The organism is Streptomyces sp. NPDC059989 (assembly GCF_042736975.1).
Classification (GTDB): Bacteria; Actinomycetota; Actinomycetes; order Streptomycetales; family Streptomycetaceae; genus Streptomyces.
The window spans coordinates 1-57,055 of record NZ_JBHWUO010000039.1 but is presented as its reverse complement, the minus strand read 5'-3'; the positions used below and the strand labels follow the sequence as shown (position 1 = coordinate 57,055).

Sequence of the window (57,055 nt, the reverse complement as noted above, 5' to 3'; positions counted from 1 at the left end):
TCGCGACTGCCTACGGCGAGGACACCCTCCGTACCACGGACACCCAGTGCGTCAACCTCGACGCCCTGAACCGCATCACGCAGGCCTGGACGAACAAGGGCGTGACCTGCGCCGCAACGCCCTCCGCCACCGTGATAGGCGGCGAGGATCCGTACTGGACCACGTACACCTACGACGCGGTCGGCAACCGCAAGTCCGAAACCAAACACAAGACGGCCTCGGGCCCGACCGCCGACATCATCCGTACATACACGGCGCCTACGGCCGGCAAGCACAACCTGCCCAAGGTCACGCAGGCCGGTGTCGACCCGCATGACGAGGTGTTCACTTACGACGCCACGGGCAACACCAAGACCCGCAAGACCAGCGCGAGCGCCGAGACCCAGTACCTCGACTGGGATGTGGAAGGCCACCTGAAGACCCTCAACCAGGGCACCTCCAGCAGCTCGTTCCTCTACGACACCGCCGGCCAGCGCCTGCTCCGGAAGGACTCCAAGAGCACCACGCTCTACCTGCCGGGTGGTAACGAGCTGCGCCTGGACAAGACCGGCTCCATCACGGGTACGCGCTACTACTCCAACGTGGCCATGCGGGAGAGCGGCAAGCTGACCTTCCTCCTCTCCGACCACCACGGCACCGGCACCACCCAGGTCACCGCAGACGCCGCCCAGACCGTCACCCGCCGCAAGACGGGCATCTTCGGCGACGACCGCGGCCCCCAGCCGTCGGCATGGGCCGGAGACAAGGGCTTCGTCGGCGGCACGAAGGATGTCGACAGCGGCCTCACCCACCTGGGCGCCCGTGAGTACGACCCGACCATCGGCCGCTTCATCTCGATCGACCCGATCATGGATCTGTCGAACTCGCAGCAGATGCACGGATACGTGTACTCCAGCAACAACCCGGTCTCCCTGACCGATCCCTCGGGCCTCATCGAGAGCGACTGCTACCACGGTCATTGCGGAGGCCACTACGACCCCCGCGACGACGATGCACCCGACGAGGATCGGCCCGTCCCGATCTGGGGTGACTACAACAGCGAATACGACGAAGAGGACACCGTCGACGTCGTACTACGGAACAACAAGGGCGGTACGGTCGACCTCCCGAAAGAGAACACGCAGAAATTCATCGAACTCTACCGGTCGGAATACTTCAAACTGGTGAAGAGTCACGGTGAGTATGATCCGGAATACGACTGGTCGTGGAAGACCTCAGCCCTGCTCAGCGCATGCCAGAAGATGTCGCGCAAGGGCTGCAATCCTGAAGACTATCTCGGTGACTATCTCGGAGTTGGCTCGCAAGAGGTAGGCCTGTATTCCAATGAAGGCGGCATCGGCTTCTACGGATTCGAAAACGGAAAGCTCGTAGCCAAGAAGAGGCCCCAGAATGGTACCGGCTGCCAGTGCTTCCTTGCCGGCACGGAAGTCTTGATGGGTGACGGTACCGTCAAGAAAATAGAAGAAATCAAACTCGGTGACGAAGTCCTAGCCACCGACCCGCGCTCCGGTGAAACCTCCAGGCGCCCGGTCTCCCGCCTGATCGTCACCAACGACGACAAGAACTTCAACAAGCTGGAGATCGCGACAGCCGCCGGTATCGAAGAGCTGACGGCAACCCATGAGCACCCGTTCTGGTCGCCTTCGCAGCAGGCATGGGTCGAAGCGGCAGAGCTCGCCCCGGGAATGACCCTGCGCACCAGCGCAGGCGACACGGTCATCATCGTCTCGAACAAGCCGTACACCGAGCATGCCACCACGTACAACCTCACAATCGACGACTTCCACACGTACTATGTGCTGGCGGGCGAGACACCCGTACTCGTTCACAACAGCAACTGTGTAGGAGTAAGTCTCTCGGGTGCCCGGCAGGTCAGTGGGCGTTTCCCTGAGACTGCCGGTCCTGGTGAGACCCTGTTTCGGCAGCAACAGGATGGGACAGTTACCGCGTACGCGAGGTATGACGCGGACGGGGCAATTGCGCAACGAGCCGACTTGCTTCCCACATCGAAGGCGCATGCGGGCATACCGGCGCCACACATTCTCGATATGGAAAAACATACAAACCCAAATACGGGGCAGGTTTTCCGCAGCTGGGCAAAATACCCGCGGCCGCTACGCCCGGAAGAGGAGCTATGCGGATGTCGGTAGAGTGCATACTCTGAGCAAAATGGGTCGTCGATCGATCCTGTAAGGTAATTAGAACAGCAGTCTTGGGTGCTCGTCAGATTTACGGCGGGCACCCAAGTATTTCTGCGCCGCAGGGCTTAGGTTTTCTATCAAGCGTCCCAGAGGGGAGTTATTGTGGTGGACGATCCAATGGAGTACTCGAGAATCAGAGCGTGGGTGGACGAGTGGGGCGGGCGCGTCGACTATGTCGATTATGTGAAACGCAATGGAGATTTGGGTGTTCTTGTAGCGTTTTCTCGGATCTTGTGGCCTCGCTTTATCGAGGTGGGGGACTGTGTGTTGTGGGATCGTGTGTATGAGGAGTCAAATTTTAACCTTTGGCGCGACAGCCTCTCCGGTGATACGCGAAAGATCGAGGCGACGCTCAATCAATTGAGAGTTTGGCAGATTGTCGAATCTGAGGACGTGGGTGACGACAGGGAGGCGATGGAGTTTCTCGCGGCGTGCATTGTGAAATCTTGGAAAAGTGCACTTCGTGCAAAATTCCCTGGCCGCAGTTTCGACGTGCGAATCCTGGATTCCGAGGACGGCCCTATCGTCACTTTTTCTGTCGATTCGAAATAGATGCAATTTGGATGTGACCCAGGCAAGTCTTTCTGCGAAGAGACATTGAGGCGGGCGGGTATGAGGCTTCCCTACGCCAACTGAGTAGATGTGGATTGCAGTTTCGCTGGCGGGTGGAAGGGCGAAGCATAGGCTCGGCGATCAACTCGCAGCGACTCGATTTGGTCGCGATGGCAAATCTGAAGCTCCGTCAGTGTGACTGGTGGGGCATCAGTGGTGCGTTTGTGCGCCCCAGGACCGCGAAGACGCCGCGGGCGGGTTCGCCGTCCGGGGTGTGCCACGGGGCCGTGACGCGGGCGGGGGCGTCCGGGGTCGCGGGGGAGTCCGCGCGGAGGACGCGGGTCACCGTCACGGCGGGCTCGGCGTCCGCGGGCAGGTGCGCGCCCTCGACGGTGACCGTGGGGTCCGGGGCGTCGCTCTCGCTCTGCATCTGCGGGATCGCCTCGCCCCGCAGCAGTGCGCGGAGTTGGGCCAGCAGGACCGGGTCCCGGGTGCCGTCGTACACCCAGCGGGTGCCCAGTACGCCGTGCTCCGAGGTGCCGACGAGGGCGTGCTCGGCGCCGGCCGGCGGGGCGCCGCGGTAGGTCAGGGGGACGTGGTAGGTCACTCCGTCCGCCGTGTCGGTGACCACCATGAACTCGATGCCCACCTCGCCCTCGGGGTCGTCGAGCCGGAAGCCGCCCGCCTTGGCCAGCTCCGGGGCCCGCCCGGGCCGCCCCTCGTACCAGGGCTGCGACGGGAGCCACGACGCCACGAGTTCCAGCTTGCCGGGGGTCATGGTGGTGCGGTGGACGACGGCCATGCGGACGGGCCTCCAGGGGCGGGAGTTGCGAACGGTTCCTCGAAGCCTAGGCTCCACCGGTCGCGCGTTCCACTGATCTTTTCCGCATACGGGGAGCAAGCCGCCTCCACATCCCTACGATGGGGCTCCTCTTTCGGGATGCGGGTGAGAGATGACGATGAACAGTGCCGACCGCCGCCGTGTCTGGCTCGCGGCGCTTGCGACCCTTACCGCGATCGCCGGGGTGCTGGCCACGTTGTGGGCCACGGACACCATCGGTGGAGACAAGAACGAATGCAGGAACCACGCCGTGTGCGGCCGCGACAACCGGATCAATTCCGACAACGGTTCGAACGCGTCGACGGGAGAAGCCGGCAGATGAAGTCGTACAGCACCGTCGCCGCGCTGGCCCTGTGCGGCGGTTTCCTGTTGCTGGGCTGTTCCACGAACGAGTGCTCCGCCGGGTCGGTGTGCGGAAACAGCAACGCGATCGGCCCGACCCCGACCGGTGACTCCAAAGCTTCGGACACCGCGCCGCTGGCGTTCACCGTGGACGAGGTGAACCCTTGGGACAGCTGCGACGGTGGCGCCGGGATGGTCTTCCTGAAGCCGCCCGCACTGGATGAAGCGGCAGCCGAACTCGGCCGCAACCAGGCCGTCACCACTGCGGATGAGTCGGTGGCTTTCTGGAAGAGGCTGGAGGCGTTCGGCAACGACCACGAGGCGGTCGCCGCCGACTACGCGATCATTCACCTCAGCGTGCAGGGAAAGTCGGCACGCGCCGTCACGGTGAAGAACATCGCCGTCAAGCCGCAGGAGACCCGGCCGCTTCCGAAGTCCAGCCTGCGTCTGAGGTATGCCGGGGGCTGCGGTGACGCCAACATGAGCCGGTTCGCGGCGAATCTCGACAAGAAGACTCCCGCTCTCGAGTTCAAGGACGGCCAGAACGATCAGGGGAAGATGCGCGCTCGCGGTTTCCCCGTCCAGGTGTCCGAGAGCGACACCGAGAACTTCGTCATCGTTCCCTTCACCTCGGCCGGCGTGCACCGGTTCACGCTCTCGATCGAATGGTCGAGCGACGGCGTGTCCGGAACGACCGAGGTGAGGAGGAACGACAAGAAGGAGTTCGCGGTGGCCTCGGGCAACGGCGGGCCGCAGTACTTCTACGCGCAAGACGGCAAGTTCAACCCCCTCACCGGCCGGATGAATCCGGACGACCCCTTCGCGAACTGACTGCCGCTGTTACTCCGCCGAGCCCCGCAGCGTCCGGGCGTACGTCAGGAACGCCGCCAACGCGAGATCGAAGGCCGCGTCCGCGCGGCCCGGGCCCACCGTTGCCAGGGCGGCGGCCAGCAGCGGGGTCTCCGCCGACGGCTCCCACATGGCCTCCGGGGCCGCCAGGTCCAGGGCCGAGCCCAGCACCAGGTTCTCCAGCGCCGTCAGCAGCGGCATCACCAGGCCGCCCGCGAAGCCCGCCGCCAGGAGGAGGGCCACCGCGCGCTCGTAGTGCGCGAGCACCCGCGGGGCCCGGACCGGTGTGGTCATCAGCAGCGGGATGGCCCGCGGGTAGGCGGCGAAGGCGGCCCGGTAGGAGCGCGCCCACTCCTCCAGGGCCCGGTCCCAGGGCTCCAGGGCCAGGGCCTCGTCGGTGATCCGCTCGCACACGAGCTCCCGTATCAGCTCCACCACCCCCGCCCGGCCGTCCACGTGGTGATACACCGACCCGGTCTGCACGCCGAGCGCCCGGGCGATCTGCGGAACGCTGAACTCTCCGTGCTCCGCGACCAGTTGCAGGGCGGTCGTGGCGATGCGCTCCCGGTCAAGGAGCGGGGTGCGCGGCCGTGCCATCGGTGTTCTCCCGCCGTCAGGTCTTCCCGTATCCCAAAACCGGAGGCTACATTGCCGCAAACCGAAAGCCTTTAGGTTTTCTTCCCCCCGCAGCCTGCCGTTCGCAGAAGGGTGCCGCCCCATGCCCCAAACGCCAGCGCCACCACCCGCGCTCCGCCGCGCGGCGCTCGGTACCGCCGACATCTCCTTCTTCGTCGTCTCCGCCGCCGCCCCCCTCACCGTCATGGCCGGCGTCGCCCCCGTCGCCATCCTCCTCGGCGGCATCGGCGCCCCCGCCGGATACCTCCTCGCCGGCATCACCCTCGCCGTCTTCGCCGTCGGCTTCACGACCATGAGCCGCCACGTCCGCAGCGGCGGCGCCTTCTACGCCTACATCACCCGCGGCCTCGGCAAGCGCGTCGGCATCGGCGCCGCCCTGCTCGCCCTCGTCGGCTACAACGGCATGGAGATCGGCGTCTACGGCCTCCTCGGCACCACCACCGCCGACACCGCGCACGCACTCTGGAGCCTCGACGTCCCCTGGCTCCCCGTCTCCCTCGCCGGCCTCGCCCTCATCTGGTACGGCGGCTTCCGCTCCATCGACTTCGGCGCCAAGCTGCTCGGCGTCCTCCTCGTCGCCGAGACCGGGATACTCGTCCTGCTGGCAGGAGGGGTGCTCCTCAAGGGTGGCGCCCACGGGCTCTCCCTCGGGTCCTTCGCCCCCGGCGCGGTCCTCGTCCCCGGCACCGCCGCCGTCCTGGCCTTCGCGTTCGCCGCCTTCACCGGTTTCGAGTCCACCGTCATCTACCGCCGTGAGGCCCGCGACCCCGACCGGACCATCCCGCGCGCCACCTACATCGCCGTCGCCTTCCTCGGCCTCTTCTACGCCTTCATCGTCTGGACCGTCATCCAGGCCTTCGGAGCCGAGGAGGTGATCACCGCTGCCACCGAGGACCCCGGCGGCCTCTTCTTCGCCGCGATCACCACCTACGTCGGCCCCTGGGCGGCCGACCTGATGCACGTCTTCATCGTCACCAGCGTCATCGCCTCCCTCCTCGCCTTCCACAACGCCATCAACCGCTACGCCCTCGCCCTCTCCGAGGAGGGCGTCCTGCCCGCCGCCCTCGGCCGCGTCCACCCCCGCCACCGCTCCCCGTACCTCGCCGGAGCCGCGCAGACCGCCCTCGGCGCCGTCGTCGTCCTCGGCTTCGCCCTCGCGGGCGCCGACCCGTACCAGCAGCTCCTCCTGTGGGTGAACACCCCCGGCATGATCGGCCTCATGGCCCTGATGCTGCTGGCGGCGATCGCCGTACCCGCCTACTTCCGGCGTCTCGCGCACGCGGAAGGCCCCTGGCGGACGGTGATCGCACCCGTGGCCGCCGCCGTCCTGCTCGCCGTGGCGATCTTGCTGGTCGTCTCCAAGGTGGACCTCTTCACCATGGCCTCCACCACCGTCAACACCGTCCTCATCGCGCTCGTCCCCGCCGTCTTCCTCGCCGGCCTCGGCCTCGCCCAGCGGCTGAAGACCCGCCGCCCCGAGGTCTACGCCCGCTTCGCCGAAGAACCCGACACCGCTCCCGAAGGGGAAGGAACCCCGTGCCCGCTCCCGACACCGTCCTCACCGGCGCCCGCGTCCGCACCCTCGACCCCGGCCGCCCCGAGGCCCGCGCCGTAGCCGTCCGCGACGGCGAGATCGTCGCCGTCGGCGACGAGGCCGACGTACGCGACTGGCGCGGACCCGGCACCGAGGTGATCGAACTCCACGGCGCCACCCTCACCCCCGGCCTCACCGACGCCCACAGCCACCCCGTCTGGGGCATCGAGATGGCAGAAGGCACCGACCTCTCCGCCGTCCGCGACCTCGACCAGCTGCGCGCCGCCCTGCGCACCGCGGACCGCGGCCCCGGCGGCTGGGTCACCGGCCACGGCCTCGACCACAACGCCTTCGGCGGCCGCCCCGTCCACCGCGCCCTGGTGGAGGAGGCCCTGGCCGGCGCCCCCGCCTTCCTGCGCCTCTACGACGGCCACTCCGCGCTCGTCAGCGGCGCGGCCCTGGCCGCCGCCGGGATCACCGGCCCCCGCGCCTTCGCCCAGCGCTCCGAGATCGTCTGCGACGCCGACGGCCGGCCCACCGGCCACCTCGTCGAACACGCCGCGATGGCCCTCGTCGGCGCCCTCGTACCGAAGCCCTCGTACGCCGAGCGCCGCACCCGCCTCGTCGAACTGCTCGGCTCCATGGCCGCCACCGGCCTCACCGGCGCCCACGTCATGGACCTCGGCGACGGGGACGTACCGGCCCTCCTCGCCACCGTCGAGTACGAGGGCGACCTGCCGCTTCGGCTGCGCCTGGCCCCCTGGTGCATGCCGGGGGCCACCGACGAGGACCTCGCCGAGCTGATCGCCCTCCAGGGCAAGCGGGGCCGCCACTGGCAGGTCGGCGGCGTGAAGTTCTTCATGGACGGCACCGTCGAGGGCGGCACCGCGTGGCTGGAGCACGCCGACTGCCACGGCCAGGGCACCGACGCCTTCTGGCCCGACCCCGAGGCCTACGCCCGGGCCGTACGGGTCCTGGACGCGGCCGGGGTGCGCACCGCGACCCACGCCATCGGCGACGCGGCCGTCCGCCACGTCCTGGACACGGTGGCGTCCCTCGGCGGGCAGGCCCGGATGCGGCACCGGATCGAGCACATCGAAACGGTCCCCGACGACCAGCTGAAGCGGTTCGCGGAGCTCGGGGTGATCGCCTCCATGCAGCCGCCGCACACCGCGTACACCCGCGCCGACCACAGCGACGAGTGGTCGAAGCGGCTGGGCGGGGACCGGGCGGGCCGGGCCTGGCGCTGCCGGGACCTGCGCGACGCGGGAGCCGTCCTCGCGCTCGGCTCGGACTGGCCCATCGCCCACCACGACGCCCGCCAGGTGCTGGTCACCGCCCGCAGCCCGCTGGGCGCGGCCTCGGCCGGCCGCGCCCTGACCGGGCTGATGGCCCTGGAGGGCATGACCTCGCACGCGGCGCTCGCGGCCGGGGAGCAGTCGGTGGCGGGCCGGATCGCGCCCGGCTGCCGGGCGGATCTGACGGCCTTCGCCCTCGACCCGGTCACGGCCCCGCCGGACGAACTGGCCGGGGCGCCGGTCCGCCTCACGATGTCGGGCGGCCGCGTCACGCACCGGGACGGTGGCCTCTAGGACCGGGTCCGGGGGCAGGCGGCCCGGGCCCGCGGGTCCGGGCGGTCGCCTCCCGCTAGCGGCGGAAGCGGTTCAGCGCGGTGGAGAGCGGGTGCGGCCCGCTGTGCACCGGGTGGCGCGGCAGCCGGTGCGGGAGCGAGCCGTACCAGGCCCGCGAGACGGTGTAGCCGAAGGCCAGGCAGAGCATGCCGCCCACGGCGTCGAGCCAGAAGTGGTTGGCGGTGGCCACGATGACGACGAGGGTCGCCGTCGGGTAGAGCAGGCCCAGGATCCGGGCCCACGGGGCGGAGGCGACCGCGAAGATCGTCAGCCCGCACCAGAGCGACCACCCTATGTGCATCGAGGGCATCGCGGCGTACTGGTTCGACATGTGCTTGAGGTTCCCGGAGGCCATGGAGCCCCAGGTGTGGTGGACCAGCACGGTGTCGACGAAGCTCTGCCCGTTCATCAGCCGGGGCGGCGCGAGCGGGTAGAAGTAGTAGCCGACCAGGGCCACGCCCGTGGTGGCGAAGAGCACGAGACGGGTGGGCGCGTAACGCCCGGGATGGAAACGGTAGATCCACACCAGTACGCCGATGGTCACGATGAAGTGGAGCGTGGCGTAGTAGTAGTTCATGCCCACGATCAGCCAGGTCACCGAGTTGACGGCGTGGTTGACCGACTGCTCGACGGCGATGCCGAGGGTGCGCTCGACGCCCCAGATCCAGTCGGCGTTCGCGAGGGCGGCCGCCTTCTGCTCCGGGACCGCGTTGCGGATCAGCGAGTAGGTCCAGTAGCTGACCGCGATGAGCGCGATCTCGAACCAGATGCGCGGCCGGCGCGGGGACCGCAGCCGGCCGAGCAGGGTGCGCTCGGACCCCGGGCGGGCCTCGTTCTCGGTCACCGTGGGTGACGAGACATCCGTCCGGGTTTCCAGTGTCTTCACGCTCGCTTCACCCATGGGATAGGAGTCTGCCAGATACGATCTCGCCTCCGATCATCCCTCGGGACGGTCTTCGGCGCAGCCGCTCAGCCCTGGGGACGACCCGTGGCCCTTACGTCCTTCACGCCCTTTACGTCCTTCTCCGCTGCCCGGGACCGGACGCCGTGGAGCCGCGGACGACCAGCTCGGGCAGGAAGACGAACTCGCTGTGCGGGGCGGGCGTACCGCCGATCTCCTCCAGCAGGGTCCGGACCGCCGCCTGCCCCATGGCCAGTACGGGCTGCCGGATCGTGGTCAGCGGCGGATCGGTGAACGCTATGAGCGGGGAGTCGTCGAAGCCGACCACCGACACGTCCTGCGGCACCTTCAGCCCCTGCTGCCGGGCGGCCCGGATCGCGCCGAGCGCCATCATGTCGCTCGCGCACACCACCGCCGTGCAGCCGCGCGCGATCAGCGCGGCCGCGGCGGCCTGGCCGCCCTCCAGCGTGTAGAGGGAGTGCTGGATCAGCTCCTCGGTCCGGGCCTCGTCGAGCCCGAGCCGCTCCTTCATCGCGCTGCGGAAGCCCTCGATCTTGCGGAGCACCGGGACGAACCGCTTCGGCCCGACCGCGAGCCCGATCCGGGTGTGCCCGAGCGCGGTGAGGTGGGTGACGGCGAGGTGCATCGCGGCCCGGTCGTCGGGCGAGACGAAGGGGGCCTGCACCTTGTCGGAGAACCCGTTGATGAGGACGTACGGAACGCCCTGCCCGCGGAGTTGGTCGTAGCGGCCCATGTCGGCCGTGGTGTCGGCGTGCAGTCCGGAGACGAAGATGATCCCGGAGACCCCGCGGTCGACGAGCATCTCGGTCAGCTCGTCCTCGGTGGACCCGCCGGGGGTCTGCGTGGCCAGCACCGGCGTGTAGCCCTGGCGGGTCAGCGCCTGGCCGATGACCTGGGCGAGCGCCGGGAAGATGGGGTTGTCCAGCTCGGGGGTTATCAGTCCGACGAGCCCGGCACTGCGCTGGCGGAGCCGTACGGGGCGCTCGTAGCCGAGCACGTCGAGCGCGGCCAGCACGGACTCGCGGGTGCCCGCGGCCACACCGGGCTTGCCGTTGAGCACGCGGCTGACTGTGGCTTCGCTGACCCCCGCCTGGGCTGCGATGTCGGCTAGCCGTGCGGTCACGGGATGGGACTGTACCGGCCGCCACGTCAAAATGCCCACCACGTGCACGAATCCGGGGGAAGCCGGACGGTACGGCCGTCCGTCTCCACGGGGGAGCTGGAGAGCACGGGGCGCCCGGGTGCGGGCAGTTCGACCGGGGTGGGGCGGCTGTTGAGGGTGCAGGCGAAGCCGGGGCGGGTGAAGAGGAGGACCCCTTCGGGGGCCGGCAGCCAGTGCATCCCGGAGGGGTGCGGGGCCTCGGCCCCGGGGTCGCCGCAGGCGGCGGCTTCGCCCCAGGCGCGGGCGGGGTCGAACTGGTCCGACGCCGGACGGCCCCGGCCCGCCTCGGGCGCGCCCAGGCCCGGCAGGGCGCGGCGCAGTTCCAGGGCCGCGCGGTAGAGCTCCAGGGTGGAGTGCGGGTCGCCGGTCTGGGCGGCCACGCTGAGCCCGCCCCAGCCGGCGGGCTGCGGCAGCCAGCTCCCGGCCGGCCCGAACCCGTAGGGCGGCTCCGACCCGGACCAGGGCAGCGGCACCCGGCACCCGTCGCGCAGCCCGTCCTGCCCCTCGGCCTCCGGCCCGGCCGCGGCACCGGCATGGGTCCCGGCATGGGTCCCGGCGGGGGTCCCGGCCCCGTCGGTGGTCCGGGCCCGTGGCGCGGCTCCGCCCGGCGCGGGCCCGGCGGCCGGCTCGGCCCCGGAGACCTGCTGACGGCGCCCGCGGCGGAAGGCCGGGTCCTGGCGGGCCTCGTCCGGGAGGTCGACGACCTCCGGCAGGCCCAGCTCCTCGCCCTGGTAGACGTACGCCGATCCGGGCAGGGCCAGCATCAGCAGGGCCGCGGCCCGGGCGCGGGCCAGCCCGCGGGCCCCGCCCCCGTACCGCGTCACGTGCCGTACGACGTCGTGGTTGGACAGCACCCACGTGGTCGGCGCGCCCACCGAGGCGGTGGCGGCCAGGGACTCGTCGATGACGGTCCGCATGGCGGCGGTGTCCCACGGGCAGTTCAGGAAGCGGAAGTTGAAGGCCTGGTGCAGTTCGTCGGGGCGGACGTAGAGGGCGAGCCGCTCGGAGGTCGGGGCCCAGGCCTCGGCGACGCCGATGCGCTGCCCCGGGTAGGAGTCCAGGAGCCGGCGCCAGGAGCGGTGGATCTCGTGGACCGCGTCCTGGTCGAAGAAGGGGAGCGGCTCGGTGCCGATGAGGGTGGCCTGGGCGCCGCGGCCGATGTCGGGCAGGCCGGGGGCCTTGGCCATGCCGTGGGCGACGTCGACGCGGAAGCCGTCGACGCCGAGGTCGAGCCAGAAGCGCAGCACGGAGGAGAACTCGGCGGCGACCTCGGGCCGGCCCCAGTCCAGGTCGGGCTGCTCGGGCGCGAAGAGGTGGAGGTACCACTCGCCGTCGGCGACCCGGGTCCAGGCGGGGCCGCCGAAGACCGACTCCCAGTCGTTCGGCGGGAGCTCCCCGGCCGCGCCCCGTCCCGGGCGGAAGAGGTAGCGCGCGCGGGCCCCCGGCTCCCCGGCGAGGGCGGCGCGGAACCACGGGTGCTGCTCGGAGGTGTGGTTCGGCACCACGTCCACGATGACCCGCAGCCCCAGCGCGTGCGCGGCCCGGACGAGCTCGTCGGCGTCGGAGAGGTCCCCGAAGAGCGGGTCGACGGCCCGGTAGTCGGCGACGTCGTAGCCGCCGTCCGCCTGCGGGGAGACGTAGAAGGGGGTGAGCCACACGGCGTCGACCCCGAGGCGGGCCAGGTGGGGGAGGCGCTCGCGGACCCCGCGCAGGTCCCCGACGCCGTCGCCGTCGCTGTCGGCGAAGGACCGGACGTACACCTGGTAGATGACGGCATCGCGCCACCAGCCACCGCTCGCCGTGGCATTGCTGGAAGAGCTTGCAAGCTGGACGGCCGTCGACTCGTGGGTCATATCGGGGTCAACGCGAGTACACGCCCCCTGGTTGCGGGCCCGGACAGTCGAAGGTGACTCGAACTAACAGCAAGCTGCGGCAACCGTCCGGACACACGGATGTAACGATCAGCTTCTCTTGCAGAAAATTGCCGCAAGCTCTTTCGGTCGGCTTTCAGTCTTGTTACGTTCCTGGCAACTCGGGACCGCGAGGGCGCGGCCGGGATCATCGAAGGAGTTCATATGCGGCGTGGCATAGCGGCCACCGCGCTGGTCGCGACCCTGGCGCTCGCGGCAACGGCTTGCGGCGGTGACACCAAGGGCGACGGTGGCGAGACCAAGGCCGGCGGCGAGCTGTCCGGCACGGTCACGTGGTGGGACACCTCGAACGAGGCCGAGAAGGCCAGCTTCCAGAAGATCGCCGAGGCGTTCACCGCGAAGCACCCGAAGGTGACCGTCAAGTACGTCAACGTCCCGTACGGCGACGCGCAGAACAAGGTCAAGAACGCCTTCAGCAGCGGTTCCGACGCCCCCGACGTGATCCGCGCCGACGTCGGCTGGGTCGCGGACTTCGCCTCCCTCCAGTACCTCGACGAGGTACCGGCCGAGACGGCCAAGAAGGTCGACGCCGAGTTCCTCGCGCAGGCCGCGGCCAGCGGCAAGTACGAGGGCAAGACCTACGCCGTGCCGCAGGTCATCGACACCCTCGGCCTCTTCTACAACAAGAAGATGCTCGCCGACGCCGGCGTCCAGCCCCCCAAGACCCTGGAGGAGCTGAAGACGGCCGCCGCGGCGATCAAGGCGAAGAGCGGCAAGGCCGGCCTCTACCTGCGCGGCGACGACTCCTACTGGTTCCTCCCGCTGATCTACGGCGAGGGCGGCGACCTGGTCGACGCGAAGAACAAGACCGTCACCGTCGACAACGCGGCCGGCGTCAAGGCGTTCAAGACCGCCCGCGACCTGGTCACCTCGGGCGCGGCGATCACCAACGCCACCGACGGCTGGACCAACATGCAGACCGCCTTCAAGTCGGGCGAGGCCGCCATGATGATCAACGGCCCGTGGGCGGTCGCCGACAGCTACGCCGGTGACCAGTTCAAGGACAAGGCCAACCTCGGCATCGCCCCCGTCCCGGCCGGCTCGGTCAAGGCGGGCGCCCCGCAGGGCGGCCACGACCTCGCCGTCTACGCCGGCTCCAAGAACCGCGACGCCGCGCACGCCTTCGTCGAGTACATGACCTCGCAGGAGGTCCAGGTGCAGACGGCCAAGGAGCTGAGCGTGCTCCCCACCCGCACCGCCGCCTACGAACAGCCCGACGTCAAGGGCAACGAGATGGTCCAGTTCTTCAAGCCGGCCGTGGACAAGGCCGTCGAGCGCGCCTGGATCCCGGAGAACGGCTCCCTCTTCGAGCCGCTGAAGGTCGAATACACCAAGGCGATCACCGGGGCCTCCAGCCCCGAGGACGCCGCCAAGTCGGCCGGTGTCGAGTTCCGCAAGATCCTCAAGGGCTGGAAGTAACGAAACCATGGCTGCTCACACCAGCCAGTCGGTGGCGAAGGCCGCGGGAGACGACGACAGCGTCGCCTCCCGCGGCCGGAGCCGCAGGACTGACAGCCGGAACACGGGTGGACTGAGGCGTGCCCTCGCCACCCACTGGTACGCCTGGGCCATGGTCGCCCCGGTGGTGCTCGTCCTCGGCGTGATCATCGGCTGGCCGCTCGTCAAGGGCGTCTACCTGTCGCTGACCGACGCCAACGAGCGCAACGTCTCCCGGACCATCGGCGCCCGCCACATCGAGGCCACGTACGAGTTCGTCGGACTCGACAACTACGCTGCCGTCCTCAGCGACCCGGTGTTCCTGCAGCGGCTGGTGTGGACGGTGCTGTGGACCGTCGGATGCGTGTCGATCACCTTCACGCTCGGCCTGCTCCTCGCCAACATGCTCAACCGGGACTTCAAGGGCCGCGCCGCCTACCGGATGGCGCTCATCCTGCCCTGGGCCGTCCCCGGCTTCGTCTCCGTCTTCGCCTGGCGGTTCCTCTTCAACCGCGACAACGGCATCCTCAACAAGCTCCTCGACGGCGGCGGCATCGCGGCCGTCCCGTGGCTCGACGACCCGACCTGGGCCAAGTTCTCGGTCATCGCCGTCAACGTCTGGCTCGGCGTCCCCTTCATGATGGTCGCCCTGCTCGGCGGACTGCAGTCGATCCCCGGCGAGCTCTACGAGGCCGCCGAGATGGACGGGGCCTCCGCCTGGCAGCGGTTCCGCCACATCACCCTGCCCGGCCTGCGCGCGGTCAGCATGACGGTGATCCTGCTCTCCACCATCTGGACCTTCAACATGTTCCCGGTGATCTTCCTGCTCACCCGCGGCGGACCCGGGGACTCCACCGAGATCCTGGTGACCCAGGCCTTCCGCGAGGCGTTCATCACGAGCCCGCGCGACTTCGCCGCCTCCGCCACCTGGGGCGTGCTGATCCTCCTGCTGCTCATGATCTTCGCGCTGGTCTACCGGCGCTCGCTGCGCAAGCAGGGAGAGGTGTGGTGACCATGACCACGAAACCCACCGCCGTCCGCGGCCGGGGCCACCGGAGCCCGCTCGCGTCCGTAGGCCTGCACGCCACGCTCGTCGTCGCGTCCGTCATCGCCGTCTTCCCGGTGCTGTGGATCCTGCTGACCTCGCTCAAGCCCGCGCAGCACGCGATCACCACCGACTTCGTCAAGGAACCGAGCCTCGGCAACTACCGGTACCTGCTGGAGTCGAGCCACTTCCTCAGCTGGTTCGGCAACTCGGTCCTCGTCGCCGGCGTCACCACGGTCCTCGGCGTGTTCATCGCCGCCACCACCGGATACGCCGTCAGCCGCTTCAAGTTCCCCGGAATGAAGCCGCTGATGTGGACCCTGCTCATCACGCAGATGTTCCCGATGGCCATCCTCATCGTCCCGCTCTACAACCTGATGGGCGACCTCGGGCTGCTCAACCAGCCGGTCGGCCTGATCATCACCTACCTCACCATCGCCGTGCCGTTCTGCGCCTGGATGATGAAGGGCTTCTTCGACACCATCCCGGTGGAGATCGACGAATCGGGCCGCGTCGACGGCCTCAACCCCTTCGGCACCTTCTGGCGGCTCATCCTGCCGCTCGCCAAGCCCGGCCTCGCCGTCACCGGCTTCTACGCCTTCATCACCGCATGGGGCGAAGTCGCGTACGCCTCCGCCTTCATGGTCGGCGAGGAGAACCTCACCCTGGCCGGCGGGCTCCAGACCTTCGTCACCCAGTACACCTCCAACTGGGGGGCGATGAGCGCCGCTTCCGTGCTCATCGCGATCCCCGCAGCGATCTTCTTCCTCTTCGCCCAGCGTCACCTCGTCGCCGGGATGACGGCAGGCGCCACCAAGGGCTGACCACCCCTTGCCTGCCCCCTCTCACCCCCGGCCCGATCTCTTCAAGGACGACATGACCCAGCACCTCGCCGACGCACTTCCCACCTCCACCGGCACCCGGCCCGGCTGGTGGAGAGAAGCGGTGATCTACCAGGTCTATCCGCGCAGCTTCGCCGACTCCAACGGGGACGGCATGGGGGACCTCGAAGGAATCCGCAGCCGCCTGCCCTACCTCAAGGAGCTGGGCGTCGACGCCGTCTGGCTCAGCCCCTTCTACGCCTCCCCGCAGGCCGACGCGGGCTACGACGTCGCCGACTACCGGGCCATCGACCCCATGTTCGGCACCCTGCACGACGCCGACGCCGTGATCCGCGAAGCGCACGCGCTGGGCCTGCGGATCATCGTGGACCTCGTCCCGAACCACTGCTCCGACCAGCACGAATGGTTCAAGCAGGCGCTGCGGGAGGGGCCGGGGACGCCGCTGCGCGAGCGCTTCCACTTCCGCCCGGGCCGGGGTGCGGCCGGGGAGCTCCCGCCCAACGACTGGGAGTCCATCTTCGGCGGGCCGGCGTGGACGCGGGTGGCCGACGGGGAGTGGTACCTGCACCTCTTCGCGCCCGAGCAGCCCGACTTCAACTGGGAACACCCCGCCGTCCAGGACGAGTTCCGCTCCATCCTGCGCTTCTGGCTCGACCTCGGCGCCGACGGCTTCCGCATCGACGTCGCCCACGGCCTGGTCAAGGCCCCCGGCCTGCCCGACCTCGGCCGCGACGAGCAGCTCAAGCTGCTGGGCAACCAGGTGCTCCCCTTCTTCGACCAGGACGGGGTCCACGAGATCTACCGCTCCTGGCGGACCGTGCTCGACGAGTACGCGGGCGACCGGATCGGCGTCGCCGAGGCCTGGACGCCGAGCGCCGACCGCACCGCGCTCTACCTGCGCCCCGACGAGCTCCACCAGGCCTTCAACTTCCACTACCTGAACACCGGCTGGGACGCGGACGCGCTGCGCGCCACCATCGACGAGTCGCTCGACGCGATGCGGCCGGTCGGCGCGCCGACCACGTGGGTGCTGTCCAACCACGACGTCGTACGGCACGTGACGCGGTACGGGGGCGGGGCGCAGGGCGTGGCCCGGGCCCGGGCGGCGGCCCTGCTGATGCTGGCCCTGCCCGGGTCGGCGTACGTCTACCAGGGCGAGGAGCTGGGGCTGCCGGAGGTCGTGGACCTGCCGGACGACGTGCGCCAGGACCCCTCCTTCTTCAAGGCGAACGGCCAGGACGGGCTGCGCGACGGCTGCCGTGTGCCGATCCCGTGGTCGGGCGACCAGGCCCCGTACGGCTTCGGGAGCGGCGGCAGCTGGCTGCCGCAGCCGGCCGAGTGGGCCGGTCTGAGCGTGGCCGCCCAGACGGGCGACCCCTCCTCGACGCTGGAGCTGTACCGCGCCGCGCTGCGGATCCGCCGGGAGCGGGCCGAGCTGGGCGCCGGCGACGGCGTGGAGTGGCTGACCGCCCCGGACGGGGTGCTGGCGTTCCGGCGCGGGGAGTTCGTGTGCACGGTGAACACCACCGGCGCGCCGGTACGGCTGCCCGCGCCGGGCACCGTACTGCTGGCCAGTGGGGACCTCGACCTCGCGGAGCCGGACGTCCTGCCGGGCGACACGGCGGTGTGGTGGAAGGGGTGACCTCCCCCTCCGGCTCTCCTCTGAGGCTGACGGACATCGCCGCGCAGGCCCAGGTCAGCGAGGCGACCGTCAGCCGTGTGCTCAACGGCAAGTCGGGCGTGGCGGCCGGCACCCGGCACAAGGTGCTGGCCGCGCTCGACCTGCTGGGCTACGAGCGGCCGGTGCGGCTCAAGCGGCGCAGCAACGGGCTGGTGGGGCTGCTGATCCCGGAGCTGACGAACCCCATCTTCCCGGCGTTCGCCCAGGTCATCGAGCAGGCGCTGGCCGGGCACGGGTACACGCCGGTGCTGTGCACGCAGACCCCGGGCGGGGCCACCGAGGACGAGCTGGTGGAGCAGCTGGAGGAGCGCGGGGTCACCGGGATCGTGTTCCTGTCGGGGCTCCACGCGGATGCCCACGCCGACCCGTCGAGGTACCAGCGACTGGCGGCCCGCGGCGTCCCCTTCGTGCTGATCAACGGCTTCAACGAGCGGGTGAACGCCCCCTTCATCTCCCCGGACGACCGGGCGGCGGCGGACATGGCGGTGCGGCACCTGGAGGAGCTGGGGCACCGGCGGATCGGGCTGGCCATCGGGCCGACGCGCTACGTCCCGTCGGCGCGGAAGGAGCAGGGGTTCCTGGCCGCGGTGCCGGGTGCCGACGCGGAAGGCCTGATCCAGCGCACGCTGTTCACGGTGGAGGGCGGCCACGCGGCGGGAGGCGCGCTGCTGGACCGCGGTTGCACGGGGGTGGTGTGCGGGAGCGACCCGATGGCGCTCGGCGTCATCCGGGCCGCCCGGGAACGGGGGCTGCGGGTGCCGGAGGACGTCTCGGTGGTCGGCTTCGACGACTCGCCGCTGATCGCCTTCACGGACCCGCCGCTGACGACGGTCCGACAGCCGGTCCGGGCCATGGCCACGGCGGCGGTCGGCGCCCTGCTGGAGGCGGTGGCCGGCACCCCGGTCCAGCGCACGGAGTACGTCTTCCAGCCGGAGCTGGTGGTACGGGGGTCCACGGGACAGGGGCCGGGCTGAGGGGTGGGGGCGCGGGGGAGTCCGCGGTGCGTCGCGGTGCGTCGCGGTGCGTCGCGTCGCGGTGCGGGGCTGCTGGGGTACGGCGCTTCACGGCACGGGCGTCTTTTGCCCCCTCGAGCCGCCGGGCCCGGTCGGTGGTTGCCCACCCGCCCCCCTCGGCGGCGAAGCCGGGGCTCGGCAGATTGTCGGGCGGGGTCGGCGTGGGCCGCATTGTGCTCAGGCTGGCCTGCCTGCGGGGCGGCGGCTTCGGGGGTCGGGAGCCAGTCACCCGGTATCAGGGAGGGTTTGGGGGTTTCCCGTCAGTCTCATCGTCTCTCCGTGTCGGGCCGGCCTGTCAAGGGCGCTCCCTGCGGTCGCGTCGCTTCGCGATGGCCTTCGGCCACCCTTGACAGGCCGTCCCGCCACGGAAATACGAAGACTGCCGGGAACCCCCAAAAGAACGGCACGGGTGATGGGTAGAGGAGCAGGGCCATCAGGGAGGGGCTGCCCGGTTCCCTGGGGGAGCCTCGGCCCGGGCCCTCCCACCTCGGATTCCGGGTCGGGGGCGGCCCAACCCTTCCCAGACAGCGGCCAGATGGAGCTGGCGGTAGTTCAGGCGGCCACACGCAACAGATCGCTACGCGCTCCTCGCCGCAGGCGTCCCCGGCCCGTCTTGGGATGGGCATAGGCCGCCCATGCGGCCCGTCATGTCCCGCTATCGTGCGGTGAGCGGGCTGTCGCGCTTGGCGTACCAGCGGAGAGAGCTGGGCTGAGCTCTCGGTCGTCCGCGGCGCGCTCATCGGGTTCCGCGCCCGGTCAGCGCGCCGCCGTCCACCTGCCCGATCCCCGTGGGCCCCGGTTGTTTCCCCGAGGGACGCTGCCCCAGGAAACAATTCTGCAATCTCTTGCGCAAACTCTTGCAACGCGCTGGGTTACCCCTCTACGGTCGCGGACAATCCCCACCTCTCCCGCCAGGAGGCCCCCCACATGTCTGTCAGAGCCGCCAGACCCCCACGATCCCGCGCCGTCGGTGTGGGGCTGTTCGCCGCCGCCGCGCTTGCCGCGCTCACCGCTCACGCTCCGCAGGCCTCCGCGACCCCGCCGGGGGACAAGGACGTCACCGCTGTGATGTTCGAGTGGCGCTTCGAGTCCGTTGCCAAGGCCTGTACGGACTCGCTCGGCCCCGCCGGTTACGGCTACGTCCAGGTCTCCCCTCCACAGGAGCACATCCAGGGCTCCCAGTGGTGGACCTCGTACCAGCCCGTCAGCTACAAGATCGCCGGCCGGCTCGGCGACCGCACCGCCTTCAAGGCCATGGTCGACACCTGCCACGCCGCCGGCGTGAAGGTCGTCGCCGACTCGGTGATCAACCACATGGCCGCCGGGGACGGCACCGGCACCGGCGGCTCTTCGTACACGAAGTACAACTACCCCGGCGTCTACTCCGGCTCCGACATGGACGACTGCCGGGCGACCATTTCCAACTACCAGGACCGCGCCAACGTCCAGAACTGCGAGCTGGTCCAGCTCGCCGACCTCGACACCGGCGAGGACTACGTGCGGGGCCGCATCGCCGGTTACCTCAACGACCTGCTCTCCCTCGGCGTCGACGGATTCCGGATCGACGCCGCCAAGCACATGCCCGCCGCCGACCTCGCCAACATCAAGTCGCGGCTGACGAACCCCGGCGTCTACTGGAAGCAGGAGGCGATCCACGGCGCCGGCGAGGCCGTCTCGCCCAGCGAGTACCTCGGCACCGGCGACGTCCAGGAGTTCCGCTACGCCCGCGACCTCAAGCGGGTCTTCCAGAACGAGAACCTCGCCTACCTGAAGAACTTCGGCGAAGCCTGGGGCCACATGCCCAGTGGTCAGTCCGGGGTCTTCGTCGACAACCACGACACCGAGCGCGTCGGCGACACCCTCAGCTACAAGGACGGTTCCGCCTACACCCTCGCGAGCGTCTTCATGCTGGCCTGGCCGTACGGGTCGCCGGACGTGCACTCCGGTTACGAGTGGAGCGACAAGGACGCCGGGCCTCCGAACGGCGGTGCGGTGAGCGCCTGTTACGCCGACGGCTGGAAGTGCCAGCACGCCTGGCGGGAGATCTCCTCCATGGTCGCCTTCCGCAACGCGGCCCGCGGCCAGTCCGTCACCAACTGGTGGGACAACGGCGGCGACCAGATCGCCTTCGGGCGCGGTTCCAAGGCGTACGTCGCCATCAACCACGAGGCGAGCGCCCTGTCCCGTACCTTCCAGACCTCCCTCGCCGCCGGCGACTACTGCGACGTGCAGAACAACCGCACGGTCACGGTGAACTCCGGCGGCCAGTTCACCGCCACCCTCCCCGCCGGGACGGCCGTCGCCCTGCACACGGGCGCCCGTACCTGCTCCGGCGGTACGACCCCGCCGCCGTCGGCCACCTCCGGCGCCTCCTTCGCCGTCAACGCCACCACCGTCGTCGGACAGAACATCTACGTCACCGGTGACCGGGCCGAGCTCGGCGCCTGGAACGCCGGCAGCGCGCTGAAGCTCGACGCGGCCGCCTACCCGGTCTGGAAGCTCGACGTCACCCTCCCGGCCGGCACGTCGTTCGCGTACAAGTACGTCCGCAAGGACGCCGCCGGGAACGTCACCTGGGAGAGCGGTGCGAACCGTACCGCCACCGTCCCCGCGAGCGGCAAGGTCACGCTGAGCGACACCTGGCGCGGCTGAGCCTCCGCCCCCAATAGACCAGGGCCGCCCGGCACCACCTCCCCGCCACCGCCGGGCGGCCCTTGTTCATGCGACCCGTACACAAGGAGACCCGCCTTGATACGCCCTGCCGCAGGAGTGCTCGCCGCCGCCCTGGCCGTGACGCTCCTGCCCGCCCTCCCCGCCGCGGCCGCCACGGCCAGGCCGCCCGCCCCGCCCTCGGACGCGAAGCTGGCCGCCGAGCCGGCCCGGCACGACCTGACCCGGGAGCAGTTCTACTTCGTCCTCCCGGACCGGTTCGCGAACGGCGACCCGCGCAACGACCGGGGCGGCCTGACCGGCTCCCGCCTGGAGACCGGCCTGGACCCGACGGACAAGGGCTTCTACCAGGGCGGCGACCTCAAGGGGCTCACCGACCGGCTCGACTACATCAAGGGGCTGGGGACGACCGCCATCTGGATGGCGCCGATCTTCAAGAACCAGCCGGTGCAGGGGAAGGGCGAGGACGTCTCGGCGGGCTACCACGGGTACTGGATCACCGACTTCACCCAGGTCGACCCGCACTTCGGCACCAACGCCGACCTGGAGCGGCTGATCGACACGGCGCACGGGAAGGGGATGAAGGTCTTCTTCGACGTCATCACCAACCACACCGCGGACGTCGTCGACTACCGGGAGGCGTCCTACTCGTACCTGTCGAAGGGGGCGTTCCCGTACCTGACGAAGGACGGCGTGCCCTTCGACGACAAGGACTACGCGGGCGGGAAGGGGAAGTTCCCCAAGGTGGACGGGGAGTCCTTCCCGAGGACCCCCTTCGTGCCCGACGCGAAGAAGAACCTCAAGGTCCCCGCCTGGCTCAACGATCCGACGATGTACCACAACCGGGGCGACTCCACCTTCGCCGGCGAATCCTCCGACCAGGGCGACTTCTTCGGCCTCGACGACCTGTGGACCGAGCGTCCCGAGGTCGTCGACGGGATGGAGAAGATCTACGAGAAGTGGGTCAAGGACTTCGACATAGACGGCTTCCGGATCGACACCGTCAAGCACGTCAACACCGAATTCTGGACGCAGTGGGCGACCGCCCTCGACCAGTACGCGGCGAAGCGCGGCCGTGACGACTTCTTCATGTTCGGCGAGGTCTACTCCGCCGACACCGCCGTCACCTCCCCGTACGTGACCCGCGGGCGCCTCGACGCCACCCTCGACTTCCCGCTGCAGGACGCGATCCGCGCGTACGCCTCCCAGGGCGCGGGAGCCGGCCGGCTGGCCTCCGTCCTGGGTGACGACTACCGGTACACCAGCGACAAGGCCAACGCCTACGAGCAGGTGACCTTCCTCGGCAACCACGACATGGGCCGCTTCGGCACCTTCCTGAAGCAGGACCGGCCGGGCGCGGGGGAGCAGGAGCTGCTGGACCGCTACCGGCTGGCCAACGAGCTGATGTTCCTCTCCCGGGGCAACCCGGTGATCTACTCCGGCGACGAGCAGGGCTTCACGGGCGCGGGCGGAGACAAGGACGCGCGCCAGCCGCTGTTCGCCTCGCAGACCGCCGACTATCTCGATGACGACCAGCTCGGAACAGTGCGCACGCATGCGAGCGACGCTTACGATCCGGAGCACCCCCTCTACAAGCAGATCAGTGCTCTCGCGAAGCTGACCAAGGCCCACCCGGCCCTGCGCGACGGCATCCAGAGCGAGCGCCTCGCCGACGGCTCCGTCTACGCCTTCGCCCGCACCGACGCCCGCACCCGCACCGAGTACCTGGTCGCCGCCAACAACGGAGCCGAGTCCAGGACCGTCGAGATCGACGCCCCGGCCGGCGCCCAGTACCGCACCCTCTACGGCGGCACCGCACTGCTCCGCGCCTCCGCGGCCGGCAAGCTCACCGTCGTCGTCCCCGCCTTCGGCTCGGTGGTGCTCCAGGGCGCCGCCCCGCTCGCCGCCCCCACCGCCAAGCCCGCCCTGACCCTCAAGGCACCGGCCCCCGGCGCCACCGGCACCGTCGAGCTCTCCGCCGACGTCACCGGCGGCGGCCTGAACCGGGTCGTCTTCGCCGCCCAGACCGGCAACGACAAGTGGCAGGTCGTGGGATCCGCCGACCACGCCCCGTACAAGGTCACCCAGCACGTCACCGCCCCCGCCGGCACGCCCCTGCGCTACAAGGCCGTCGTCGTCGACTCCGCCGGCCGCACCGCGAGCGCCCTCGCCGAGTCCGCCGCCGGACAGGTCCCGCCGAAGGAGATCCCCACCGCCACCCAGCGCGACTACGCCGTCGTCCACTACAACCGCCCCGACGGGAACTACACCGACTGGCGCCTCTACGCCTGGGGCGACATCGCCGACGGCGAGGCGACGCCCTGGCCCGCCGGACACGACTTCACCGGCCGCGACGCGTACGGCGCCTTCGCGTACGTCAGGCTCAAGCCCGGCGCCTCCTCCGTCGGCTACCTCGTCATCGACAAGGACGGCAACAAGGACGTTGCCGCCGACCGCACCGTCGACGTGACGAAGACCGGCGAGATCTGGCTGGAGCAGGGCAAGGAACCCGCCCGCACCGAACGCCCCGCCCACCCGCCGCAGGACACCGGGAAGGCCGTTCTGCACTACCAGCGCCCCGACGGCTCCTACGACGGCTGGGGCCTGCACGTCTGGACCGGCGCCGCGACCCCCACCGACTGGTCCAAGCCGCTGCTCCCCATCCGCACCGACTCCTACGGCGCGGTCTACGAGGTCCCGCTCGGGGCCGGTGCGACCTCCCTGAGCTACATCCTTCACAAGGGCGACGAGAAGGACCTCCCCACCGACCAGTCCCTGGACCTGAAGGCCACCGGCCACGAGGTCTGGATGCTGGGCGGCCAGGAGAAGTACCTCCTCCCGCAGCCCGCCGGATCCGCGGCCGCCCTGGACCTCACCAAGGCCCAGGCCGTCTGGATCGACCGCGACACCCTCGCCTGGAACGCCCCCGCGGCCGCCGCCTCCCTGCAGCTCCTCGCCTCCCGCGAAGGCGCCGTCAAGGCCGAGAACGGCACCCTGCACGAGGGCGGGGCCCGGTGGCTGCGCCTGAACCGGTCCGAGCTCACCGCCGCCCAGAAGCAGAAGTTCCCGCACCTGGCGGCGTACACCGCCTTCACCGTCGACCCGCGCGACCGCGACCGGGTCCGCGAGGCCCTGCGCGGCCAGCTCGTCGCGAGGAGCGCCCGCGCCGCCAACGGCGCCGTGCTCGCCGCCACCGGCGTCCAGCTCGCCGGCGTGCTCGACGACCTGTACGCCAACACCGCGACCCTGGGCCCGGTCTTCAAGGACGGCCGCCCCACCCTCTCCGTCTGGGCCCCCACCGCCCAGGAGGTCTCCCTCGAACTCGACGGCCGCACCGTCGCCATGCGCCGCGACGACACCACCGGCGTCTGGTCGGTGCGCGGCGAGCGCGGCTGGGCCGGAAAGCCGTACCGCTACGCCGTGACCGTCTGGGCGCCCAGCACCCGCCAGGTGGTCCGCAACCTCGTCACCGACCCGTACTCCACGGCCCTGACCGCGGATTCCACCCACAGCCTGGCCGTGGACCTCGCCGACCCCAAGCTCGCCCCGCCCGGCTGGAAGGACCTGCGCAAGCCCGCGCCCGTCCCCTTCACCTCGGCGCAGATCCAGGAGCTGCACATCCGCGACTTCTCCGTCGCGGACCGGACCTCCCGGCACCCCGGCCAGTACCTCGCCTTCACCGACACCGGCTCGGCCGGCATGACCCACCTGCGCGACCTGGCCGCTGCCGGTACCTCGTACGTCCACCTCCTCCCGGCCTTCGACATCGGCACCATTCCGGAGAAGGCGGCGGACCGCACCGAACCCGCCTGCGACCTCAAGGTCTACGCACCGGACTCGCAGGAGCAGCAGGCCTGCGTGGCCGCCGCGGCCGCCAAGGACGCCTACAACTGGGGCTACGACCCCCTGCACTACACCGTCCCCGAGGGCTCGTACGCGAGCGATCCGGGCGGCACCGCCCGTACCGTCGAGTTCCGCAGGATGGTCCAGTCGCTGAACGGCGCCGGGCTGCGCACCGTGATGGACGTGGTCTACAACCACACCGTCGCCGCCGGGCAGTCGGACAAGTCCGTCCTCGACCGCATCGTCCCCGGCTACTACCAGCGCCTGCTGGCCGACGGCAGCGTCGCGACCTCCACCTGCTGCGCCAACACCGCCCCCGAGAACACCATGATGGGCCGCCTCGTCGTGGACTCGATCGTCACCTGGGCGAAGGAGTACAAGGTCGACGGCTTCCGCTTCGACCTGATGGGTCACCACCCGAAGGCCAACATCCTGGCCGTCCGCAAGGCCCTGGACGAGCTGACCCCCGCGAAGGACGGGGTCGACGGGAAGAAGATCGTCCTCTACGGGGAGGGCTGGAACTTCGGCGAGATCGCGAACGACGCCCGCTTCGTCCAGGCCACGCAGCAGAACATGGCCCGCACCGGCATCGCCACCTTCTCCGACCGGGCCCGTGACGCCGTCCGCGGCGGCGGCCCCTTCGACGAGGACCCCCGCGTCCAGGGCTTCGCCTCCGGCCTGTTCACGGCGCCCAACGACTCACCGGCCAACGGCACCCCGGCCGAGCAGAAGGCCCGCCTGCTGCACGCCCAGGACCTGATCAAGGTCGGCCTGTCCGGGAACCTCGCCCCGTACGCCTTCACCGACACCACCGGCCGCCGCACCAAGGGCTCCGAGGTGGACTACAACGGTGCCCCGGCCGGCTACGCGGCCGCCCCCGGCGACGCCCTCGCCTACGCGGACGCCCACGACAACGAGACCCTCGCCGACGCCCTCACCTACAAGCTGCCGCCGGGCACCTCGGCCGCCGACCGGGCCCGCATGCAGGTCCTGGCCATGGCCACGGCCGCCCTCTCCCAGGGCCCGGCCCTGTCCCAGGCGGGCACGGACCTGCTCCGCTCCAAGTCCCTGGACCGCAACTCCTACGACAGCGGCGACTGGTTCAACGCCCTGCACTGGGACTGCCGTGACGGCAACGGCTTCGGCCGCGGCCTGCCCCCGGCCGCCGACAACGCCTCGAAGTGGGTCTACGCGAAGCCCCTGCTGACGGGCGCCGCCCCCGGCTGCGCGGAGATCACCGGAGCCTCCGCCGCCTACCGCGACCTGCTGAGGATCCGTACGACGGAACGGTCCTTCGCCCTCACCACCGCGGAGGCGGTCCAGCAGCAGCTGGCCTTCCCCCTCTCCGGCAAGGACGAGACCCCGGGCGTGATCACCATGACCCTGGGCGACCTGGTGGTGGTCTTCAACGCCACCCCCGCCGCCCGGCCCCAGCGCGTCCCGGCCCTCGCGGGCACCGCCTACGCCCTCCACCCGGTCCAGGCCGCGGGCTCCGACGCCACGGTCAAGGGGGCCGCGTACGACGCGCAGACAGGAGAGTTCACCGTCCCCGCCCGCACCGTCGCCGTCTTCACACGGCGGTGAGCCGGTCCAGCCGCTTCTCCAGCAGGATCACCCCGTAGACCCTGCCGTCCTTCCCCACCTTGTTGGGGAGCTCCCCGACCACCCGGTAGCCCGCGCCCTGGTAGTACGCGAGCAGCCGGGGGTTGGTGGAGACGCAGTCCAGCCGCGCCCGCTCCCGCCCGGTCCTGGCGATCCGCCGCTCGGCGTGTTCGAGCAGGCGCCGCCCGGCGCCGGCGGGCGCGGCCTCCCGTTCCACCATCAGCCGGTGCACGTACCCGGCCACCGGCGGCTGAATGCCCCAGGCCTCCTCGTCGGACCACCACAGCTCGTACGCGCCGACCACCCGCCCGTCGGAGTCCCCGCCGAGCCACACCTCGCCGTCGCCCATCCGGGCGCGGAAGTGGTCGGCGTCCTTGTCACCGGGCTTCCACTGGTCGATCCCGTTGGCCCGCATCCACCGCGCGGCCTGGTCGTACAGCGCCACCAGCGTGCCGGCGTCCTTCTCCTCGGCCTGCCGGAACAAGATCCCGTCGTCAATGATCACGCGAGCATTATCACCACGAGCATGATCAACGCGGGCCGGGCACCCCGGTGGAGACCTCGGCGGGGACGAGCGCCGCCAGCCGCCCCACCAGCTCCCCGAACGGCCCGTCGGCCGGCTCGTCCGCCAGGATCCGTACGAGGATCCCCGCCATCTCCGCGTCGTAGGCGGCGCTCACCGCGGCCAGCGCCGCGAAGTCGTGCACCAGCTGCAACTCCAGCTCGGCGCGCGGGATCCTGCGCCCGTCCAGCCAGATCAGCGCGGTGGACTCGGCGAGCGACACCCAGGACCGCACCACGAGTTCGAGGCGGGCCGGCGGGTTCTCCACGCCGATGCCCAGGTGGCTGAGGATCTGCTCGTACGCCTCCTGCCGCACCTCGTCGATCATCGCGTTGGTCCGGCTGCTCCCGGCCGCCGGACCGCCCCGCATCAGCGCCGAGAAGCCCGGACCGTGCTCGTCGACGAAGGCGAAGTAGCGCCCCATCACCCGCAGCAGCCGGGCCCCGAGCGGACCCTCCCGCGGTTCGTCGAACCGCGCGGCCAGCTCGTCGGCCGCCCGGCGCAGCGCGGCCTCGTACAGGCTCAGCTTGCCGGGGAAGTAGTGGTAGACGAGCGGCCGGGATATCCCCGCGGCCGCCGCGATCTCGTCTATGGACACGTCGTCGGGCGAGCGGTGGCTGAACAGCTCCAGGGCAACCCCGATCAGCTGCTGCCGCCGCTCCTCGACACCCATCCTGCGCCGCACGCCGGTTGTCATGCGGGACACCCTACTTCGGACAGGTCAGAGGTCCAGGACGAGGCGGTCCCCCTTCGCGCGCGAGACGCACAGCAGCATCGAGTCCGCGCGTTCGCCGTCGGTGAGCAGCTCGTCGCGGTGCTCCACCTCGCCCGCCAGCACCCGGTGTTGGCAGGTCCCGCAGAAGCCCTGCTCGCAGGAGTAGGGCGTGGCGGGCAGTTCCCGGCGGACCGCCGCCAGGGTGGACTCGTCCGGGCCGACCTCGACCGTGCGCCCCGAGCGGTGCAGTTCGACGGTGAAGGCCCGCGCCGGGCCGGGCGGCGCCGCCGGGGTGAAGCGCTCCAGGCGCACCGCCGCCGGGTCCGGGGCCGCCGCGGTGACGGCCGCCATCAGGGGGTCGGGCCCGCAGCAGTAGACCAGGGTGCCCGGCCGGACATCGGCGAGGACGGCGGCCAGGTCGGGCAGGCCCACCTCGTCCTCCGGCAGGACGCAGACCCGGTCGCCGTACTCCGCCAGTTCGGCCAGGAAGGGCATCGAGGCGCGCGAGCGGCCCCCGTAGAGGAGGGTCCAGTCGGCGCCCGCCGCCGTGGCCGCCCGCAGCATCGGCAGGATCGGGGTGATGCCGATGCCGCCCGCGACGAACACGTACGAGGGCGCCGGGACCAGCTCGAAGCGGTTGCGCGGCGGGCGCAGTTCCAGCTCGGCGCCCTCGACCAGCTGGGCGTGCGCCTCGCGGGAGCCGCCGCGGCCGTCCTCGATCAGGCGGATCGCGATCGTGTACCTGCCCTCGTCCGCCGGGTCGCCGCACAGCGAGTACTGGCGCACCAGGCCCGAGGGCAGGGTGATGTCCACGTGCGCGCCCGGTGTCCACGCCGGGAGCTCGGGCGATTCCAGGGTCAGCCGCAGCACCCCCTCGGCCGGCTCCGTACGGGAGGCGATCAGCGCGCGCAGCGGGCGGCGCGGGGAGTATCCGGAGACCGGTGTGTCCAGGGCGGGCAGGGGCCAGAGCGGGGAGGCCGCGATGCGGCGGCCCAGCGCCCGCCTGGCCGCCCAGGCCGCGCCCGCCACCGCCGTGACCGCGAGGGCGCGCCTCATGCCTTCGCACCGCCGTTCGCGCCGGGGGAGGCGGCCAGGTAGGCCACGGCCTGGGCCGTCGAGCCCGACTGCGAGGGGTGGTACGTACGGGAGAGGTACTTCGGTATGGACTTCAGCATGGCGCCCGTGGAGGGGAGTACGCCCTGCTGCCCCGCCCGGAAGAACTGCCCGAAGGAGGCCTTGCCGTCGGCGAGGCCCGGGTCGTTCTCCATGAAGAAGCGGACCCCGCGCTGCCACAGGAAGACCAGCGCCGAGAAGCCGGTCGCCCAGGTCCGGGCGCGGCGCCGGTAGTTCCCGTCGACGTGCATGAAGAGGTCGAAGGCCACCGACCGGTGCTCGACCTCCTCCGCGCCGTGCCAGCGCAGCAGGTCGAGCATGGTGGGGTCGGCGCCCCGCCGGTCCAACTCGTCCGCGTTCAGCACCCAGTCGCCCAGGAACGCGGTGTAGTGCTCGATCGCCGCTATCATCGCGACCCGCTCCATCAGCCACCAGTGGCGAGCCCGGCCCGGGGGCAGGGTCCGGTCGCCGAGCAGCTTCTCGAAGAGCCAGTCGACCTGCGCCGTGTACGGGGTCGGGTCCAGCCCCAGCCGCTTCAGATGGGGGAGCACGTCGTCGTGCGCGGCGGCGTGCATGGCCTCCTGGCCGATGAAGCCGAGGACGTCCGCGCGCAGTTGCTCGTCCTTGATGTACGGCAGCACCTGCTTGTAGACGTGCACGAACCAGCGCTCGCCCGCGGGCAGCAGCAGGTGCAGCACGTTGATCATGTGCCCGGCGAACGGGTCGTTCGGCAGCCAGTGGAGCGGGGTGTCCTCCCAGCCGAAGGACACGTTCCGGGGCTTCAGGTCCATGTGTTCGGACGCCACGGGGGCGGGCGCGAGCGGCGTATTAGACATGGCGTCAATGTACTGATGGGTAGGGGAGAGGAAAACCCCTCTGCACGCACTTCCTGGCGCAGCCTTCCTAGCGCAGCGCCCCCGCCTTGGTCCCGTCCGTCAGCTTGCCCGACAGGTCGACCTGCGCGCCCGCCGGAGCCTTGACCGCCAGCCGGTTGCCGTTCGCGGACCCGTTCACCCCGCCGCCCGACACCGACAGCGAGGCGAACTGCGCACTCCCCGCCGCGAGGACGTACCACTGGCCCGCCCGCGACTTCCACAGCACGCCCGCCAGCACCCTCGGCTCCCGCGGACCGCACGCCTGCGACCCCTCCGACCTGGCCGCCTGCGCGGCGAGCGGGGCACCCGGGGTCAGGAACTGCGCCTGCACCCGGTCCGCCGCGCCCTGCCAGGTCTCGGCCCGCGTGCACAGCCAGGTCGCCGTCCCGTCGCCCTCCGGCAGCGGCTGCTTGGCATAGGTCCAGGCGTTGACCGTACGGACCCCGTGCGAGCGGACCGACGGCAGCAGACACGCGATCCGCGACCAGTCCCCGAGCTCCGCGGCCTCCGTCACGTTGCGCTCGGCCCCCGGCGCGCCCGAGGTGAGCCGGGCCGGGGTCAGTTCACCGAGGTCGGTGATCAGCCGGGTGGCGCCGTCGCCCGTCAGGGCCAGGCCGTTCCAGCTGGTGCAGTCGCCCGCCGGGGCCGGGCCCGGCACGGGCGGGGTGACCCCGTCCGGGCCGAGCTTCAGCGCCGCCGGGGTCTCACCCGGCTTGAGCAGGTCCCGCAGGGCCGCCCCGGTGACCCAGGGCGCGGTGAGGTAGCGGACGTTGCCGTCGACCCGGCTGACCACGAGGGCGGTCGCGGTGTCCGCGGAGGCACCGTCGGTCCGGGCGAAGTCCAGGGCCGCGCCGGTGGTCCCGGTGCGCGGCTCGGCGTACCGGACCACGCGCAGGCCGTCGTGGAAGAGGACCACGACGGCCTGGTCGACGGCGCCCGCGAACAGCAGCTGCGCCGGCCCCATCGGCGGCCCGGAAGGGGTCCCCGGGGTCGCCGAGACGACCACCGAGGAGCCGGGCCGCGCCCAGACGGCCAGCGCACGGCGCAGCAGCCCGGCGTCGTCGGCGCGGTCGCCGCGCGCGGGCCAGGCGGAGAAGTCCGTACGGGAGGACGTGCGCCAGAGCGTGGGCGCGGCCCGCAGCAGCTTGCCCGGGTCCAGCGCCTGCTCGGCCGCCGCGTTGCGGGAGTACGGCGGGGCGGCGGCCCCGTCCGCGCCCCAGCCCCCGCCGGGCAGCGCGAGCAGCGCCCCGCACACGGCGAGGGCGGCCCCGGCGGCCACCGCGGCCCGCACCAGGCGCCGGCGGCGCAGCAGATCGGTGGGCCGGGCCTGGAGCACGCACGGGTCGAACTCGGGGGAGGCGAAGAGGGAGTCGTTCGCCGGATCCCCGGATTCCGCGACGGCGGCGGCCGGATCCGCCACCCCGGCCTCGTCCAGCACCCGCAGCACCTCCGGCTCGGGCAGCCGCTCCAGGGCCCGCAGCACGCAGGCGGCGCGGCCGGGCCCGCCGAGGGTGGCCAGCCACTGGTCGAGGGCGAGCTCCTCGGCCCCGCCGGAGCGGGGGAACAGCCGCAGGCCCCACACCTGGGGGAGCGCCGGCGGGAGCTGCGCGCGCCGGGGCAGGGCGCGGAAGGTCAGCGGGACCCCGGCCTCCAGGGCGGCGCGCAGCACGCGCAGCCGGACGTAGGCGTACCCGGCGTCGCCCCCGCCGCCGCGCTGCCCCGGGACCCCGCCCTGCACGGCCGCCGCCGCGTCCCGGCGGCCGCGGGGCAGGGCCCGCTGGGCCAGCGAATGCGCGGTGAGCACCCGCCGGTTGCGGCCGAGGGCGGGCGGCAGCACCAGGTAGGCGAGCCGCACCAGCCGAGGGTAGTGCTCGACGATGGCGGCCTCGGCCTGCTCGACGTCGGGAGACAGGGGGCGGGTGGCGGTATCCGGCGCAGTCACATTCAGCAGAACGAGGGAATCGTCGGATGGTCACCGATCCCCGGCGCATTCGTTAGCGCGGATCGGCGGCAGCGCCCGAGGGGCACGGTGGGGCACAGGGCCGGGAGGCCCGGCCGGTGCGCCCGCAGGCGGCCCGGCAGACCGGTGGCCCGCCATCCACCGTCGTCATCCGTCCGCCGGGCTCCCGCTCGACCGCTCGACCGCTCGACCGGCCGTCAGGCCGTGAGGCGGGCGCGCAGCGCCTCGACCGTCTCGTCGGAGACGCCGAGCCCCTCGCGCACGTACTTCTCCATGGAGCCGTACCGCGTCTCGACCTGCTCCAGCGCCGCCTCCAGGTAGGCGGGGAAGACGCCGATCAGCGCGAGCGCTATGTCCGGGTCGCCGCCGGCCGCCGTGAAGCCCTCGATCATCGGGGCGAAGGCCTGCTTGACCGCTGGGTTCACGGACAGGTACTCGGCCATCAGCGTCTCGTCGTCCGCGCCGAGCAGCGACAGGATGATCGTGGCGCCCCAGCCCGTACGGTCCTTGCCGGCCGTGCAGTGGAAGAGCAGCGGGCCGGCGTCCGGGTCGGCCGCCTCGGTGAGCAGCATCCGGTACGCGGCCTGCGCGGAGGCGGAGTTCACGAAGGACCGGTAGACGTCGCCGAACAGGGCCTGCGCCTTGCCGCCGCCCAGGTGCTCCTCGGCCACGACCGGGTCGGACAGCAGGTCCTTGAGCTGCGCGGCGGCGGGCATCCGGCCCGCCTTCATCTTGTCGGCGAGGACGTCGCCGACCAGCATCCGGGCGCCGTCCGGCACCCGGTCGGGGTGGTCGGCGCGCTCGACGTCGGTGCGGAAGTCGATGACCGTACGCAGGCCCAGCGCGGCCACGGCCGGGTCGGCGTCGAGGTCGAGCCGGTCGAGCTGGCCGGACCGCAGCAGCAGGCCGGGTCGGACGGTGCGGCCGCCGGAGAGGGGGGTGCCGCCGAGGTCGCGGAGGTTGGCGACGGTGGTGGCGGGGGTGGCGGTCATCGTGGCTGCTCCAGCGGCTCGTGCTCGTACGGTGCGGTGATTCATATAATTTTCGGATGTTTTGGGCCGGAAAGACAATCGACGGCCAGTGAGACCCCGATCCCGATCCCGAGGGCTGCCAGGTGTCCGGCGTCCGTGAAGGTCCGACCGCGCTTGAGCACGGGCGCCGCGGCGAGGGCCAGCAGCCCGGCCCGCGCGGCGGTGCGGACCGCCCCGCGCGGCAGGGCCGAGGTCAGCGCGCCGAGCACGGCGTTGAACCCGTAGCTGGTCCCCACGTCCAGGGCGCGCCGGGTCCCGCGATCGGCCGTCCGGCGCAGGGCTCCGTAGACGAGCAGGGTCGCCGAGGCGTGCCCGAACAGGAACACCGCGGCCGTCCACCAGGCGCCGTAGGCGTACTCGGCGTAGCCCAGGACCGCGACCAGCAACAGCGCGTACGGCAGGGGCATGGGCTCCTCGACGACGCAGGCGCTCGTCAGCAGCGTCCCCCAGCGTCCGGCGGCGAGATTGTCGACATTCGTCGAGCAGCTCCGGAGCAGCTCCGCCCGATCGGACGGGGGCATCCGCTCCAGGACGTGCGCCCCGAGCTGGACCCCGCCGGCGTAGACCGCTCCCAGTGGCATTGGATTCACCCGACCATGATCGGATACGGCCCTCTTGCGGGCGCCACCGGGCCCCGTGGGACCATGTTCCGGCCATGCCCCAGAACCCCGCGCCGATGCGCACCACGCGGGCCGCGATGTTCGCGGCGGTGTGTACCGCATTGGGTGCGGTGGGGCATTCGTTCATGTCCGGCACGGATATTCCGCCCCTGGGTCTTCTGGGCGCCTTCGGGGTGACCGGTGGACTCGCCTGGCTCGCCGCCGCGCGGCGGCGGGGACCGGTGGGGATCACCGCGACCCTGCTCGCCGTGCAAGGGGTGCTGCACCTCGTCTTCTCCGGGTCCTCCGGGAGCCGGTCGGCCGCGCCCGCGCCGATGTCCACGGCGATGCCGATGCCCATGCCCATGCCCATGCCCATGCCGATGTCCGGGCACCACCACGTGCCGGGCATGGAGACGGGCGCGAGCGCCGACACCGCCGGGATGGCCGACATGGCCGCAACGGCCGACATGACGGGCATGGCGGACGCGGCAGGCATGGCCGGGCACGCCATGGCCGGTCACGGCGGGGCCGGGATGATCGCCGCGCACGTGCTCGCCGGACTGTTCTGCGCCGCCTGGCTGGCGTGGGGCGAGGCCGCCGTCTTCCGGCTGGCCCGGACCCTGGGCGCCGCCGCGCTGCACGCGGCCCGGCCGCTCGCCCGCGCACTCGCCCTCGTACGGGAGCGGGTGACGGCCCCGGCGGCCCCGCTCGCGTCCTGCCCCCCGCACGAACGGCCGCGCCGCCTGCGCGGGGCCGTGCACGCCCATGCCGTGGTGCGCCGCGGGCCGCCCGCGGACCGAACCTTCCGCGTCACGGCCCCCGGCCGTCCTGCCCGCGCCTGAACCGGCGCACCCTCCTCGGGGAGGGGGGCGAGACCTGGGGCCGACTTCCCCATGTCTTCGCCAACACCTAGGAACCCCATGTCTCTTGACGAGGTTCAGGACGTCCGCACCCCGGACGCCGACGCCCCCGCCGACATACCCAGGAAGCGCGCCGGCGGCTGGGCCGCCCTGCGGCCGCTGCTCCTGCGCATGCACTTCTACGCGGGCCTGCTCATCGCCCCGCTGCTGTTCCTCGCCGCCGCCACCGGACTGCTCTACGCGGGCTCCTGGCAGGCCGAGAAGATCGTCTACTCCGACCAGCTGACCGTCGCCCACGTCGGCGGGAGCACCCTGTCGCTCGGCACCCAGGTCGCGGCGGCCAAGGCCGCCGTACCGGAGGGGAAGGTCACGACCGTGGCGCCGGCCCCCGAAGCCGACGCGACCACCCGCGTGATCATGGAGACCCCGGGGCTGGAGGAGGGCCAGACCCTCACCGTGTTCGTCGACCCGTACACGGCCGACGTGCGCGGGCAGCTCACCACCTCCGGCGACGCGCTTCCGCTGCGGGCCTGGCTGAGCGAGTTCCACTCCAGCCTCCAGCTCGGGGAGTTCGGCCGGAACTACAGCGAGCTCGCCGCCAGCTGGCTGTGGGTCGTCGCCCTGGGCGGGCTCGCCCTGTGGATCGGCCGCCGGCGCAAGCGCAAGGCCGACCTCGTCCTCCCCGACCGCGCCGCCACCGGCCGCCGCCGGACCCTGTCCTGGCACGGGGCCGTCGGGCTCTGGTCGGTCGCCGGACTCGTCGTCCTCTCCGCCACCGGCCTGACCTGGTCGAAGTACGCCGGCGAGAACATCGGGCAGCTCCAGGACAGCCTCGGCGGGGCCACGCCCGCCGTCTCCGCGAAGCTGACCCCCGGCACGGACTCCGCCGGGGGCTGGGGGCACCTCCCAGCGGTAGCTGGGGGAGAGCACGCCGGCCACGTCATGACCGAGGGCATGGAGATGCCGCCGCCCGCCCCGACCGCCGACGTCGGCATCGACCGCGCCGTCGATGCCGCCCGGGACGCCGGGGTCACCGAGTACCTCCAGGTGACGCTCCCGGCCAAGGGCAAGGGGTACGTGGTCAAGGAGAAGGACAAGCAGGTGCCGGTGCACCTGGACGCCGTCTCGGTCGACCCCGCCGACGGCCGGGTCATGGACGAACTGCGCTTCGCCGACTACCCGCTGCTCGCCAAGATGACCCGCTTCGGCATCGACCTGCACATGGGCCAGACCTTCGGCCTCGTCAACCAGCTCGCGCTGGCCGCGCTCGCCGTCGCGCTGATGTTCCTCGTCTTCTGGGGCTACCGGATGTGGTGGCTGCGCCGGCCGACCAAGGACCGCAGGTTCTCCGTCGGGCGCGCCCAGCCGCGCGGCGCCTGGCGGAAGCTGCCGGTGACCGTGCTGCTGCCGCTGGCCGCGGTGACCGCGGTGGTCGGCTGGTTCGTCCCGCTGCTCGGCATCAGCCTGGTCGCCTTCCTGGTGGTCGACGTCCTGCTGGGCTTCGTGGCGGGACGCCGTACGAAGGCGCCGAACCCGGCGTAGCCGGAACGCCAGACCCGGGAAAGCCGGGCAAGCCGACGGGCCCGTACTCCCCTCGGGAGTACGGGCCCGCCGTGCACGCACGTCCAACAGGCCGGTCAGGGCGCGTACTTGTACCCCACCCGGCGCACGGTCTGGATCGCGCCGCGGTGGGACGCGCCCAGCTTGCGGCGCAGCCGGGCGATGTGGACGTCCACGGTCCGGCCGTCGCCGACGTGCCCGTAGCCCCAGACCGTGGTCACCAGCTGGTCCCTGCTGTGCACCCGGTGCGGGTGCTTCACCAGGTGGGCCAGGAGCTCGAACTCCAGGTACGTCAGGTCGAGTACCTGGCCGTCGACCTCGGCGGTGCGCTGCGCCGAGTCGATCCGGACGAGCGCGTCGCCCGCGGCCTCGGGGGCCCGTGCGGCCGGCGGGGCCAACGGACCGGGGGCGGCCACCGCATGCGGGGCGAAGGCGATCGGCGGCTGCTGGTCGGCCGGGACCAGGACCAGGTAGCCGACCATCGGCGGGTTGCCCGGCAGGGACGGCAGGGTGTGCTGGGGTGCGGGCAGCCAGGTGGCACCGGGCGGGAGGAGGTCCACGACCCGGGCCACCTCGTCTCGGTCCACGGCCCGCAGCCGGTGGCGCGGACTGGGAGGGAAGGTCAGGGCAGAGGTCGCAGCGGAGGCGGCAGAAGTGATGGAACGGGTGTTAGCCATGAGTGGTCAGCTCTTTCACGCGGAGTGGTCGGCAGGAGACGTGCGTACGTCATCGATGTCGTACCGCGCAGACCGAAGGCCTCGGGGAAGATCAGGTGGGAGATCCCGGAGGCTTTAGAGGGCCGGCGCGTTCTTCGCGCGGCAACACACCCGGTCGAAATCATGGTCCTGACGGGACGGCCAGAACGGCTCGAGGTCGCTGCGACCTGACGAGGTGTGCGAGTAGCTGGCCATGGCCTCATTCAAGCAGATGTACGCCGCCCGGGGCAGACCCCGTCTCAACCTATGGAGCGGAATCTCAAATTCCGTGATCAAGCTTTCGCCAGACTGTCACAATCCCGACATACCCTCAGCCGCCCGGTTGCCCACGCCACTCCGTTCCGGCGAGCCGTATCGCATCGTGGGCCGATCCGTCCCACGGCCCGCGCCGGGCACGCCAACGCCCGCCGGGCCTGGAGGGGCTCGGCGGGCGCCGGCGGAGTTCGGTGGTGGAGTTCGGCGCGGTGTTCGGCGAGGTGTTCGGTGGCGGTCCTAGACCAGGCCGTCCTTCTTCAGGCCCGTGCAGCAGGTGTCCGTGATCAGGCGGGTCACCACGTACGGGTCCACGTTCGCGTTCGGACGGCGGTCCTCGATGTAGCCCTTGCCGTCCTTCTCCACCTGCCACGGGATGCGGACCGAGGCACCGCGGTCCGAGACGCCGTAGCTGAACTCGTTCCACGGAGCGGTCTCGTGCAGGCCCGTCAGACGCTCGTCGATGCCGGCGCCGTAGTTCTTCACGTGGTCGAGCGGCTTGCTGCCCTCGCCCAGCGCCTCGCACGCGGAGATGATCGCGCGGTAGTCCTCGCGCATCGCCTTCGTCGAGAAGTTGGTGTGCGCGCCCGCGCCGTTCCAGTCGCCCTTCACCGGCTTCGGGTTCAGCGTCGCGGAGACGTTGAAGTCCTCGGCGGTGCGGTAGAGCAGCCAGCGCGCGATCCACAGCTGGTCCGAGACCTCCAGCGGGCCGACCGGGCCGACCTGGAACTCCCACTGGCCGGGCATGACCTCGGCGTTGATGCCGGAGATGCTCAGGCCCGCCGCGAGGCAGTGGTCCAGGTGCTTCTCGACGATCTCGCGGCCGAAGATCTCGTCCGAGCCGACACCGCAGTAGTAGCCGCCCTGCGCCGCCGGGAAGCCGTTCACCGGGAAGCCGAGCGGGCGGGAGCCGTCGAAGAAGGTGTACTCCTGCTCGATGCCGAAGATCGGCTCCTGCCCGGCGAACTCCTCGGCGATCGGACGCAGCAGCGCGCGGGTGTTCGACTCGTGCGGGGTCATGTCGATGTTCATGACCTCGCACAGGACCAGGACGTTGTCCCCGCCGCGGATCGGGTCCGGGCAGGAGAAGACCGGCTGCAGCACGCGGTCGGAGGCGTGGCCCTCGGCCTGGTTCGTGCTCGATCCGTCGAAGCCCCAGATCGGCAGCGCGTCGCCGTCCGCCAGGATCCTCGTCTTGGAGCGAAGCTTCGCCGTCGGCTCGGTGCCGTCGATCCAGATGTACTCAGCCTTGTAGCTCACGGGCCCCATCCTCAGACTCTGCGGGTGCTGCTGGTCGCTGCTTCACGTCGCCGCGGCGCTGCGGTGATGCGGTGATGACCGCAGCGTGCCCCGCCGCGATTTCCCATCCGTTGCCCGTGTGTGAACCCCGTGTTACCGACGTTTACACCGCAGGTCGGGTGGGTTGTGCGGGCCGACAGCGGGTTGGTGGCGGAGCCTCCGTCCGGGTGGGGCAGACTGGTCGGGTGAGCATTTTGTCTGATGTGACCTCATCTGGAGACCCTGGCGACAGCGCCGTCGAGAGCCTCGCCGAGAGTGCCCCCCAACAGGTCTCCGCAGGCCGCCGACCCCGGATCGGACTACTGGGCACCGGCCCCTGGGCGCACCGTACGCACGCCCCCGCCCTCGCCGCGCACACCGGCTCCGAGTTCGCCGGAGTGTGGGGCCGCCGGCCCGAAGCCGCGGCCGAGCTGGCGGGCGAGTACGGCGTGAAGGTGTACGAAGACGCCGACGCGCTGTTCGCCGACTGTGACGCCGTGGCCTTCGCCCTGCCGCCGGACGTCCAGGCCCCGCTCGCCGTGCGCGCGGCCGCCGCCGGCTGCCACCTGCTGCTCGACAAGCCCGTCGCGACGACCGCCGAGGACGCCCGGGCCGTCGCCGACGCCGTGGCGCGCCACGGCGTCGCCTCCGTCGTCTTCCTCACCCTGCGCTTCGCCGAGCCGACGGCCGGATGGGTCGAGGAACAGGCCGGGCGCTCCGGATGGTTCACCGCCTCCGCCCACTGGCTCGGCGCCGTCTTCCCGCCCGACGGCACGCCCAGCGCCTACGCCGACTCGCCCTGGCGCAAGGCCAAGGGCGGACTGTGGGACGTCGGCCCGCACGCGCTCTCCGTACTGATCCCGATCCTCGGCGACGTCACCGCCGTCAGCGCCACCCGGGGCCCCTCCGACGTGGTCCAGCTGGCCCTGCGGCACGCCTCCGGCGCGGCCAGCACCGCCGTACTCAGCCTGGGCGCGCCGCGCGCGGCCGCCGGGGTGGGCCTGGAGCTGCGAGGGGCCGAGGGGGTGTACGCGCTGCCCGGCTGGAGCGATGTCCCGGGCGCCTACGGCCGCGCGGTGGACGCCCTGCTGGCCGCGGCGCGGACGGGGGTGCCGGATCCGCGGGGGGCGGAGTTCGGGGCCCGGCTCACCGAGCTTTTGGCGGAGGCGGAGGGGCAGTTGGCGGGGGGTGGGTGACCGGTTGGTGATCGGTCTGGTGACCGGTCTGGTGGCCGGTCTGGTGACCGGTCGTGGGGTGAGGCCTATTTGATGACGGCGTTCGCCACGATGATGGCCAGGCCGATCGCGGCATCGGCCAGGCCGATGAGCAGCGCGGAGCGGAGCCGGTAGCCGACCCGGATCGCCACGAAGGACCCCCAGGCGAAGAGCAGCGCGGTGTTCAGGCCGAGCCCGACGGCGGTGACCCCGTACGAGTCCCACTCGGCCAGCCCCGCGATGACCAGCAGCAGGACGGTGGGCAGGGTGGCCGCGATCATCGGCCACTCGTTCCACAGCGCCCGGGTCAGCACCTGCCAGCGGTGGCGGACGGAGCCCCGCTGATGGGTGGTCATGTGGTGCGAGTACCCGTGCGCGAGCCCGGCGGTGGCCGCCGTGACGAGCACCCAGCTGGCGTCGTAGAACGGCGTGTAGTCCCCGCCCTTCTGGTCCAGCGCGGCCAGCAGCCCACTGGCCAGCACCGTCCCGTACACCCCGCCGAACATCCAGTCGGCCCCCCGCCGGGGCGGCGGAAGCGAAGGCCCGGGGGCGGGGGCGGGGGTGGGGGTGGCGGGGCGCGGCTGCGGCTGGGGCTGCGGCTGCGACTGCTCGTTCACGGTGGGTCCCTTTGGTGCGGTACATCCTGGTTTGCTGCTGGGGTCACCCTACGTGGGGGGAGGGTGGGGGCGAGGTGAAGAGGGGTGGTTGCGGGTGGGCGGGGGCTTCGTAGCGGTTGCGGCATGGCTTCGGGGGTCGGGAGCCAGTCACCCGGCATCAGGGAGGGTTTGGGGGTTTCCCGTCAGTCTCATCGTCTCTCCGGTTCGGGACGGTCCCTCAAGGGCGCTCCTTCGTCGCGTCGCTTCGCGATGGCCTTCGGCCACCCTTGACCGACCGCCCCGAACCGGAAATACGAAGACTGCCGGGAACCCCCCAAAAGAACGGCACGGGTCGGAGAGACAGGGGACGGGGCGGTCAGGGAGGCGCGGGCCGGTTCCCGGCCCATCCGGACCCCCGCCCGGGGTCGATATGCCACCCGTTCCGGGTCGGGGGCGCTCTACCTGCACCGAACAGCGACCAGAAGCCCATCCGGAGCCGCTGACGCGTCAGATCGCTACGCGCTCCTCACGTCTCAGCGTCCGACGGCCGTCTGGGGCTGGTTTGGCGCACCAGGCAGCGGCGAGAAGCCCATCGGATGACGGTGGCGCGTCAGATCGCTACGCGCTTCTCATGGCTTGGCGTCCGGCGGTTGACTTGGGCCGGTGGCCGGTGGCCGGTGGCCGGTGGCCGGTGGCCGGTGCCGGGTGCCGGGGTGGGGAGGGTCAGTCGGAGGCTCTTTGGGTGGTGTTCGCCTGCCACTCGCGGCCGATGCCCCGGATCAGTGCCGGGTAGACCCCGAGGTATCGGAAGGGCTTGATGCCCGCCATGTATACGGTGCCGAGCAGGCCGTTCGGCCTTACGAGGACGGTCATCTGGCCGTGGTAGCCGCCGGTTTCGTCAGGGACCCAGCCGATGTGCATCAGTCCGTGCATGGTCCGGTTGCCGCTCTCGGCCACCCACTCGTCGTGGGTCTGGTAGACGGACGTGAACGGGACCGCGCTGAGGTCGGCGCCCCGGGGGCCGTCACGGAGGTCCTCCGGCAGTCGTTCCCGGAGCGAGTGCACACGGCTGCCGATCCCGGCTCCGGCCTTGTCCCACCCGAGGAGTTTGCCGAGCTTCCAGCGGATCGCGAAGAGCGTGCGCGGGATCGGGGAGGAGAGGGGTTCCCCGGTGCCGCTGGTGAACTGGTCCACCAGTCGCGCGAGGTCGTCGGGGCCACCTGGTGTCGGTAGTGCCCACACATCCTCGACCCGGAAGTCTCCGGCGATCTCGTGTACCCGCCAGGGGCGGGAGGTGTGCGCGGTCTTGGGGAGTCTCATCTGCGGGCCCCTGTCTATACGATGCCGTATAGATCAAAGCTAGCACCATCTATACGGCACCGTATAGACAACGGAGGTACACCATGGGCGTGACCCGGACGCCTCGCGGCAAATGGATCGAGGAGGGCCTCAGGGCGCTGGCCGCCGGCGGCCCGGAGGCCGTACGGATCGAGCCGCTCGCGCAGGCGCTCGGCGTCAGCAAGGGCGGCTTCTACGGGTACTTCGACAACCGGGGCGCGCTGCTCACCGAGATGCTCGACACCTGGGAACGTGGCGTCACCGAGTCGGTGATCGAGCAGGTCGAGAGCGGCGGGGGAGACGCGAGGGCCAAGCTGGAACGCCTCTTCGCGATCGCCTCGTCCGCCGACGGCCCGACGACGGGCGTCGCGGCCGACCTCGCGATCCGAGACTGGGCCCGTCGCGACGAAGACGTCGCACAGCGCCTCCGACGCGCCGACAACCGCCGCATGGACTACCTGCGTTCCCTCTTCCGCTCCTTCTGCCCCGACGAGGACGACGTCGAGGTGCGCTGCATGCTCGCCTTCTCCCTCCGGATCGGCTACCACTTCATCGCCGCCGACCACCCCGGTCGCACCCGCGCCGAGGTCATGGCACTGACCAGACAGTGGCTCCTCCGATAACGGCCCCCGCCTAACGGCCCCCGCCTAACGGCCCCCGCCGAGCGACCGATCCCCAGACGGCCGCCGGACGCTGAGATGTGAGGAGCGCGTAGCGATCTGACGCGCCCAGCGTCATCAGACGAACTTCTCGCCGCTGCCTGGTGCGCCAAACCAGTCCCAGACGGCCGTCGGACGCTGAGACGTGAGGAGCGCGTAGCGATCTGGCGCGTCTGCGGCTCCGGATGGGCTTCTGGTCGCTGTTTGGCGCGGGTTGGGCAGCCCCCGACCCGGAACGGGTGGCATATCGGCCCCGGGCGCTGGTCCGGATGGGCCGGGAACCGGGCCCGCGCCTCCCTGACCGACCCTTCCCCTGTCTCTCCGACCCGTGCCGTTCTTTTGGGGGCTTCCCGGCAGTCTTCGTATTTCCGTGGCGGGACGGTCTGTCAAGGGTGGCCGAAGGCCATCGCGAAGCGACGCGACGACGAAGGAGGAGCGCCCTTGACAGGCCGGCCCGACACGGAGAGACGATGAGACTGACGGGAAACCCCCAAACCCTCCCTGATGCCGATCAGCTGGCTCCCGACCCCCGAAGTCCCGCTTACCTCGTCACCCCCCGCACCACCTCCCCCAAAGCCTCCAAAGCCCGCCCGAAGGCCGCGTTCGGGGGTGCCGCGTAGCCGACCACCAGGCCCTCGCGGGACGGGCCGGCCGCGGCGGGGTGGTGGTAGGAGGACAGGCCGTCCAGGGCCAGGCCCGCCGCGTGGGCCGCCCTCAGGGCCCGGGCCTCGCGGCCCGGGGAGAGTTCCACGACCGCGTGCAGGCCGGCCGAGATGCCCGTCACCCGCACCTCCGGGGCACGGGCCGCCAGTACGGAGACCAGCTGGTCGCGGCGGTCCCGGTAGCGGCGCCGCATCCGCCGGACGTGCCGGTCGTAGCCGCCGCACTCGATGAAGTCGGCCAGCGCCAGCTGGTCCAGCGCGCTCGCCCAGGACTCGCGGAGCCCCTTCGCCGCCAGGACGGGGCCGACCAGGTGGTCCGGGAGTACCAGCCAGCCGAGGCGCAGCGCCGGCGACAGGCTCTTGCTCAGCGAACCCGCGTACACCACGTGTTCGGGGGCCAGACCCTGCACGGCGCCGACCGGCTTGCGGTCGTAGCGGAACTCCCCGTCGTAGTCGTCCTCCACGATCAGCCCGCCGACGCTGCGCGCCCACTCCACGGCGGCGGCCCGCCGCGCCGGCAGCAGTCGGCCGCCGGTCGGGAACTGGTGCGCCGGGGTGAGGAGCAGGGTGCGTACCCGGCCGGGGACTTCGTCGGTCCTGGCGCCGTCCTCGTCGACCGCGACGGGGTGCGCCCGGACCCCGGCGGCTTCGAGGATTCCGTGGTGGAAGGGGAGTCCGTACGCCTCGACGGCCCAGTCCCGCGGCCGGATCGAGGCGAGCAGCCGCAGGCCGTTGGCGAAGCCGGAGCAGACCACGATGTTCTCCGGGCCGGTACGCACGCCCCGTGCCCGGGACAGATAGCCCGCCAGGGCCCGCCGCAGCTCCGGCCGACCCCGCGGATCGCCGGGCCCGAAGGCCTCGGTGGGCGCCTCGGCGAGGGCCCGCCGGGCGCTGGCGGCCCAGGGGCCCCGCGGGAAGGAGGCCGGATCGGGCTTGCCCTGGAGCAGGTCGTGGCGCGGGCCCTCGGGGGCGGGCCCGGCGGCGGCCGGCGGCGCGGCCGCGGCCGCCACCCCTTCCGCGACCCGGGTTCCGGAGCCCTGGCGGGCGGTGAACCAGCCCTCGGCGACCAGCTCGGCGTACGCGTCGGCGACGGCGTTGCGTGCCAGCCCGAGGTCGGCGGCCAGCGTCCGGTAGGGCGGCAGCCGGGTCCCGCCCGCCAGCCGGCCGCTGCGTACGGCGCTGCGCAGGGCCTGGGCCAGGGCGGTCCGCCGGGCGCCTTCGGCGGGGAGGTCCAGGTGCAGGTCGGCACCGGAGCCGGAACCGGCACCCGAGCCGGCACCCGAGCCGGCACCCGAGCCGGCACCCGAGCCGGCACCCGAGCCGGCACCCGAGCCGGCACCCGAGCCGGCACCCGAGCCGGAACTGGACCCCAAGCCGGAACCGGAACCCGCACCCGGGCCGGCGTCGGACCCAGTCTCGGAATCGGAGTCGAAGTCGGAGCCGGAGTCGGTGATGCTCATGCGCGCAGCTCCGCTGCCACGGCGGTGTGCGCGGCCGTCAGGAACCGCTGAACGGTGTCCCGTTCGGCGGGGTCGAAGGAGTCCAGCACCCGAAGCAGCCCGTCGATCAGGGGGCCGAAGAACTCCCGGCCCAGGCGGATCGCCTCCGGCTCCACGCGCAGCAGGATGCGGCGGCGGTCGCGGTCGTCGCGGATCCGCGCCACGTGGCCGAGCCGCTCCAGCCGGTCGATCACTGCGGTGGTGCCCGCCGAGTTGAGGCCGAGCCGGGTGCCGAGCAGGCCCGCCGTGGCCGGCTCGCCGGCGCGGGCCGCGTCCAGCAGGCAGATCAGGGCCCGTACGTCGGTGGGGTGCATGCCGTTGAGGGAGGCGAACTCCGCCTGGCGCAGCCCGAATTCGACGGTCACCGCCCGCAGCAGGTGCACCAGGTGCAGATGGTCGGGTTCCCGGTTGTCGTCCACATCGCCTCCGCCTAGGATCTCTCGCTGAGCGAGATTATCGCCCGGCGAGACATTGGAGACGCCCATGCCGCCCATGCCGCCCGTGCCGCCCCTGTCGCCCACGACGAGATCCTTTCGCGCCGCCTACGACGCGGTCCTCGGGCAGTGGCCCGGGCCGGTCGAGGCCGCCGACCTGCCCACCCCCTACGGCGTCACCCGCGTCAACAGCTGCGGCCCGGCGGACGCGCCGCCGCTGGTCCTGCTCCCCGGCGGCGGGGCCACCTCCACCGTGTGGGGCGCCTGCGCCGCGGCCGGTCTCGCCCGCGGCCACCGGGTGCACGCCGTCGACCTGGTGGGGGATCCGGGGCTCAGCGTCCCCGTGCCGGGTCGGCCGATACGGGCCGTCGGGGACCTCGTCGGCTGGCTCGACGCGGTACTGGACGCCCTGCTCGGCGGAGCCGGCGGCACCAGGCAGCCGATCACCCTCATCGGACACTCCTACGGGGCCTGGATCGCCGCCCATTACGCCGCCCACCACGCCGCCCACTCCGCGCCCCGCCAAGCCCCCCGCCCCGCCCGCCTGGTCCTGCTCGACCCGACCCAGGTCTTCGCCGGACTCCGCCCCCGCTACGTGCTGCGCGCGCTGCCCATGCTGGTCCGGCCCACCCCGCCGCGGATCCGGTCCTTCCTGGACTGGGAGACCCGCGGGGCCGCGCTCGACCAGGCCTGGCTCCGGCTCCAGGACGAGACCGCCGACTTCCCCACCTTTCGGCCGGTCACCGGCCCGCGACCCGACCTCGCCGACCTCGCCGGACTCGCCCGCCTCACCGAACTGCCGGTCCACATCCTGTTCGCCGAGCGCGCCCGCTGCCACGACGCCGCCCGCGCGGCCCGGGCCGCGGCCGCGGCGCTGCCGGGGGCGCGGATCGACGTACTCCCCGAGGTCTCGCACCACGCCCTGCCGCTGACGGCGGCCCAGGAGGTCGCCCGGCGGCTGGCGGGCTAGGCGGTGTCCGGGCGGTCTTCGCCGGGCTCGGCGGACAGGATCGCGAGCAGGCCGGGGAAGAGGGCCTCGATCTCGGCTCGGCGGAGGCCTGCCATCCGGCTGTTGCCCCTGTCGACCTGCCGGATCAACCCGGCCTCGCGCAGGGTGCGGAAATGGTGGGTGACCGTCGCCTTCGAGACGGGCAGGGCGAAGGAGCTGCAGGTGCGCGCCGTGCCGTCCGGCGCGACGGACAGCTCGCGGACCACCCGCCGGCGCAGCGGGTCGGCGAGCGCGGACAGGACCTTGCCGAGCTCGATCTCCTCGACGGCCGGGTGCCCTTCCTCGTCGGGCATGGCGACCACCTCCTCAGGTACGGCAGATACGGCAGATACGGGGCAGGTACGACAGCTACAGCAGGTACGCCTTGAATCGTACCTCTGGTGGGTGCTAGCTTCCGCAGGGCAGTTAGGTACGACTGGACTCGTACCTGAAAGAGGGGCCTGAGACGGCCCGAGGTGGGGAGAGACTTCGCATGGATCAGCTCGTGACGCTCGTCGGCACAGCCCGGCCCAAGCCCGAACGCGCCGAGGAGCTCAAGCAGTTGCTGCTCTCCTTCGTGGCGCCCACCCGGCAGGAGCCGGGCTGCCTGGAGTACCACTTCCACGAGGACCGCGACGAGCCCGGGGTCTTCGTCTTCTACGAGGTGTGGCGCAGCCAGGCCGACCTCGACGCCCACCTGGCGCTGCCGCACCTCCGCGATTTCTGGGAGCGCCGGATGGACTACCTGGCCACCGACCTGGAGATCCGCTTCCTCGTGATGCGGAGCCCGTACGGCAACGGCAACGGCAACGGCAACGGCAACGGCAACGGCAACGGCAACGACGAGGCCTGACGGGCTCCGGGCGAAGGCGGCGGCCGCCTACCCCTTGCGGGACAGGGCGTCCCGGACGGCCTCCTCGGAGCGCGCGACGACGGCCGTGCCGTCCTCGGCGGTGATGATCGGGCGCTGGATCAGCTTCGGGTGCGCCGCCAGGTGGGCGATCCAGCGGCCCCGCGCCTCCTCGGTCTCCTCGCGCGGCAGCTCCCGTACGCCGGTCTCCTTGGCCAGCGGGTCCGACGTGCGCGTGATGTCCCACGGCTCCAGCCCGAGGCGGCCGAGCACCTCGCGGATCTCCTCCTCGGAGGGGACGTCCTCCAGGTAGCGGCGCACGGTGTAGTCGGCGCCCTCGGCGTCCAGCAGGGTCAGGGCGCTGCGGCACTTGGAACAGGCGGGATTGATCCAGATCTCCATGGTCCCCAGCCTATCCAGGGGCGGTCCGGAGGCCACCCTCGGAGGCCACCCCCGGAGGCCGCCCCGGAGCCGGTCTGGCCAGGGCCTTTTGTCAGTGGTCCCCAGTAAAATCGAGGGAGAACGACAGGAAGCCAACTACCGTTTGGGAGGCTGTAGATGGCCACTGCCACCACCATCCAGCACGTCAAGAAGAAGCCGCTGCCGGCGGGCCTGCCCCGCGAGTGGTACGAGAGCCACAACCGCCGTCTGAAGGCGATGCGCCTGGCGATATCCCTGCTCGACTCGGGGACGTATGACGCCCGGCGCGCCACCAACCGGAAGATCCGGACGATGGCCGTCCGGACGGGGATCCACCGGCCGTCCAATGTCACCTGCAAGATGGTGCGCGCGTTCATCAAGGAGTCGTGACAGTCGGTCACCACCCACTCCGTGCCGGTCGGCAGGTCGGGCACGTCCGGCAGGACCGGCGAGACCGGCACGGAGTGGTCAACCGTCCAGGCGCACGGGACAACCGTCCAGGCGGAGCAGCAGCAGGGCCACGTCGTCGCGCGGGCCGCCGTCCGTGAAGGCCGCCAGGTCCCGCCAGACCGCCTGGACCAGGCCCGCCGGATCCGTTGCCAGTACGGGCACCCGCACGGCCAGCGGATAGAAGTGCCCCGTCGCGTCCCGGGCCTCCGTCACGCCGTCGGTGTGCAGCAGGAAGCGGTCCCCGGGCCGCACCGGCAGCTCCGCCACCGCCGGCGGCAGCTGCCCCGCGAGCCCCAGGCCGAGCGGTGGACCCGGCTCCACGGTGACCTCCTCGACCTGCGGTCCGCGCAGGCGCAGGGCGGGCGGGTGCCCGCACGACACGATCCGTACGAGGTCCAGCCCGGGCGGGAACTCCATCAGCACCGCCGTCGTGAACAGCTCGGGGTGCTCCACGGCCGCGGCGGCCGCGTCCGCCGTCAACCGCCGGTCCAGCCGGGCCGCGACCGCCGACAGCTCCGCGTCGTCGAGCACCGCCTCGCGGAAGGCCCCGAGCAGCGCCGCCACGGTGGCGACGGCCGCCAGGCCGTGCCCCTGTACGTCCCCGACCAGCGCGCGCACCCCGTACGGGCCCGCCCGTACGTCGTACAGGTCGCCGCCGACCAGGGTGCCGCGCTGGGCCGCCCGGTAGAGGCCGGAGCAGGCCACCGGACCCACGCGTTCCGGTAGCGGCGGGAGAACCGCCAGCTGCGCCGCCTCCGCCACCGTCCGTACGCTGACCAGCTGCGCGTCCCGGCGCCGCCGGACCCAGGCGATGACCACGCTCAGCAGCCCGACCGTGGCCACCGTCGCCAGGTCCGTGCCCCGGGCGTGGGCGATGCCGAGGCTGGGCACGCCCAGCAGGAGGAGCACGACGCCGGCGAAGAACGCGGTCCCCGCCGCCCCGTACGCGAAGGCGGCCACGGGCGGCAGACCGGCGAGGAAGTAGCCGAGCTCCACGTCGCCCGGGGTGAGGCGCTGGGCGAGGACCAGCACCACGAGGGCCACCGCGGGCGCGAACCGCGCCCACCGCGGCGGCGGCTCCCCGCGCAGCCAGCCCGGCTCCCCGCGTCCGCGTCTCACCCCTCCACCCTGGTACGGGGGCCGGGCCCGCGCACCCCGGACCGGTCCGCCGGGTGGCCCCGTACGGCCGATGCCACGACAGTGGTGGCGTGACAGGAGACGAAGCCCCGGGCAAGGCCCCGGCCCCGACGCGGGCGCACATCGAAGCCCACGGGAGCGGTGGCGGTGGCGGCGGCACGCAGAGCGGGGAGATCAGCACGCGGCTGAACTGGCTGCGGGCGGGGGTGCTCGGCGCGAACGACGGGATCATCTCCACGGCCGGCCTGGTGGTCGGCGTGGCCGGCGCCACCACCTCGCGCTCGGCGATCCTGGCGGCGGGCGTCGCCGGGCTGCTGGCGGGCTCGCTGTCGATGGCGGCGGGGGAGTACGTGTCGGTCAGCTCCCAGCGGGATTCGGAGCGGGCGGCGCTGGACCTGGAGCGGCGGGAGCTGGCCGAGGAGCCGGAGGCGGAGCTGGACGAGCTCACCGAGCTGCTGATGGGGCGGGGGCTGAGCCGGTCGCTGGCGCGGGAGGCGGCCGAACAGCTGACGGAGCGGGACGCGCTGCGGGCTCACGCCCGGGTGGAGCTGGGGATCAACCCCGACGAGCTGGCCAATCCGTGGCACGCGGCGCTGGCCAGCCTGGTCGCCTTCACGGTGGGGGCGCTGCTGCCGCTGCTGGCCATCGTGCTGCCGGGGCCGTCGGAGCGGGTGCCGGTGACGGTGGGGGCGGTGTTGGCGGCGCTCACCCTGTGCGGGGTGCTGAGCGCACGGCTGGGCGGGGCCCCTGCGCTCCGCGCGGTCGGGCGCAACGTGGTCGGCGGTGCCCTCGCCATGGCCGTCACCTACGCGGTGGGCACCTGGCTCGGCACCACCTGACCGCCCTGGGGCTCCGTTCCTGGGGCTCCGCCCCAGACCCCGCGCCTCAAACGCCGGCGGGGCTGGATATGCCCCACCCAAGTACGCGGGTGCGGCTACAAGACCGGGGCTCCGCCCCGTACCCCGCGCCTCAAACGCCGGCGAGGCTGAATCTCCCCCACCATGGGGGCATGCGTATCGCCATCACCGGTTCCACCGGCCTCATCGGCAGTGCCCTCGTGCGGTCCCTCCGGGCGGACGGGCACGAGGCGGTGCGGTTCGTGCGTCGCGAGCCCGCCGCGGGCGACGAGGCGCGGTGGGATCCCGCGCGGGGGTACGTCGATCCCGAGGCGCTGGCCGGCTGCGCCGGAGTCGTGCACCTGGCCGGGGCCGGGGTCGGGGACCACCGGTGGACGGCCGCGTACAAGAAGGAGATCCGCGACAGCCGGGTCCTCGGCACCGCCGCGATGGCCCGCGCGCTCGCCGCGCTGGAGCAGCCGCCGCGGGTGTTCGTCGTCGGTTCCGCCGTCGGGTACTACGGCGACGCCGGCGACCGGGTCCTCGACGAGGACTCCCCGGCAGGGCGCGGCTTCCTCGCGGGGGTCTGCGTGGAGTGGGAGGCCGCCGCCGCCCCCGCCCAGGAGGCCGGGATCCGTACCGCCTTCGCCCGTACCGGGCTGGTCGTGGCCCCCGAGGGCGGGGCCTGGGGCCGGATGTTCCCGCTGTTCCGCGCCGGCCTCGGCGGCCGGCTCGGCAGCGGCCGCCAGTACTGGCCGTACATCTCGCTGCGCGACGAGATCGCGGCCCTGCGGCACATCATCGACACCCCCTCCCTCTCCGGCCCGGTCAACCTCACCGCCCCCGAGCCGCTGACCAACCGCCGGATCACGGAGGTCATGGCCCGCGTGCTGCACCGGCCCGCGGTGCTGCCCGTACCGGCGGTGGCCCTGCGCATCGTGCTCGGGGAGTTCGCCTCGGACGTGCTGGGCAGTCAGCGGGCCCGCCCCACCCGGCTCCTGGAGTCCGGCTTCGTCTTCCACGACCCCGGCATCGAGCAGGCCATCCGGGCCTCCCTCCCCACCGGACAGCAGCCCGTGCGACCGGCGTGAGACCGGCGTGCGACCGTTTGTGACCCGGATGCGACCGCCGTGCGACCGGAGATGACCGCAATACCCCACCGAACTCGGGTTCCCCTGGAGCCGGTTGGGGGAAGGAGGATTCCCACACAGCCGCGCCGACCTCGGGGAGGGGCACGTGCTCAATGCGGACGTCGTCATCGTAGGAGCCGGAGTCTCAGGACTCGCGGCCGCGCACCACCTGATCGCAGCGGGGGTCGCGGTCACCGTCCTGGAGGCCGCGGGCGACCCCGGCGGCCGGATGGCCACCGTCTCGGCCGACGGATTCCGGCTGGACCGGGTCGGGCAGTTGCTCAACACCTCGTACACGGAACTCGGCCGGACCCCCGGCCTGTCCGCCCTGCCCCTGCGCTCCTTCGCGCCCGGGGTCCTGGTCCACACCGACGGCAAACAGCTCCGGGCCGGGGCCCTCACCCCGGCCCGCGCCCTGGCCAGCGGCTCCCTCGACCAGGCCCGGCTCAGCGCCGCCCTCGGCCGGCTCGCCGCCCTGCCCGAGGAGCGCCTGCTCGCCCGTCCCGAACGCACCGCGCTCGCCGCCCTCCGCTCCCGCGGCCTGCCCCCGCGCACGGTCAACGGCGTGCTCCGGCCGCTCCTCGCCGCCCTGCTCCGCGATCCGGAGCTCACCACCTCCAGCCGGGTCGCCGACCTCGCCCTGCGCGGCTTCGCCCGCGGCCGCCTCGCCGTGCCCGAAGGGGGCGCGGCGGCCCTGCCCGAGCTGCTCGCCGCGGCCCTGCCGCCCGGCACCGTCCGCACCGGGGTCCGGGTCCGGTCCGTGGCGACCAACCTGGTCACCACCGAGGAGCACGGCGACTTCGGCTGCCGCTCGGTCCTCCTGGCCACCGGAGCCCGCGCCGCCGCCGGGCTGCTGCCCGGCCTGCGCGTGCCCGGCTTCCACGAGGTCACCGTCCTGCACCACGCCACCGCCGCACCCCTGCCCTGGGACGGCTCGCTGCTCCTCGACGCGGACCCCAAGTGGCCCGTCTCCCACACCGCCGTGATGAGCGCCGTCGACCCGACGCGGGCCCCGGCCGGCCGGAGCCTGGTCACCACGACCGTGCTCGGCCCGCCGCCACCGCCGCGCACGGTCGCCTCGCGCCTCGCCCGCCTCTACGACACCGCCACCCGCGACTGGGAGCTGCTGGCCGTCCACCACACCCCGGAGGCCGTCCCCGCCATGCCCCCGCCCCACGACCTGCGGCGCCCGGTGCGCGTCCTGGCCGGGCTGTACGTGTGCGGGGACCACCGGGACACCAACACCGTCCAGGGCGCCCTGCGCTCCGCCCGCCGCGCCACCACCGCCGTCCTGCGCGACTTCGGCATCCCGCTCCCGGTTGCCCAGGAACCAGCTCTTCCGGTCGCAGCCTGATCCGGCTCAGGGGTCGGCGGGGCTGGATTGCCGCGCAGCGGCACCTCCAGCCCCGCCGGCGTTTGAGGCGTGGGGGTCCCCCCGGACGGAGTCTGGGGGAGGGTCCGGGGCAGCGCCCCGGCAGCGGCGCCGCAGCCTCACGACAACGCAGCCACCCGATCCCGGTACGTCCGCACGGCAGACGCATCCCGATACGGCTCAAGCCTCCGCTCGAAGTCCCGTACGTACTCCACCGCACGCACCGACCGCATCTCCATCGCCTGCTGCGCCGCCTCCGCACCGAGCGCGCACGCCTGGTCCAACTCGCCCAGCCCCAGCCGCGCCGTGGCCAGCACCACCCGGCAGAACAGCCGGGACCGCGCGTACGCCGGCGCCCGCAGCTGCAAGGACCGCTCCGCGTGCTGAGCCGAGGCCCGGTACTGCTGGAGGTCCCGGTGGCAGTGCCCGAACTCGTCCGCCAGCTGCGCCTCGTCGTAGAACCGCGCCCAGTGCGGTACGTCGTCCCCCGGCCGGGCCGCGCCCAGCGCCCGCTCGGCCCGCACCAGCGAGGCCGTCGACGCCCGCACCTCGCCCAGCACCGCGTGCCCGCGCGCCTCCGCCGAGTGCAGCAGGGCCTGCACCACCGGCGGGGGACCGGAGCCGACGCCCTGCTGGGCCACGCGCGCCAGCTGCACCGCCTCCCGGCCGTGGCCCAGGTAGACCGCCTGCCGGCTCATGGTGACCAGCACGTACGACCCGTACGGCCGGTCGCCCGCCGCCTGCGCGAGCCGCAGCGCCTGCACGAAGTACCGCTGGGCCAGCCCGTGCGCGGCGATGTCGTACGAGGTCCAGCCGGCGAGCCGGGTCAGGTCGGCGGCGGCCGAGAACAGCCGCCGCCCGGTGGTCTCCCCGTAGGTCCCGCGGAGCATCGGCTCGGCCTCGTGCTCCAGGTAGCGCACCAGGGCCTGCCGGGCGTGGCCGCCGCCGTAGGCGTGGTCCAGGGTGCGGAACAGCTCGCTCACCGAGCGCAGCGCCGCGATGTCCCCGCCCGTCACGCGCTGCCCGGGGCCCCGGTCGATCTGCCGCTGGCGGGGCACCGAGGTCCGCCCCTGCACGGGCACGCGGGCGGCGGCCGGCTCGGCGCCGCGCCCCACCCGCTCGTCGGCCCGTCCGATCAGCCAGTCCCGGCTGGGCACGACCAGCCCGGCCGGGGTGAAGGCGATCTTCCGCAGCTCGGCGTGGGAGCCGGAGTCCTTGCGCCACAGCCCGCTCGCGATGTCCACGGCCTCCTCCGGGGTGGCCGCGAACTCCAGCCCCGCGTACACGGGCGCGCAGGCGTCCAGCCCCAGGTCCTGCGCGGAGAGCCGCCGCCCCAGCCGCCGGGTGAAGACCTCCGCGATCAGCGCGGGAGTCGTCCCGCGCGGCTGCTGCCCGCGCAGCCACCGGGTCACGGAGGTCTTGTCGTACCGCAGATCGAGACCGTGCTCCAGACCGAGCTGGTCGACGCGGCGGGCGAGACCGGCGTTGGAGAACCCGGCTTCCGCGATCAGCGCCGCGAGCTGCCGGTTGGGGACGCGCTGGGCAGGTCGTTCCGTCATCGGCTCCACGGTTTCCTGACGTGACGGACCGGAGTCCCGGCCCTGTGAACGGCGTGAATGTAGCGGCGAACTCGGCTCTTGCCGTCCTCTCTGTCCCACATTCATCCGATCGTGTGCAGAATCGGTAGGACTCTTTACGGACGCACCCCCTCCGCCCACATAGGCTGCGCCTCATGACCCGCCGGCCCCACGGGTCGCACCTCCCCGAGGAGCGGCCCGAATCCACCGCTCCGCTGCCCCCGCCCGAGCTGACCGAGGCGGAATGCCGGCGGTGCGGCACCTACATCGCGGGGCTCGACGGGCGGTACGCCTGCGGGGTGTGCGGCTGGGTCAACGACCACTCGGAGGGGCACCGGCGGCTGCCGCGCGAGGACGAGGACCCGGACCGGCCGCCGAAGGGGCGGCGCCGGCCGAAGCAGCTCCCCGGGCCCCCGCCGGAGGACCCTCCGGAGCCCCCGGAAGGACCCCCGCAGGGCCCGCCGTACCCTTGCTGAGTGCGATACGTGCACACAGCAGGTTCAACGAGGAGGCGCTGCGGTGACTGAGCTTCGGTTTGTGCATCTGGGCTTCGGGCCGGAATTCGTCGAGTACACCGAGGCCTGGGAAGAGCAGCGCCGGGTGCACGCCGCCCGCTTCGCGGACGAGATCGAGGACACCTGCCTGCTGCTGGAGCACCTGCCCGTCTACACGGCCGGCCGGCGCACCGACCCCAGCGAGCGCCCGCTCGACGGCACGCCCGTCGTCGACGTGGACCGCGGCGGCAAGATCACCTGGCACGGCCCGGGCCAGCTGGTCGGCTACCCGATCATGAAGCTGCCCCGCCCGGTCGACGTGGTCGCCCACGTCCGCCGCCTGGAGGAGGCGCTGATCCGCACCGCCGCCGAGTTCGGCCTGGAGACCACCCGCGTCGAGGGCCGCTCCGGAGTGTGGGTGCTGGGCGACCCCGTCGAGGAGCGCCCGAAGATCGGCGGCCTCTCCCTCGACCTCGACCCCCGCATGCACGACGACGAGTTCGACGCCCGGCTGAACGGCCCCGAGTACGCCCCGTCCAACGCCGGCCAGCGCCGCGAGGACCGCAAGCTCGCCGCCATCGGCATCCGCGTCGCCAAGGGCGTCACCATGCACGGCTTCGCGATCAACGTGAACCCGGACAGCACCTGGTTCGACCGGATCATCCCCTGCGGGATCCGGGACGCCGGTGTGACCTCGCTCTCGTACGAACTGGGCCGCGAGATCACCATCGCCGAGGTGCTGCCCGTCATCGAACGGCACCTGAAGGACGTACTGGAGCACGCGGAACTGCGGCCCCGCGAAATAGAGCAGGTCGCGGGCGCCTAGCGACCGGGAATGCGGTCGGCCCCTCGCAGGTTGGCCGACGTAAGAGCGTACGAAATTACGGGCGTACCCTGGTGGGCGCCCGAACAATCGAAGTCACAGGGAGCCGGTCGTGTCCGCAGTCGCACCCGACGGACGCAAGATGCTGCGCCTGGAGGTCCGTAACGCCCAGACCCCCATCGAGCGCAAGCCCGAGTGGATCAAGACCCGGGCGAAGATGGGCCCCGAGTACACCAAGATGCAGGCCCTGGTGAAGGGCGAAGGACTGCACACGGTGTGCCAGGAAGCCGGTTGTCCGAACATCTACGAATGCTGGGAGGACCGCGAGGCCACCTTCCTCATCGGTGGCGACCAGTGCACCCGGCGCTGTGACTTCTGCCAGATCGACACCGGCAAGCCCGAGGCCCTCGACCGCGACGAGCCGCGCCGCGTCGGCGAGTCCGTCGTCACGATGGACCTGAACTACGCCACCATCACCGGCGTCGCGCGCGACGACCTGGCCGACGGCGGCGCCTGGCTGTACGCGGAGACCGTGCGCCAGATCCACCAGCAGACGGCGGGCCGCGCGTCCGGCCACACCAAGGTCGAGCTGCTGGCCCCCGACTTCAACGCGGTCCCGGAGCTGCTGGAGGAGGTCTTCGCCTCCCGCCCCGAGGTCTTCGCGCACAACGTCGAGACGGTGCCGCGGATCTTCAAGCGGATCCGCCCCGGCTTCCGTTACGAGCGCTCGCTCGACGTGATCCGGCAGGCCCGCGCCTACGGCCTGGTCACCAAGTCGAACCTGATCCTCGGCATGGGCGAGGAGCGCGAGGAGGTCTCGCAGGCTCTGAAGGAGCTGCACGAGGCCGGCTGCGAGCTCATCACCATCACCCAGTACCTGCGGCCCTCGCCGCGGCACCACCCCGTCGAGCGCTGGGTGAAGCCGGCCGAGTTCGTGGAGCTGGCGAAGGAGGCCGAGGAGATCGGCTTCTCCGGTGTGATGTCCGGCCCGCTGGTCCGGTCCTCGTACCGCGCCGGCCGCCTCTACCAGCAGGCGATGGAGAAGCGCGCGACCGTCTGACGTGACCGTGCTCGTGACTGCGTTCATGACCGTGTGACGCGCGCTACCACACGGACTGTGTGAACTCACGCACAAAGTACTACCAACGGGTAACACCGCATCGACGCGGCCCCTAGGCTCTTTCAAGGAAGAGCCCGGTGGGCCGCGTATATGTTTCATCACGTTTGACCGACCGGTCATGCGCTGGTAACACCAATCAGTGACGCTGAATCCACGCACCGCAATCGCACTGCCGACGTGAGTTCCGTGAAAGGGATCGACATCATGCAGGCCGCGCCCGTACGCGCCATCGCCATCCCGTCCTTGTCCGACGCCTTCCGGGGCATCGAATCGCTGCTCATGAGCGGTGCCCGCCGCAACGCCTGGACGGCGGTGCTCGAGGACCGCCGCAGGGCCAAGGACCGCGTCGAAACCGAACACGTACTTGAGGCCGCGGCGACCCGGACCCCGTAGGCCACGTAAACTTCGCTCTATGGCGAGGAAGTCAAACGCAGAGACTGCTGCGAACCCCGGGCGACTGAAGCAGATCGCCCTGACGTACAAGATGACGCGCAAGGCCGACCCGAAGGTCGGTCTGATCGTCGCGGGCGTGGGAATCGTCACCTTCGGTGTCTTTCTTGCGATCGGCTTCCTGATCGACCACCCGGTCTACCTGGGCATCCTGGGCTTCCTGGTGGCGTTCCTCGCGATGGCGATCGTCTTCGGACGACGGGCCGAGCGGGCTGCCTTCGGGCAGATGGAGGGACAGCCGGGCGCGGCCGCGGCCGTACTGGACAACGTGGGCCGTGGCTGGACGACCACCCCGGCCGTCGCGATGACCCGGCAGCAGGACATCGTCCACCGTGCCGTCGGCAAGGCCGGCGTCGTGCTGATCGCCGAGGGCAACCCGAACCGCGTGAAGCCGCTGCTCGCGAACGAGAAGAAGAAGCTGGCCCGGATCATGCCGGACGTGCCGGTGCACGACTTCATCGTGGGTACGGGCGAGGGCGAGGTGCCGCTCAAGAAGGTGCGCACCACTCTGCTCAAGCTGCCGCGCGTGCTGGCCGGCCCGCAGATCACCGAGGTCAACGACAAGCTGCGCGCCATGGGTGACCTGATGTCCAACATGCCCCTGCCGAAGGGCCCGATGCCCAAGGGCATGCGGATGCCGCGCGGCGGAAAGATGCGCTGACCCGCTCACCTGATTTTCGTATACGACACAGGGGCGCCCCCCCCACCCCCCCGGGGGGGGGGGGGCCCCGGGGGGGACGAACCCAAC

The 57,055-nt window shown here is 72.0% G+C and carries 50 protein-coding genes (1 of these 50 cut by a window edge); 28 read left to right on the top strand and 22 right to left on the bottom strand.

Going from position 1 to position 57,055, the window contains the following annotated elements; all coding sequences use genetic code 11:
• Positions 1–2,150 carry the 3' portion of a polymorphic toxin-type HINT domain-containing protein gene (locus tag ACFWBN_RS28875; protein WP_385180988.1) on the top strand. It extends 4,513 nt beyond the left edge of the window, so 2,150 of the gene's 6,663 nt are visible here — the last part of the coding sequence; the start codon falls outside the window, past its left edge; its stop codon occupies positions 2,148–2,150.
• Positions 2,151–2,306: 156 nt separating this feature from the next.
• The gene (locus tag ACFWBN_RS28870; RefSeq protein ID WP_385180985.1) at positions 2,307–2,753 is read left to right on the top strand and encodes a hypothetical protein; all 447 of its coding nucleotides are present in this window, start codon (positions 2,307–2,309) and stop codon (positions 2,751–2,753) included.
• A gap of 190 nt (positions 2,754–2,943) precedes the next feature.
• Here ACFWBN_RS28870 and ACFWBN_RS28865 read toward each other — a convergent pair whose 3' ends face one another.
• The gene (locus tag ACFWBN_RS28865; protein ID WP_385180982.1) at positions 2,944–3,555 is read right to left on the bottom strand and encodes a 1,4-alpha-glucan branching protein; all 612 of its coding nucleotides are present in this window, start codon (positions 3,553–3,555) and stop codon (positions 2,944–2,946) included.
• A gap of 151 nt (positions 3,556–3,706) precedes the next feature.
• Here ACFWBN_RS28865 and ACFWBN_RS28860 point away from each other — a divergent pair, with 151 nt between their 5' ends.
• Together ACFWBN_RS28860 and ACFWBN_RS28855 are read left to right on the top strand one after the other, a co-directional pair.
• The gene (locus ACFWBN_RS28860; protein ID WP_385180980.1) at positions 3,707–3,916 is read left to right on the top strand and encodes a hypothetical protein; all 210 of its coding nucleotides are present in this window, start codon (positions 3,707–3,709) and stop codon (positions 3,914–3,916) included.
• Positions 3,913–4,767 carry a hypothetical protein gene (locus tag ACFWBN_RS28855; protein WP_385180977.1) on the top strand — a complete coding sequence of 285 codons (855 nt, stop codon included), beginning with the start codon at positions 3,913–3,915 and terminating at the stop codon, positions 4,765–4,767. Before ACFWBN_RS28860 ends, ACFWBN_RS28855 begins: the two co-directional genes overlap by 4 nt.
• 9 nt (positions 4,768–4,776) lie before the next feature.
• Here ACFWBN_RS28855 and ACFWBN_RS28850 read toward each other — a convergent pair whose 3' ends face one another.
• Positions 4,777–5,382, bottom strand: a complete 606-nt coding sequence (locus tag ACFWBN_RS28850) for a TetR/AcrR family transcriptional regulator (protein ID WP_385180975.1) — start codon at positions 5,380–5,382, stop codon at positions 4,777–4,779.
• A 121-nt stretch (positions 5,383–5,503) separates the two neighbouring features.
• On the opposite strand from ACFWBN_RS28850, the gene ACFWBN_RS28845 reads away from it, so the two are divergent.
• Both ACFWBN_RS28845 and ACFWBN_RS28840 read left to right on the top strand, forming a co-directional pair.
• Positions 5,504–7,036 carry an APC family permease gene (locus tag ACFWBN_RS28845; protein WP_385180972.1) on the top strand — a complete coding sequence of 511 codons (1,533 nt, stop codon included), beginning with the start codon at positions 5,504–5,506 and terminating at the stop codon, positions 7,034–7,036.
• Positions 6,958–8,547: an amidohydrolase gene (locus tag ACFWBN_RS28840; RefSeq protein ID WP_385180970.1), complete on the top strand. Its 1,590-nt coding sequence runs from the start codon at positions 6,958–6,960 to the stop codon at positions 8,545–8,547. Before ACFWBN_RS28845 ends, ACFWBN_RS28840 begins: the two co-directional genes overlap by 79 nt.
• Positions 8,548–8,602: 55 nt before the next feature.
• On the opposite strand, the gene ACFWBN_RS28835 is transcribed toward ACFWBN_RS28840, so the two are convergent.
• The 3 genes from ACFWBN_RS28835 to ACFWBN_RS28825 form a co-directional block, all read right to left on the bottom strand.
• A complete protein-coding gene (locus tag ACFWBN_RS28835) occupies positions 8,603–9,487 on the bottom strand; it encodes a phosphatase PAP2 family protein (RefSeq protein ID WP_385180968.1) in 885 nt (294 codons plus the stop codon).
• A 112-nt stretch (positions 9,488–9,599) separates the two neighbouring features.
• Complete coding sequence (locus ACFWBN_RS28830; protein WP_385180966.1) at positions 9,600–10,631, bottom strand: LacI family DNA-binding transcriptional regulator; 1,032 nt, start codon at positions 10,629–10,631, stop codon at positions 9,600–9,602.
• A gap of 26 nt (positions 10,632–10,657) precedes the next feature.
• The gene (locus ACFWBN_RS28825; protein WP_385180964.1) at positions 10,658–12,523 is read right to left on the bottom strand and encodes a glycoside hydrolase family 13 protein; all 1,866 of its coding nucleotides are present in this window, start codon (positions 12,521–12,523) and stop codon (positions 10,658–10,660) included.
• 222 nt (positions 12,524–12,745) lie between these two features.
• Here ACFWBN_RS28825 and ACFWBN_RS28820 point away from each other — a divergent pair, with 222 nt between their 5' ends.
• From ACFWBN_RS28820 to pulA, 7 genes are all read left to right on the top strand, one after another.
• A complete protein-coding gene (locus ACFWBN_RS28820) occupies positions 12,746–14,020 on the top strand; it encodes an extracellular solute-binding protein (protein WP_385180962.1) in 1,275 nt (424 codons plus the stop codon).
• A gap of 7 nt (positions 14,021–14,027) precedes the next feature.
• Positions 14,028–15,050 carry a carbohydrate ABC transporter permease gene (locus ACFWBN_RS28815; protein WP_385180959.1) on the top strand — a complete coding sequence of 341 codons (1,023 nt, stop codon included), beginning with the start codon at positions 14,028–14,030 and terminating at the stop codon, positions 15,048–15,050.
• Positions 15,051–15,052: 2 nt separating this feature from the next.
• The gene (locus ACFWBN_RS28810) at positions 15,053–15,907 is read left to right on the top strand and encodes a sugar ABC transporter permease (RefSeq protein ID WP_385180956.1); all 855 of its coding nucleotides are present in this window, start codon (positions 15,053–15,055) and stop codon (positions 15,905–15,907) included.
• A gap of 52 nt (positions 15,908–15,959) precedes the next feature.
• Positions 15,960–17,567, top strand: a complete 1,608-nt coding sequence (locus ACFWBN_RS28805; protein ID WP_385180953.1) for a glycoside hydrolase family 13 protein — start codon at positions 15,960–15,962, stop codon at positions 17,565–17,567.
• On the top strand, positions 17,555–18,580 hold the full coding sequence (locus tag ACFWBN_RS28800) for a LacI family DNA-binding transcriptional regulator (RefSeq protein WP_385180950.1): 1,026 nt from the start codon (positions 17,555–17,557) through the stop codon (positions 18,578–18,580). Before ACFWBN_RS28805 ends, ACFWBN_RS28800 begins: the two co-directional genes overlap by 13 nt.
• Before the next feature lie 966 nt (positions 18,581–19,546).
• Positions 19,547–21,271, top strand: coding sequence for a carbohydrate-binding module family 20 domain-containing protein (locus tag ACFWBN_RS28795; RefSeq protein ID WP_385180947.1), 1,725 nt, complete (start codon positions 19,547–19,549; stop codon positions 21,269–21,271).
• A 96-nt stretch (positions 21,272–21,367) separates the two neighbouring features.
• Positions 21,368–26,716, top strand: coding sequence for a pullulanase-type alpha-1,6-glucosidase (pulA, locus tag ACFWBN_RS28790; RefSeq protein ID WP_385180944.1), 5,349 nt, complete (start codon positions 21,368–21,370; stop codon positions 26,714–26,716).
• Here pulA and ACFWBN_RS28785 read toward each other — a convergent pair.
• From ACFWBN_RS28785 to ACFWBN_RS28755, 7 genes are all read right to left on the bottom strand, one after another.
• Entirely contained in the window at positions 26,703–27,239 is a 537-nt protein-coding gene (locus ACFWBN_RS28785) for a GNAT family N-acetyltransferase (RefSeq protein WP_385180941.1), read from the bottom strand. The genes pulA and ACFWBN_RS28785 overlap by 14 nt on opposite strands.
• A gap of 25 nt (positions 27,240–27,264) precedes the next feature.
• Positions 27,265–27,993 (bottom strand): TetR/AcrR family transcriptional regulator, encoded by a 729-nt coding sequence (locus ACFWBN_RS28780; protein ID WP_385180938.1) that lies wholly within the window; start codon positions 27,991–27,993, stop codon positions 27,265–27,267.
• Positions 27,994–28,017: 24 nt separating this feature from the next.
• A complete protein-coding gene (locus tag ACFWBN_RS28775) occupies positions 28,018–29,067 on the bottom strand; it encodes a PDR/VanB family oxidoreductase (protein WP_385180935.1) in 1,050 nt (349 codons plus the stop codon).
• Positions 29,064–29,960, bottom strand: a complete 897-nt coding sequence (locus tag ACFWBN_RS28770) for a metal-dependent hydrolase (RefSeq protein ID WP_385180932.1) — start codon at positions 29,958–29,960, stop codon at positions 29,064–29,066. Before ACFWBN_RS28770 ends, ACFWBN_RS28775 begins: the two co-directional genes overlap by 4 nt.
• A 67-nt stretch (positions 29,961–30,027) precedes the next feature.
• Entirely contained in the window at positions 30,028–31,941 is a 1,914-nt protein-coding gene (locus ACFWBN_RS28765) for a hypothetical protein (RefSeq protein WP_385180929.1), read from the bottom strand.
• 215 nt (positions 31,942–32,156) lie between these two features.
• Positions 32,157–32,951, bottom strand: coding sequence for a tyrosine-protein phosphatase (locus tag ACFWBN_RS28760; protein ID WP_385180926.1), 795 nt, complete (start codon positions 32,949–32,951; stop codon positions 32,157–32,159).
• A 41-nt stretch (positions 32,952–32,992) separates the two neighbouring features.
• The gene (locus ACFWBN_RS28755; protein ID WP_385180923.1) at positions 32,993–33,571 is read right to left on the bottom strand and encodes a rhomboid-like protein; all 579 of its coding nucleotides are present in this window, start codon (positions 33,569–33,571) and stop codon (positions 32,993–32,995) included.
• Positions 33,572–33,645: 74 nt separating this feature from the next.
• On the opposite strand from ACFWBN_RS28755, the gene ACFWBN_RS28750 reads away from it, so the two are divergent.
• Positions 33,646–34,434: a hypothetical protein gene (locus tag ACFWBN_RS28750; protein ID WP_385180920.1), complete on the top strand. Its 789-nt coding sequence runs from the start codon at positions 33,646–33,648 to the stop codon at positions 34,432–34,434.
• A gap of 78 nt (positions 34,435–34,512) precedes the next feature.
• Positions 34,513–35,994, top strand: coding sequence for a PepSY-associated TM helix domain-containing protein (locus ACFWBN_RS28745; RefSeq protein WP_385180917.1), 1,482 nt, complete (start codon positions 34,513–34,515; stop codon positions 35,992–35,994).
• A gap of 95 nt (positions 35,995–36,089) precedes the next feature.
• On the opposite strand, the gene ACFWBN_RS28740 is transcribed toward ACFWBN_RS28745, so the two are convergent.
• Positions 36,090–36,689, bottom strand: coding sequence for a winged helix-turn-helix domain-containing protein (locus ACFWBN_RS28740; RefSeq protein WP_385180914.1), 600 nt, complete (start codon positions 36,687–36,689; stop codon positions 36,090–36,092).
• A gap of 531 nt (positions 36,690–37,220) precedes the next feature.
• Positions 37,221–38,240 carry a glutamine synthetase gene (glnII, locus tag ACFWBN_RS28735; protein ID WP_385180911.1) on the bottom strand — a complete coding sequence of 340 codons (1,020 nt, stop codon included), beginning with the start codon at positions 38,238–38,240 and terminating at the stop codon, positions 37,221–37,223.
• Positions 38,241–38,572: 332 nt separating this feature from the next.
• Between glnII and ACFWBN_RS28730 the strand changes: the two genes are divergently transcribed.
• Positions 38,573–39,454, top strand: coding sequence for a Gfo/Idh/MocA family protein (locus ACFWBN_RS28730; protein ID WP_385181007.1), 882 nt, complete (start codon positions 38,573–38,575; stop codon positions 39,452–39,454).
• Between the two features lie 65 nt (positions 39,455–39,519).
• Here the strand turns inward: ACFWBN_RS28730 and ACFWBN_RS28725 are convergent, their stop codons facing one another.
• Entirely contained in the window at positions 39,520–40,089 is a 570-nt protein-coding gene (locus ACFWBN_RS28725) for a hypothetical protein (protein ID WP_385180908.1), read from the bottom strand.
• Between the two features lie 702 nt (positions 40,090–40,791).
• Entirely contained in the window at positions 40,792–41,388 is a 597-nt protein-coding gene (locus tag ACFWBN_RS28720) for a DUF2867 domain-containing protein (protein ID WP_385180905.1), read from the bottom strand.
• An 83-nt stretch (positions 41,389–41,471) separates the two neighbouring features.
• On the opposite strand from ACFWBN_RS28720, the gene ACFWBN_RS28715 reads away from it, so the two are divergent.
• Complete coding sequence (locus ACFWBN_RS28715) at positions 41,472–42,029, top strand: TetR/AcrR family transcriptional regulator (protein WP_385180902.1); 558 nt, start codon at positions 41,472–41,474, stop codon at positions 42,027–42,029.
• Positions 42,030–42,606: 577 nt separating this feature from the next.
• Here the strand turns inward: ACFWBN_RS28715 and ACFWBN_RS28710 are convergent.
• Positions 42,607–44,187 carry a PLP-dependent aminotransferase family protein gene (locus ACFWBN_RS28710; RefSeq protein WP_385180899.1) on the bottom strand — a complete coding sequence of 527 codons (1,581 nt, stop codon included), beginning with the start codon at positions 44,185–44,187 and terminating at the stop codon, positions 42,607–42,609.
• Entirely contained in the window at positions 44,184–44,645 is a 462-nt protein-coding gene (locus ACFWBN_RS28705) for a MarR family transcriptional regulator (RefSeq protein ID WP_385180896.1), read from the bottom strand. The genes ACFWBN_RS28710 and ACFWBN_RS28705 overlap by 4 nt, the downstream gene beginning before the upstream one ends.
• 73 nt (positions 44,646–44,718) lie before the next feature.
• Between ACFWBN_RS28705 and ACFWBN_RS28700 the strand changes: the two genes are divergently transcribed.
• On the top strand, positions 44,719–45,630 hold the full coding sequence (locus ACFWBN_RS28700) for an alpha/beta fold hydrolase (RefSeq protein WP_385181003.1): 912 nt from the start codon (positions 44,719–44,721) through the stop codon (positions 45,628–45,630).
• On the opposite strand, the gene ACFWBN_RS28695 is transcribed toward ACFWBN_RS28700, so the two are convergent.
• Entirely contained in the window at positions 45,627–45,962 is a 336-nt protein-coding gene (locus ACFWBN_RS28695) for an ArsR/SmtB family transcription factor (protein ID WP_385180893.1), read from the bottom strand. The genes ACFWBN_RS28700 and ACFWBN_RS28695 overlap by 4 nt on opposite strands.
• A 179-nt stretch (positions 45,963–46,141) precedes the next feature.
• On the opposite strand from ACFWBN_RS28695, the gene ACFWBN_RS28690 reads away from it, so the two are divergent.
• On the top strand, positions 46,142–46,501 hold the full coding sequence (locus ACFWBN_RS28690; RefSeq protein WP_385180890.1) for a putative quinol monooxygenase: 360 nt from the start codon (positions 46,142–46,144) through the stop codon (positions 46,499–46,501).
• 27 nt (positions 46,502–46,528) lie between these two features.
• Here the strand turns inward: ACFWBN_RS28690 and ACFWBN_RS28685 are convergent, their stop codons facing one another.
• Positions 46,529–46,900, bottom strand: a complete 372-nt coding sequence (locus ACFWBN_RS28685; protein ID WP_385180882.1) for an ArsC/Spx/MgsR family protein — start codon at positions 46,898–46,900, stop codon at positions 46,529–46,531.
• 156 nt (positions 46,901–47,056) lie between these two features.
• On the opposite strand from ACFWBN_RS28685, the gene ACFWBN_RS28680 reads away from it, so the two are divergent.
• Complete coding sequence (locus tag ACFWBN_RS28680) at positions 47,057–47,308, top strand: hypothetical protein (RefSeq protein WP_360902190.1); 252 nt, start codon at positions 47,057–47,059, stop codon at positions 47,306–47,308.
• A gap of 78 nt (positions 47,309–47,386) precedes the next feature.
• Here the strand turns inward: ACFWBN_RS28680 and ACFWBN_RS28675 are convergent, their stop codons facing one another.
• Entirely contained in the window at positions 47,387–48,487 is a 1,101-nt protein-coding gene (locus ACFWBN_RS28675; RefSeq protein ID WP_385180878.1) for a PP2C family protein-serine/threonine phosphatase, read from the bottom strand.
• An 89-nt stretch (positions 48,488–48,576) separates the two neighbouring features.
• On the opposite strand from ACFWBN_RS28675, the gene ACFWBN_RS28670 reads away from it, so the two are divergent.
• The 3 genes from ACFWBN_RS28670 (at position 48,577) to ACFWBN_RS28660 (ending at position 51,825) form a co-directional block, all read left to right on the top strand.
• Positions 48,577–49,344 (top strand): VIT family protein, encoded by a 768-nt coding sequence (locus ACFWBN_RS28670; RefSeq protein ID WP_385180875.1) that lies wholly within the window; start codon positions 48,577–48,579, stop codon positions 49,342–49,344.
• 170 nt (positions 49,345–49,514) lie between these two features.
• On the top strand, positions 49,515–50,432 hold the full coding sequence (locus tag ACFWBN_RS28665; protein ID WP_385180872.1) for a TIGR01777 family oxidoreductase: 918 nt from the start codon (positions 49,515–49,517) through the stop codon (positions 50,430–50,432).
• A gap of 145 nt (positions 50,433–50,577) precedes the next feature.
• On the top strand, positions 50,578–51,825 hold the full coding sequence (locus ACFWBN_RS28660; protein WP_385180869.1) for an FAD-dependent oxidoreductase: 1,248 nt from the start codon (positions 50,578–50,580) through the stop codon (positions 51,823–51,825).
• Positions 51,826–51,962: 137 nt separating this feature from the next.
• On the opposite strand, the gene ACFWBN_RS28655 is transcribed toward ACFWBN_RS28660, so the two are convergent.
• Entirely contained in the window at positions 51,963–53,402 is a 1,440-nt protein-coding gene (locus tag ACFWBN_RS28655; protein WP_385180866.1) for a regulator, read from the bottom strand.
• A 173-nt stretch (positions 53,403–53,575) separates the two neighbouring features.
• On the opposite strand from ACFWBN_RS28655, the gene ACFWBN_RS28650 reads away from it, so the two are divergent.
• From ACFWBN_RS28650 to ACFWBN_RS28630, 5 genes are all read left to right on the top strand, one after another.
• On the top strand, positions 53,576–53,896 hold the full coding sequence (locus ACFWBN_RS28650; RefSeq protein WP_385180863.1) for a hypothetical protein: 321 nt from the start codon (positions 53,576–53,578) through the stop codon (positions 53,894–53,896).
• A gap of 43 nt (positions 53,897–53,939) precedes the next feature.
• Positions 53,940–54,740 carry a lipoyl(octanoyl) transferase LipB gene (gene lipB / locus ACFWBN_RS28645; RefSeq protein WP_385180860.1) on the top strand — a complete coding sequence of 267 codons (801 nt, stop codon included), beginning with the start codon at positions 53,940–53,942 and terminating at the stop codon, positions 54,738–54,740.
• 109 nt (positions 54,741–54,849) lie between these two features.
• Positions 54,850–55,797 (top strand): lipoyl synthase, encoded by a 948-nt coding sequence (lipA, locus tag ACFWBN_RS28640; RefSeq protein WP_385180857.1) that lies wholly within the window; start codon positions 54,850–54,852, stop codon positions 55,795–55,797.
• 264 nt (positions 55,798–56,061) lie between these two features.
• Positions 56,062–56,250, top strand: coding sequence for a hypothetical protein (locus ACFWBN_RS28635; RefSeq protein WP_385181000.1), 189 nt, complete (start codon positions 56,062–56,064; stop codon positions 56,248–56,250).
• 19 nt (positions 56,251–56,269) lie between these two features.
• Entirely contained in the window at positions 56,270–56,968 is a 699-nt protein-coding gene (locus ACFWBN_RS28630) for a DUF4191 domain-containing protein (protein ID WP_385180855.1), read from the top strand.
• Positions 56,969–57,055: the final 87 nt, after the last annotated feature.

Excerpts from the sequence above, each read along its gene's own strand:
- ACFWBN_RS28810 (WP_385180956.1), top strand. The coding sequence starts at position 15,053 with ATGACCACGAAACCCACCGCCGTCCGCGGCCGGGGCCACCGGAGCCCG.
- ACFWBN_RS28695 (WP_385180893.1), bottom strand. The coding sequence starts at position 45,962 with ATGCCCGACGAGGAAGGGCACCCGGCCGTCGAGGAGATCGAGCTCGGC.
- ACFWBN_RS28755 (WP_385180923.1), bottom strand. The coding sequence starts at position 33,571 with ATGCCACTGGGAGCGGTCTACGCCGGCGGGGTCCAGCTCGGGGCGCAC.
- ACFWBN_RS28850 (WP_385180975.1), bottom strand. The coding sequence starts at position 5,382 with ATGGCACGGCCGCGCACCCCGCTCCTTGACCGGGAGCGCATCGCCACG.
- ACFWBN_RS28865 (WP_385180982.1), bottom strand. The coding sequence starts at position 3,555 with ATGGCCGTCGTCCACCGCACCACCATGACCCCCGGCAAGCTGGAACTC.
- ACFWBN_RS28655 (WP_385180866.1), bottom strand. The coding sequence starts at position 53,402 with ATGACGGAACGACCTGCCCAGCGCGTCCCCAACCGGCAGCTCGCGGCG.
- ACFWBN_RS28690 (WP_385180890.1), top strand. The coding sequence starts at position 46,142 with ATGGATCAGCTCGTGACGCTCGTCGGCACAGCCCGGCCCAAGCCCGAA.
- ACFWBN_RS28815 (WP_385180959.1), top strand. The coding sequence starts at position 14,028 with ATGGCTGCTCACACCAGCCAGTCGGTGGCGAAGGCCGCGGGAGACGAC.
- ACFWBN_RS28750 (WP_385180920.1), top strand. The coding sequence starts at position 33,646 with ATGCCCCAGAACCCCGCGCCGATGCGCACCACGCGGGCCGCGATGTTC.
- ACFWBN_RS28710 (WP_385180899.1), bottom strand. The coding sequence starts at position 44,187 with ATGAGCATCACCGACTCCGGCTCCGACTTCGACTCCGATTCCGAGACT.
- ACFWBN_RS28680 (WP_360902190.1), top strand. The coding sequence starts at position 47,057 with ATGGCCACTGCCACCACCATCCAGCACGTCAAGAAGAAGCCGCTGCCG.
- ACFWBN_RS28825 (WP_385180964.1), bottom strand. The coding sequence starts at position 12,523 with ATGACCCACGAGTCGACGGCCGTCCAGCTTGCAAGCTCTTCCAGCAAT.
- ACFWBN_RS28715 (WP_385180902.1), top strand. The coding sequence starts at position 41,472 with ATGGGCGTGACCCGGACGCCTCGCGGCAAATGGATCGAGGAGGGCCTC.
- ACFWBN_RS28855 (WP_385180977.1), top strand. The coding sequence starts at position 3,913 with ATGAAGTCGTACAGCACCGTCGCCGCGCTGGCCCTGTGCGGCGGTTTC.
- ACFWBN_RS28770 (WP_385180932.1), bottom strand. The coding sequence starts at position 29,960 with ATGTCTAATACGCCGCTCGCGCCCGCCCCCGTGGCGTCCGAACACATG.
- ACFWBN_RS28835 (WP_385180968.1), bottom strand. The coding sequence starts at position 9,487 with ATGGGTGAAGCGAGCGTGAAGACACTGGAAACCCGGACGGATGTCTCG.
- ACFWBN_RS28630 (WP_385180855.1), top strand. The coding sequence starts at position 56,270 with ATGGCGAGGAAGTCAAACGCAGAGACTGCTGCGAACCCCGGGCGACTG.
- ACFWBN_RS28720 (WP_385180905.1), bottom strand. The coding sequence starts at position 41,388 with ATGAGACTCCCCAAGACCGCGCACACCTCCCGCCCCTGGCGGGTACAC.
- ACFWBN_RS28795 (WP_385180947.1), top strand. The coding sequence starts at position 19,547 with ATGTCTGTCAGAGCCGCCAGACCCCCACGATCCCGCGCCGTCGGTGTG.
- ACFWBN_RS28635 (WP_385181000.1), top strand. The coding sequence starts at position 56,062 with ATGCAGGCCGCGCCCGTACGCGCCATCGCCATCCCGTCCTTGTCCGAC.
- ACFWBN_RS28700 (WP_385181003.1), top strand. The coding sequence starts at position 44,719 with ATGCCGCCCGTGCCGCCCCTGTCGCCCACGACGAGATCCTTTCGCGCC.
- ACFWBN_RS28740 (WP_385180914.1), bottom strand. The coding sequence starts at position 36,689 with ATGGCTAACACCCGTTCCATCACTTCTGCCGCCTCCGCTGCGACCTCT.
- ACFWBN_RS28845 (WP_385180972.1), top strand. The coding sequence starts at position 5,504 with ATGCCCCAAACGCCAGCGCCACCACCCGCGCTCCGCCGCGCGGCGCTC.
- ACFWBN_RS28805 (WP_385180953.1), top strand. The coding sequence starts at position 15,960 with ATGACCCAGCACCTCGCCGACGCACTTCCCACCTCCACCGGCACCCGG.
- ACFWBN_RS28650 (WP_385180863.1), top strand. The coding sequence starts at position 53,576 with ATGACCCGCCGGCCCCACGGGTCGCACCTCCCCGAGGAGCGGCCCGAA.
- ACFWBN_RS28745 (WP_385180917.1), top strand. The coding sequence starts at position 34,513 with ATGTCTCTTGACGAGGTTCAGGACGTCCGCACCCCGGACGCCGACGCC.
- ACFWBN_RS28760 (WP_385180926.1), bottom strand. The coding sequence starts at position 32,951 with ATGACCGCCACCCCCGCCACCACCGTCGCCAACCTCCGCGACCTCGGC.
- ACFWBN_RS28775 (WP_385180935.1), bottom strand. The coding sequence starts at position 29,067 with ATGAGGCGCGCCCTCGCGGTCACGGCGGTGGCGGGCGCGGCCTGGGCG.
- ACFWBN_RS28820 (WP_385180962.1), top strand. The coding sequence starts at position 12,746 with ATGCGGCGTGGCATAGCGGCCACCGCGCTGGTCGCGACCCTGGCGCTC.
- ACFWBN_RS28860 (WP_385180980.1), top strand. The coding sequence starts at position 3,707 with ATGACGATGAACAGTGCCGACCGCCGCCGTGTCTGGCTCGCGGCGCTT.
- ACFWBN_RS28685 (WP_385180882.1), bottom strand. The coding sequence starts at position 46,900 with ATGGAGATCTGGATCAATCCCGCCTGTTCCAAGTGCCGCAGCGCCCTG.
- ACFWBN_RS28665 (WP_385180872.1), top strand. The coding sequence starts at position 49,515 with ATGCGTATCGCCATCACCGGTTCCACCGGCCTCATCGGCAGTGCCCTC.
- ACFWBN_RS28780 (WP_385180938.1), bottom strand. The coding sequence starts at position 27,993 with ATGACAACCGGCGTGCGGCGCAGGATGGGTGTCGAGGAGCGGCGGCAG.